General features: G+C 44.3%; 24 protein-coding genes and 2 tRNA genes. 4 read left to right on the forward strand and 22 right to left on the reverse strand.

Going from position 1 to position 40567, the window contains the following annotated elements:
• Positions 1-345: 345 nt before the first annotated feature.
• The 4 genes from DW182_RS17825 to DW182_RS17840 form a co-directional block, all read right to left on the reverse strand.
• Positions 346-418: transfer RNA gene (locus tag DW182_RS17825), tRNA-Gly, on the reverse strand.
• An 8-nt stretch (positions 419-426) separates the two neighbouring features.
• Positions 427-509: transfer RNA gene (locus tag DW182_RS17830), tRNA-Tyr, on the reverse strand.
• Positions 510-582: 73 nt separating this feature from the next.
• Positions 583-1077, reverse strand: a complete 495-nt coding sequence (ribH, locus tag DW182_RS17835) for a 6,7-dimethyl-8-ribityllumazine synthase (RefSeq protein ID WP_007212654.1) — start codon at positions 1075-1077, stop codon at positions 583-585.
• 136 nt (positions 1078-1213) lie between these two features.
• Positions 1214-1897 (reverse strand): tetratricopeptide repeat protein, encoded by a 684-nt coding sequence (locus tag DW182_RS17840; protein WP_007212655.1) that lies wholly within the window; start codon positions 1895-1897, stop codon positions 1214-1216.
• Between the two features lie 234 nt (positions 1898-2131).
• Here DW182_RS17840 and DW182_RS17845 point away from each other — a divergent pair, with 234 nt between their 5' ends.
• Complete coding sequence (locus tag DW182_RS17845; protein WP_007215409.1) at positions 2132-3244, forward strand: DNA replication/repair protein RecF; 1113 nt, start codon at positions 2132-2134, stop codon at positions 3242-3244.
• Complete coding sequence (locus tag DW182_RS17850) at positions 3241-3531, forward strand: DciA family protein (protein WP_007212658.1); 291 nt, start codon at positions 3241-3243, stop codon at positions 3529-3531. Before DW182_RS17845 ends, DW182_RS17850 begins: the two co-directional genes overlap by 4 nt.
• Before the next feature lie 3 nt (positions 3532-3534).
• On the opposite strand, the gene DW182_RS17855 is transcribed toward DW182_RS17850, so the two are convergent.
• From DW182_RS17855 to gap, 7 genes are all read right to left on the reverse strand, one after another.
• On the reverse strand, positions 3535-4326 hold the full coding sequence (locus DW182_RS17855; RefSeq protein WP_118296383.1) for a histidinol-phosphatase: 792 nt from the start codon (positions 4324-4326) through the stop codon (positions 3535-3537).
• Positions 4323-4829, reverse strand: coding sequence for a 5-formyltetrahydrofolate cyclo-ligase (locus DW182_RS17860; protein ID WP_021968391.1), 507 nt, complete (start codon positions 4827-4829; stop codon positions 4323-4325). Before DW182_RS17860 ends, DW182_RS17855 begins: the two co-directional genes overlap by 4 nt.
• On the reverse strand, positions 4771-6513 hold the full coding sequence (locus DW182_RS17865; RefSeq protein WP_117707332.1) for a S41 family peptidase: 1743 nt from the start codon (positions 6511-6513) through the stop codon (positions 4771-4773). Before DW182_RS17865 ends, DW182_RS17860 begins: the two co-directional genes overlap by 59 nt.
• Before the next feature lie 88 nt (positions 6514-6601).
• Complete coding sequence (locus DW182_RS17870) at positions 6602-7063, reverse strand: dCMP deaminase family protein (protein ID WP_044534672.1); 462 nt, start codon at positions 7061-7063, stop codon at positions 6602-6604.
• Positions 7064-7067: 4 nt separating this feature from the next.
• Positions 7068-7586, reverse strand: coding sequence for a DUF4847 family protein (locus DW182_RS17875; protein ID WP_118296385.1), 519 nt, complete (start codon positions 7584-7586; stop codon positions 7068-7070).
• Positions 7583-9640, reverse strand: coding sequence for a M3 family metallopeptidase (locus DW182_RS17880; protein WP_115502578.1), 2058 nt, complete (start codon positions 9638-9640; stop codon positions 7583-7585). Before DW182_RS17880 ends, DW182_RS17875 begins: the two co-directional genes overlap by 4 nt.
• Positions 9641-9823: 183 nt before the next feature.
• Positions 9824-10834: a type I glyceraldehyde-3-phosphate dehydrogenase gene (gene gap, locus DW182_RS17885; RefSeq protein WP_115502577.1), complete on the reverse strand. Its 1011-nt coding sequence runs from the start codon at positions 10832-10834 to the stop codon at positions 9824-9826.
• A gap of 139 nt (positions 10835-10973) precedes the next feature.
• Between gap and mscL the strand changes: the two genes are divergently transcribed.
• Entirely contained in the window at positions 10974-11411 is a 438-nt protein-coding gene (mscL, locus tag DW182_RS17890; RefSeq protein WP_117691799.1) for a large-conductance mechanosensitive channel protein MscL, read from the forward strand.
• 223 nt (positions 11412-11634) lie between these two features.
• A complete protein-coding gene (guaA, locus tag DW182_RS17895) occupies positions 11635-13188 on the forward strand; it encodes a glutamine-hydrolyzing GMP synthase (RefSeq protein WP_118296386.1) in 1554 nt (517 codons plus the stop codon).
• 62 nt (positions 13189-13250) lie between these two features.
• Here the strand turns inward: guaA and DW182_RS17900 are convergent, their stop codons facing one another.
• The 11 genes from DW182_RS17900 to DW182_RS17950 all read right to left on the reverse strand — a co-directional run bounded on the left by DW182_RS17900 (position 13251) and on the right by DW182_RS17950 (position 40227).
• On the reverse strand, positions 13251-17561 hold the full coding sequence (locus tag DW182_RS17900; RefSeq protein WP_118296387.1) for a two-component regulator propeller domain-containing protein: 4311 nt from the start codon (positions 17559-17561) through the stop codon (positions 13251-13253).
• 76 nt (positions 17562-17637) lie between these two features.
• Positions 17638-17952 (reverse strand): L-rhamnose mutarotase, encoded by a 315-nt coding sequence (gene rhaM, locus DW182_RS17905; RefSeq protein ID WP_007666569.1) that lies wholly within the window; start codon positions 17950-17952, stop codon positions 17638-17640.
• A 20-nt stretch (positions 17953-17972) separates the two neighbouring features.
• Positions 17973-19379 carry a glycoside hydrolase family 105 protein gene (locus DW182_RS17910; RefSeq protein ID WP_118296388.1) on the reverse strand — a complete coding sequence of 469 codons (1407 nt, stop codon included), beginning with the start codon at positions 19377-19379 and terminating at the stop codon, positions 17973-17975.
• 28 nt (positions 19380-19407) lie between these two features.
• Positions 19408-22614 carry a glycosyl hydrolase family 28 protein gene (locus DW182_RS22805; protein ID WP_118296389.1) on the reverse strand — a complete coding sequence of 1069 codons (3207 nt, stop codon included), beginning with the start codon at positions 22612-22614 and terminating at the stop codon, positions 19408-19410.
• 93 nt (positions 22615-22707) lie between these two features.
• Entirely contained in the window at positions 22708-26049 is a 3342-nt protein-coding gene (locus DW182_RS17920; protein ID WP_118296424.1) for a DUF6250 domain-containing protein, read from the reverse strand.
• A 32-nt stretch (positions 26050-26081) separates the two neighbouring features.
• Complete coding sequence (locus tag DW182_RS17925; protein WP_118296390.1) at positions 26082-29087, reverse strand: DUF4982 domain-containing protein; 3006 nt, start codon at positions 29085-29087, stop codon at positions 26082-26084.
• 100 nt (positions 29088-29187) lie between these two features.
• Positions 29188-31026, reverse strand: a complete 1839-nt coding sequence (locus DW182_RS17930) for a silent information regulator protein Sir2 (RefSeq protein ID WP_118296391.1) — start codon at positions 31024-31026, stop codon at positions 29188-29190.
• A gap of 11 nt (positions 31027-31037) precedes the next feature.
• The gene (locus DW182_RS17935) at positions 31038-32366 is read right to left on the reverse strand and encodes an oligogalacturonate lyase family protein (protein WP_118296392.1); all 1329 of its coding nucleotides are present in this window, start codon (positions 32364-32366) and stop codon (positions 31038-31040) included.
• A 175-nt stretch (positions 32367-32541) separates the two neighbouring features.
• Entirely contained in the window at positions 32542-34845 is a 2304-nt protein-coding gene (locus DW182_RS17940; protein ID WP_118296393.1) for a RagB/SusD family nutrient uptake outer membrane protein, read from the reverse strand.
• Positions 34846-34872: 27 nt separating this feature from the next.
• Entirely contained in the window at positions 34873-38232 is a 3360-nt protein-coding gene (locus tag DW182_RS17945) for a TonB-dependent receptor (protein ID WP_118296394.1), read from the reverse strand.
• Between the two features lie 813 nt (positions 38233-39045).
• Positions 39046-40227, reverse strand: a complete 1182-nt coding sequence (locus DW182_RS17950; protein ID WP_117706778.1) for a phage integrase SAM-like domain-containing protein — start codon at positions 40225-40227, stop codon at positions 39046-39048.
• Between the last annotated feature and the right edge of the window lie 340 nt (positions 40228-40567).

Below are 40567 nucleotides of genomic sequence, written 5' to 3' on the forward strand. Positions count from 1 at the left end.
TTAAACAAATTATTAATCAGAATTCTGTTGCATTTGCAAGTTGAATTCAGCTATAAAAAAAGGAGTTTGAATTATAATTTCAATCTATTTAGCTCGGAGAGAAATCTATAGGCTATTGGAATTAACGAATTCTATAAGTCTTTCTGTCTGTCTTCTTTTATAGCTCTCTGTTTGTTCAAACGTTCCTGTTGCTTCCTTAAATCTTATGATTATGAGTTTCAGATAAAGGTAATTATTGGGTTTAACTCTTGGTTTGACTCACACAGTTAAACTGACAAGTCAACCCAGGTTTCTAAAAACAAAAATCAGATAGAAATCTTACGATAACTATCTGATTTTCAGAAGAGCGGAAGACGGGGCTCAAACCCGCGACCCTCAGCTTGGAAGGCTAATGCTCTATCAACTGAGCTACTTCCGCAATTTTTGTGGGCAAAGATGGATTCGAACCACCGAAGTCGAAAGACAGCAGATTTACAGTCTGCCCCATTTGGCCACTCTGGTATTTGCCCTTTTGCACTTTGAAATCTATCTCAATTCTCTCATTGAGTAGCTTTGTTTCTCAATTGCGGTGCAAAGATACGACTATTTTTGTAAACTCCAAGCAAAATCGATCATTTTTATTGCAGTAATTGCACATTCGTCACCTTTGTTACCCAGTTTGCCACCGGCGCGGTCCTCGGCTTGCTCCATCGTATTGGTGGTAATTAATCCGTAAATCACTGGTACGTTGCCAGTTGCGTTCAATTGAGCAATTCCGTTGGTGCTTCCCATACAAACATAGTCAAAATGTGGTGTATCTCCTCTAACTACGCAACCAATTGCAATAACTGCATCCACATTACTATATTCGATGAATTGGTTGGCTCCAAAAATTAATTCAAAGCTACCCGGAACAGTTTTCACCAAAATATTTTCGTCTCTGGCACCATGTTTTTTTAAAGTATTCATTGCGCCCTCTAAAAGTTTTCCGGTGATATTGAAGTTCCACTCAGAAACAACAATGCCGAACTTCATTTCTTTAGCATCAGGAACAGAGTTGAAGTCGTAGTCTGAAAGGTTATGATAAGCTGTTGCCATAGTTATTCTAAAATTGATAATTAAAAATAAAAGGAGAATAAAAAAGAAACGGATTACACGGATTTCACGGTAGTTTCTTTTTTATCCGTGTAAAATCTGTGTAACCCGTGTCTGATATACTATATAATAAGGTATATTACTTCTTCAGCAGTTTGGCTTGTTCGATGTACTTATCGATATCCATTGACTGGTAAGAACGGAAATATTTGTCCTTAATCTTGGTATATGCTTTGATAGCGTCGTCGTACTTGCCTTGCTTAACGAGGATTTCTCCGGCTTGTTGCAGGTAGATAGGACTGAGGGAATTGTTATCAGCTTCGTCTGCAGCGCTCAGTAACATAGAAGCAGCTTTGTCCAGCTGACCTAATTGTGCGTAGCAGTTACCCATGGCACCTTTCATTGCAGGAGCTATCATCTGGTCTTTTCCGCTGAAGCTATCCAGTGCTTTCACAGCAGCTTCGTATTGTCCCAGGTGAGCGTAGCAGATACCCATATATGCTTTTGCCAGGTTGGCGGCTTTTGTTCCGCTGTATTCGTCAGCGATCTTAGCGAAACCTGCGAATCCGATACTGTCGCCATTCAATGCCTGTTCGTAAAGGTCGGCCTCAAAGTATTCCTGTCCTTTGAACAATGCAGCCTGTGCTTTTTCTTCGCGCGGTTCAGCATAAAGGTTCTTGTACATTACTATACCGGCTACAATGATGATTACTGCTACTACAGCGCCGATAATTGCTTTTTTGTTCTTAATGAGAAATGCCTCCGATTGTGACAATGCTTCTTCCACATTCAGGGCTTCGTTAGCTTTCTTTTGTTCTGCCATTTTATATATTCTTTTTGTTATTATTCTTATTTAGCCATTTCGACCCGCAAAAGTAACTTTTTTATAGGTATCAACGAAATTTAGCGGCATCTTTTTTTCTTTTACACTTGAAAACCCGAAATTCTTCCTACTTTTTAATAAGCTAAGCTCCATCTCTTGCATTAAAAATAAGCAAGCTTATTTTGTACTGCATTCGGTTTGCATTATCTTTGTAACTGAATTTACTGCTGTAATATGATACTGAAACGTATATCCATACTTAATTATAAGAATCTGGAACAAGTTGAGCTCTCATTCTCACCCAAGTTGAACTGTTTTTTCGGACAGAACGGTATGGGGAAAACGAATTTGCTCGATGCCATTTATTTCCTTTCGTTTTGTAAGAGCTCGGGTAATCCCATCGACTCGCAAAACATCCGCCATGATCAGGAATTCTTTGTCATTCAAGGTTTCTATGAAGCTCTTGACGGTACACCGGAAGAGATTTATTGCGGTATGAAGCGCAGGCAAAAGAAACAATTCAAGCGGAATAAAAAGGAATATACCCGCTTGTCCGATCACATTGGATTCTTGCCTTTGGTCATGGTTTCTCCTGCCGACTCGGAATTGATTGCCGGAGGCAGTGACGAGCGTCGCCGCTTTATGGATGTCGTAATCTCGCAGTATGACAAAGAGTATTTGGAAGCTCTGATACGCTATAATAAAGCGTTGGCTCAACGAAATACGTTGTTGAAAAGTGAAGTGCCGGTAGAAGAAGAACTGTTTCTTATTTGGGAAGAGATGATGGCACAGGCCGGTGAGATTGTTTTCCGCAAGCGGGAGGCTTTTATCAGTGAATTCATTCCTATATTCCAGTCATTCTATTCTTTTATTTCACAAGATAAGGAGCAGGTGGGGTTGACTTATGATTCGCATGCCCGTGATGCATCCCTGTTAGATGTAATAAAAGCAAGTCGTGTGCGTGACCAGATTATGGGATACTCTCTGCATGGAATTCACAAAGATGAACTGAATATGCTTCTGGGTGATTTTCCTATCAAGCGGGAAGGTTCGCAAGGGCAGAACAAGACCTATCTTGTTGCTCTGAAATTGGCACAGTTTGATTTCCTGAAAAGGACCGGTACCACAGTACCTTTGCTTCTGCTGGATGATATCTTCGATAAACTGGATGCTTCCCGCGTAGAGCAGATCATCAAGTTGGTAGCCGGTGATAACTTCGGACAGATATTCATAACAGATACGAACCGGGAACATCTGGATCGCATTCTTCATAAGGTAGGCAGCGATTACAAAATGTTCCAGGTAGATCAAGGAGTCATAACAGAACGGGAGGAGGATGAAGCATGAAGCGTAACGATGCCGAACAAATAGGTAAATTGATACGTACTTTCCTTCGGCAGGAGAGTCTGGAGTCGCCACTCAATGAGCAGCGGCTCATCAACTCATGGGCAGAAATTCTCGGCCCAACTATTGCCTCTTATACCCGCGAACTCTATATACGCAATCAGATTTTATATGTTCATCTGACCTCTGCCGCCCTGCGCCAGGAACTGATGATGGGACGTGACTTGCTGGTACGCAACCTGAACCGCCACGTAGGTGCGCAGGTAATCACGAATATCATATTCAGATAGGGATTAGTGGTTGGTTATCAGTGATAAACGATCCACTCTCTGTATCTTCAATGTCTTCAATTCTTCTATGGCACGATTGTAATATACAGGCGTTTCCAGGTCTTTGTTGTCATGTGCATCCAGCCCGATAATGGCCGTACAGCCTTCATTGGCAGCAATGTGCCAGAAATTCGGGCAGGGGTAAGTCTGCAAATTATGCGCCTCATTGTAAGCTACATAGCCGATATTATATTCTAGCGGAATATGGAGGCGTGCGGCTGTGCGGCAGATATGGCGGCTGATTAACTTACAATGACGGTCGAACTGAGGATATGAGCGCATGAATAAATCCGGGTGAGCCAGACAGCAGAATAAACCACTTTCCATTCCCTCGATGGCACTCTCTTCATAAAGTTCCAGCATATCGAGGTTCTCGGTATGATGCCCGAAGTAAAAAAACTTCTCATCGGTATGGTAATGGTGATTGCCGAACAGGATATAATCCAGTTGATACTCTTTGATTTTCTCTTTCAGCCAATGGATATAGGCGGGAAAATACTCGCATTCCAATCCGATTTTGATACTGATCTGATCCCGGTATTTCTCGCGGAGCGAGTGTAGGCTTTCTACGTATCCGGGTAATTCTTCGGGGAGCATACGCATGTCAGCCACATAATCGGTGTGATACTTCCACGGAGTGTGGTCTGAAAATCCCAGTTCCTGATAGCCGCCTTTGATGGCACTGAGCACGTAGTCTTCGTCGCTACCCGTAGCGTGCATGCAACGGGTAGTATGAGTGTGGTAATTTGTTTTCATTGAATTGTTATAATCGTATCCATGCGGATGTCGAATGACTCCGCAGGCACTTCTTCCACTAATTGAAAAGGAAAACAGATGCCGGCTTTGAAAGCCGTGAGGCGGGGGAGCAATCGGTCATAATAACCTTTGCCTCTACCCAGACGGTTACCTGCATGATCGAAAGCTACGCCGGGAACGGCTACAAAGTCGATAGCTGCATAGTCGGTGAAGAGTTCTCCGGTAGGTTCTTCAATACCATAACTTCCTGTTGCCAGGTCTTCGGGACCGGTATAGACACGCAATTCCAGATCATCACCTACGACAACCGGAAGCAATATCCGCTTTTCACGGCTCCACTTCCGGACAAATTCATGCGTATCGACTTCGTCCTTCAGTGAATAATAGAGCAGGACGATATGTGCCGCCCTAAAAGCCGGGTGGGCTTCCAGGGCGGCAAGTATTTCAGCAGACTGGGATTGATGCGTAGTGGTAAGCCCGTGCCGGGTCTTTAACAATGCCATACGCTTCCGCAGTTCTTTTTTTCTTTCCTTCATCTTTCGTTTCTTCTTTCACAACATCCTCCGGAGCCTTGGGAAATGCTTCACCGTTCTCCAGAATTTCCAATGCCTTTTGTACGGTAGGATCGCCCTGGTTGATATACCTTATATAAGGCTCCCTGCCTAATATATTATAGATAATGTTTCCGTAAAGGTTTCTTTCCATCAGCTTGTAGGACTTGTGAATAAGGATATTGCGTCTTTTCACGCCCTTGCTGTCTGCAAAACGGATAAACTGTTCTACGATACCTTGCTGGCGAAGATATTTCAGCATGTCTTCTTCATTTTCGAACTCATTCAGTTTAGCCCGATTGCGGTCGGAATACTGGAAGCTGAACTGTAAAGTCAGTCCTTTATTGAGCACTTCAATCAGATAAGAAGAGGTTCCAGTAGTATCCTGCGGTACGAATACGTCCGGCATAATACCACCACCACCGTAAACGGGACGTCCCAGACGGGTGGAGTAGCGCAAATTCTCGTCCAGCTTGATGCTATCCTTAGAGAAGAATTCACCATGCTCGTAGCGGGTCAGCCAATCCATTTCGTACTTGGCATCCTTACCGTTCTTATACGGACGTTGTATGCAACGACCGGATGGAGTATAGTAGCGGGCGATTGTCAGGCGGATAGCAGAGCCATCGCTGAAATCAATCGGTTGTTGCACCAATCCTTTCCCAAAGGAACGGCGTCCTACGATTGTACCACGGTCATTATCCTGAATGGCTCCTGCAAAGATCTCACTGGCGGATGCCGAACTTTCATTAGTCAGCACAACCAAAGGCATTTTTTGGCAACTGCCTGTTCCGTTGGCATAATCTTCCATACGGGGGTATTTGCGTCCCTGGGCATAGACTATGAGTTGTCCTTCCGGCAGGAATTCATTTACCATACGCACGGCAGCCTCCATATAACCACCGGTGTTGTCGCGCAAGTCGATAATGATTCCTTTACAATCCCGATGACTGAGTTGAGCAATAGCATTCAGCAGTTCTACATGAGTGGTACGTCCGAATTTACTGATTTGAATATATCCGTAATCATTGCTGAGCATATAAGCTGCATCAATTGTATTCTGTGGAATATCACCGCGGGTGATGACAAAGTCCAGCAAATTCTTTTCTGTAGCACGTTTGACACCCAGTTTTACTTTGGTTCCTTTCGGACCTTTCAAAGTGCGCATGGCTTTCTCATTGGTCAGTTTTATTCCGGCGAACAAGCTGTCGTCTACCATAACGATGCGGTCGCCTGCCATCAGTCCTACTTTCTCGGACGGACCGCCTTGAATGACACTGTTCACATGAATCGTATCATCCTGAATGGTGAATTGAATACCGATACCGCTGAAGCTGCCTTCCAACTCTGAATTAACTTCCTCCAGATTCTGGGCAGGAATGTAAGTAGAGTGGGGGTCTAACTCAGCCAATATCTGTGGCATTGCTTTTTCCACAAGATCTGTCATGTTGACGGTGTCCACATATTGGTCTTCAACAACCCGCAACAAAGCATTCAACTTGTTGGACGAGCCATTAATAATGCCCAGCGTATTTCCGGCGAAATGCCTGGCATAAAATGTTCCGATCAGAATTCCCATTACCACGCTGATTGCAATGACGAGTGGGGTAAAGCGGGAAGAGTTTTTTGTACTCATGTTCTTAAAAGTTGTTAGCTACGAGCTACATGCTACGAGAGGTAGCTGTATGCTTCGTATATTTTTGTTTATTGTTTGTTTAAGGTCTTCATTCTTTACTTGTAGCCTGTAGCTCGTCACTTGTAGCTACATATACTACCTCGATACCTGCACGCTTCAAAAGTTCGATACCGTCTTCCAATCGGTATTTTTCGGAGTAAACCACTCGTTTGATACCTGCCTGGATAATCAGTTTTGAACATTCGATGCATGGCGAAGCGGTGACATACATAGTGGCACCGTCGCTGCTATTATTAGAGCATGCTATCTTCGTGATTGCATTCGCCTCGGCATGTAGCACGTAAGGTTTGGTAACGTTATTATCGTCTTCACATACATTTTCAAAACCGGCAGGCGTTCCGTTATACCCGTCAGAAATGATCATTTTATCTTTGACGATGAGTGCACCTACCTGGCGGCGTTTACAATATGAATTTTCCGCCCAGATACTTGCCATACGTATATAACGCTTGTCCAGCGCTTCTTGTTTTTCTTTTGCAGAACCTTCCATAGTCTTAATTACCTGAGTTACGTTGTGGAGCGAAAGAAATGAATTTTACTGTCTGTCCCTCTTTGTAATAAATATATAGATTCTTATTATCTCCTCCATATTTGAATGCACTCTTTAGTCCGTCCATAAATGCTTTACCTAAATACTTATCTGCGTCAGTGCCTGCATTTTTTACGGTTATCTTTAGTTCCCGGTTGTTGCCATTTGCATTCCAGTCTCCATTAACAGAGGCACTGGTGGCTTTTCCGGTGAAAGTCCCGCCCGCTGTACCGTTTACCTCGGCACCATCGAACACTAAAGTGTAATTATCTCCTGCAATCGTCTTAAAACTCTTTTCTCTTGCATCCTGATCTCCTTGCCAGAAGTCGTACATTTTGTTTTGTCCTTCCACTGCAATATAAGTCATGTACCAGGTTTTTCCGGTGAAGATGTCAATAACATCGTCTTCCTGATCGCAAGCGCTCAATACGGGTACGAAGAGAGCGATTAACAGCAGTTGTATATAGGTTTTCATCTTTTTCATTTCTTTATTCCGTTTCTGATTAATAATGCATCAATAGTTGGTTCTTGTCCGCGAAAGCGTTTGTATAGTGTCATCGGGTGTTCTGTTCCTCCTTTGGAAAGAATGTTTTCCCGGAAAGAAGCGGCTACTTCCGGATTGAAGATTCCTTTTTGTTTAAACAGTGAGAAAGCATCTGCATCCAGGACTTCCGCCCATTTATAGCTGTAATATCCGGCAGAATAACCTCCGGCAAAGATATGCGAGAACTGTGTACTCATGCAGGCATCTTCTACCACAGGAAGGATCTGTGCTTTCTTCCATGCTTCTTTTTCGTAAGCTTTCACGTCACCATCAAATGGGGTGGTACGGGTGTACCATGCCATATCCAGTAAGCCAAAGCTAACCTGACGCAGGCAGGCATAAGCGGCATCGAAATTAGAAGAATCTACAATGCGCTGTACCAGTTCGTCCGGGATGAGTTCTCCAGTCTGATAATGTCTGGCAAATGTGTGGAGGAACTCCTTTTCAATAGCGAAGTTCTCCATGAATTGGGAGGGAAGTTCCACAAAGTCCCAATATACATTTGTACCGCTCAGGTTTTCATAGGTGGAATTCGCAAACATGCCATGCAGACTATGCCCAAATTCATGCAGGAATGTCTCCAGTTCGCCAAATGTCAGTAAGGCGGGTTTGTCTTTTGTCGGCTTGGTGAAGTTCATCACGATAGATATGTGCGGACGACTGTTTTCACCGGTTACCTCGTCAATCCATTGTTCTTTATAAGAAGTCATCCATGCGCCTGCACGTTTACCCTCTCTGGGGTGGAAGTCTGTATAGAGTACAGATAGGAATTTACCATCTTTATCAAATACCTCATATGCATCTACATCCTTGTGATATACCGGTATATCGCTGTTTTTCTTGAACGTAATACCATACAAGCGGGTAGCCAGACCGAATACCCCTTCTTTTACCTTGCTCAGTTCAAAATAGGGACGGAGCATTTCATCATCTATCTGGAACTTCTGGTCTTTCAGCTTATGGGAATAATAAGACCAGTCCCAAGGCATCACTGTGAAGTCATTGCCTTCCAGTTGGCGTGCCAAAGCCTCTACCTCTGCATATTCCTGTTTGGCGGTGGGAGTGTAAGCATCCAGTAGCTGATCCAACAGTTTATATACATTGCCGCTGTTTTCTGCCATCCGCTCTTTCAGGTTATATTCGGCAAAACTGCTGTAACCTAAAAGCTGCGCAATAGCCAGGCGGGTATTAACGAGCTTCTTTACAATCTCCAGATTGTTGGTTTCATTGTCATGGGTACATTTGGTATTATATGCCATATAAAGCTCACAGCGCAGATCGCGGTTGCTGGCATACGTCATAAACGGGCTATAACTGGGTGCTTGTAAAGTGAATACCCATCCTTCCACTCCTTTTTCCTTGGCAGTTTCTGCGGCTGCATCAATAGCGCTTTGCGGCAGGCCGGCAAGTTGTGCAGGATCTGTCAGTACCAGTTTATAGTCGTTGGTTTCTTTCAGGTTGTTTTCTCCGAATTGCAGGGTTAGCAAGCTGAGTTCTTTGCTCAGAGCACGATATTGCTCTTTGGCTTCTCCTTCAAGGTTGGCTCCACTGCGAACAAAACTATTATATACCTTCTCCAGTAGCTTGTTTTGCTCGGGAGTAAGATTAGCCTGGTCTTTCTGGTCATACACCGCCTTAATGCGTGCAAATAACTTCTCATTCAGAGTGATGTTATTGCCATGTTCGCTCAGCAACGGCATGATGGATTTTGCCAGTTCCTGCATGTCATCGTTGGTCTCCGCACTCAGCAGGTTGCCGAATACAGTGCTGACTTGGTTCAACAGTTCGCCGGACTTCTCGTAAGCAGCGACCGTGTTGGCAAATGTAGCCGCTTCCGGATTATTGGTGATAGCATCAATCTCCGCGTTGTGACGGTTGATACCTTCACGAATGGCGGGTTCATAATGTTCGGTCTTTATCTTTTCAAACGGGATGGTACCGTGAGGCGTAGAATACTTTTCAAAAAAAGGGTTTTGAGCCTGTATTATATTCATAAAGCAGAGTAATGTTAGCGTTAGTTTTAATTTTATCATACTTACTTAGGTTCGGTAAAAATAATCTAACTGCAAAAGTGCAAAAAAAATAGCTGATTTAATGAATAACCCGTTGTATTTTAACAAAAAACAGGCAACCTCGTAGAGATTGCCTGTTTTAAATATTATTTTGTACTCTGCTTATTAGTTGTTAACTGAAGCCATGTGAGCGATCAGGTCAAGAACCTTGTTAGAGTAACCGATTTCGTTGTCATACCAAGATACAACTTTTACGAAAGTATCAGTCAAAGCGATACCAGCTTTTGCATCGAAGATAGAAGTACGAGTGTCACCCAAGAAGTCAGAAGAAACTACTGCATCTTCAGTGTAACCCAGGATACCCTTCAATTCGCCTTCTGAAGCTTCTTTCATAGCTGCACAGATTTCAGCGTAAGTAGCCGGTTTAGCCAAGTTAACTGTCAAGTCAACTACAGATACGTCCAAAGTCGGAACACGCATAGACATACCAGTCAATTTGCCATTCAAAGCAGGGATTACTTTACCTACAGCCTTAGCAGCACCAGTAGAAGACGGGATGATGTTGCCAGAAGCAGCACGACCACCTCTCCAGTCTTTCATAGAAGGACCGTCAACTGTCTTCTGAGTAGCAGTTGTAGAGTGAACTGTAGTCATCAGACCATCCAAGATACCGAACTTGTCGTTCAATACTTTAGCGATAGGAGCCAAACAGTTAGTAGTACAAGAAGCGTTAGATACGAATTGAGTACCTTTCACGTATGTTTTTTCGTTTACACCGCAAACGAACATCGGGGTGTCATCTTTAGAAGGAGCAGACATTACTACATATTTTGCACCAGCTTCGATGTGAGCTTGAGCTTTGTCTTTGCTCAGGAACAAACCAGTAGATTCAACTACGTATTCTGCACCTACAGCATCCCATTTCAAGTCAGCCGGGTTTCTTTCTGCAGTGATGCGGATAGCCTGGCCATTAACGATCAATTTGCTGTTTTCAACATCAGCTTCGATTGTTCCGTCGAACTGACCGTGCATAGTGTCATACTTCAGCATGTAAGCCAAGTAGTCAACCGGGCAAAGGTCGTTAATACCAACGATTTGAATATCGTTTCTTGTCTGAGCAGCGCGGAATACGAAACGTCCGATACGTCCGAATCCATTAATACCTACTTTAATCATTTTGTTTAAACTTTTAAGGGTTTTATAATATTTGTTCAAATATCTCTCTTCTCTTGCGCATTTATTTCTGAAATGCGGTGCAAAAGTAAGAAAATGTTTTTATATTCGCACTTAATTTTATAATTAAATAATGGAAGTGATGGGAAAAAGTTCATTTTTACAAGATTTTAAATCATTTGCCATGAAAGGCAATGTGGTAGACATGGCTGTCGGTGTAATCATCGGTGGCGCGTTTGGTAAAATTGTGTCCTCTGTTGTGGCAGATATTATTATGCCGCCTCTTGGCCTGTTGGTGGGAGGTGTGAATTTTACAGATCTGAAGTGGGTGATGAAACCTGCCGAAGTTGTGGATGGTAAAGAGATTGCCGCCGTAACCTTGAATTATGGAAATTTCCTGCAAGTGACGTTTGACTTTCTCATTATCGCTTTTTCTATTTTCCTGTTCATCAAGTTGCTGACCAAGCTGACGGCTAAGAAGGAAGAAGAAGCTCCTGCAGCACCTCCTGCTCCTCCCGCACCCAGCAAAGAAGAGGTCTTGCTGACGGAAATCAGGGATATTTTGAAAGAAAAAAAATAGAAAGAATAATCTGTCACATACCAGCTCCGTGTCTGGTCCATACCAACTCCCTACCAAGTCCAAGTGTATAGGTACGGAGTTGGTACGGACTTGATGCGGAGTTGCTTGGCTATCAAATTCATTAATTATGTTATGAAATATAGATTTTCTGGCTATTATTCCCGTTATTTTCTTACTTTTTTCTACTTTTGCAAATCATTTTAATTAAATCCATACAGATTATATGCAAGAAAAGATTGTCATTCTTGATTTTGGTTCACAGACTACACAGCTTATAGCCCGTCGTGTCCGTGAATTGAATACATATTGCGAAATTTTACCTTACAATAAGTTTCCGAAGGGGGATGAAAGTGTAAAGGGGGTTATTCTTTCGGGCAGCCCGTTCTCTGTATACGATGAAAGTGCGTTTAAAACAGATTTGAGTGAAATCCGTGGGAAATATCCTGTTCTGGGGATCTGTTACGGTGCACAATTTATCGCTTATACCAATGGCGGCAAGGTGGAACCTGCCGGAAGTCGTGAGTACGGACGTGCGCACTTGAGCTCTTTTGACAAGGACAATGTGTTGTTCAAGGACGTGAAGGAAAATACACAGGTGTGGATGAGTCACGGAGACACAATTACGGTTATCCCTTCCAATTTCAAAAAAATAGCTTCGACGGATAAGGTGGCGATTGCTGCTTATCAGATAGAGAACGAAAAGGTGTGGGGTGTACAGTTCCATCCGGAAGTATTTCATAGCGAAGATGGCACGCAGATGCTGAAGAATTTCGTGGTGGATGTTTGCGGTTGCAAACAGGATTGGAGTGCTGCTTCCTTTATTGAAACGACGGTTGCCGAATTGAAGGAACAGTTGGGTGACGATAAGGTGGTTCTTGGTTTGAGCGGTGGTGTGGATTCTTCTGTAGCTGCTGTATTGCTGAACCGTGCTATCGGTAAGAACCTGACTTGTATCTTCGTAGATCACGGTATGCTGCGTAAGGATGAGTTCAAGAATGTACTGCACGATTATGAATGTCTCGGTCTGAATGTTATCGGTGTGGATGCCAGTGCCAAGTTCTTTGCAGAACTGGCAGGTGTAACGGAGCCTGAGGAAAAGCGTAAGATCATAGGTAAGGGCTTTATTGAAGTGTTTGATGAAGAGGCCCATAAGATTAAAGATGTGAAATGGCTGGCACAGGGTACGATCTATCCTGATTGTATCGAGTCCCTTTCCATTACCGGTACGGTTATTAAGAGTCATCATAATGTGGGCGGTTTGCCTGAAAAGATGCACCTGAAACTTTGTGAGCCGCTTCGCTTGTTGTTTAAAGATGAGGTTCGCCGTGTAGGTCGCGGATTGGGTATGCCTGAACATCTGATTACTCGTCATCCTTTCCCCGGACCGGGTTTGGCTGTGCGTATTTTGGGTGATATTACTCCGGAGAAAGTAGCTATTCTGCAGAATGCGGATGATATCTTTATTCAAGGATTGCGTGACTGGAAAGTGAAAGAAGCTGATGGCAGCGAAACTTCTCTTTATCATCAGGTTTGGCAGGCGGGCGTTATCTTGCTCCCTGTGCAATCAGTTGGTGTGATGGGAGATGAACGTACGTATGAACGTGCCATTGCGCTGCGCGCTGTGACTTCTACGGATGCTATGACGGCAGACTGGGCACATTTACCTTACGAATTTCTGGGCAAAGTATCCAATGACATTATTAATAAGGTGAAAGGGGTAAACCGGGTAACCTATGATATTTCGTCAAAACCGCCTGCAACGATAGAGTGGGAGTGATCTATATATAGAAATCCCCGGGATATTCAATGTTCCGGGGATTTTTGTGTCATGTTATCATATCATTCAGGAATATCTTCTTCTTTTTCATCAACCTCTTTTTCTTTCGAATCATTCTTACCACGTAAATATACGGATGGAGATACTCCGAATTGTTTTTTGAAGCATTTGCTGAAATAGAATGGGTCTTCGATGCCTATCTTATAAGATACCTCTGCCACTGTATAACGATTTTCAAGTAAAAGTTCAGCCGCTTTCTTCATGCGGATGATACGCATGTATTCATTGGGGGAATAACCGGTTATTCCACGTACTTTACGATAGAAGGTGGAACGCCCCAGTCCCATTACTGAAGCAAGGTCATCTACGGCGAATTCACTGTTACTAATCTGTTCTTCCAGAATAGCCTGAAGCTTATCGGCAAATTGTTTGTCTTTATCTGACGTACAGATAGCAGGAGTAATCATTCCCGGATCATCCGAGAATTTCTTCCGTAACTTTTCACGCTGCTTTATCAGTTGGAATGTTCTTGCCAGCAATAGCTTGGGACTAAAAGGCTTGGTGATATATGCATCCGCTCCGCTTTCCACACCTTTCAGGTGATTTTCTGCCGAGCTCATGGCTGTCAATAATATGATGGGGATGTGACTAGTATCGAAATCATTTTTAAGCTTCTGGGTAACTTCGAAACCTGTGAGTCCTGGCATCAGTACATCGCAGATGATGAGATCGGCATCGTATGTACGTGCACGTTCCAGACCAGAAAGGCCGTCTGCTTCAGTAACAACTTCAAAATAAAGTTTGAATTCTTCTTTCAAGAATTCGCGTACGTCGTTGTCATCCTCTATGATGAGCAATTTGTACTGGTTTGAAGGCTCTTTTTCCTTTGTTACATTTACTTCCAGGGTGCCTTCTTCTTCGTTGTTTTCCGTTTTATATGCTTTCTCTTTGAGGAAGGCGTCGTGAGGAATGAGAAAGTCTTTTTCTTCGTATGCACTGGTGTCGATGGGGAGGGAGACTGTGAAGATGGAGCCTCCTTCCTGGTTCTCATCATAATTGATAGTCCCTTTATGGACATTTACCAGTTCATGTGTCAGATGTAGTCCTATACCTGTACTATTGCTTGAAAAGTTACTTTGCATGAAGCGTTTGAACAATTCTCCCCGTTTTTCTTTGGCAATACCGATTCCTGTGTCAGCTACAGAGATTTCCAAGCATTTCCTGTCCTCATCGACGATAGCTGAAAGGATGACTTTGCCGTTGCTCGGGGTGTACTTGAAGGCATTGGACAGGAGATTGTAGACAACTTTGTCCAGATTCCCTTTGTCGATGAACATCTTGTAGGAAGCCGCTGAAGGCTGAAAGCGGAAATCCATATTCTTGGATGTCGCAGTATCCTTGAAGCTCAGGAATATTTCATGAAGAAAGCCCATGACATCTGTTTCTTCCAGGGAGAGGGCAAGCTTGTTGTTCTGCATCTTCCGGAACTCCAACAGTTGGTTGATGAGACGGAGCATACGTTGGGTGCTCTTGTTCATCACTTTCAATGAATTGACCATTTCCTTGGGGACTTTGTCTATGCTCTGTATCTTTTCCAATGCTCCTTGAATTAGGGTTAAGGGAGTACGGAATTCGTGTGAGATGTTTGTAAAGAATACGAGCTTGTATTCCGTCAATTGTTTCTCTACTTGTATTTTGTTGCGCAAGAGGTTGAAATTACGTATCAGCCTGTAGGTGACGTACAATATGACTGTCAGCAAGAGGGCATAGATAAGGAATGCCCAAGTGGTTTTCCAAAAGGGAGGAGTGATGGTAATCTTCAGAATAGCTTCCTGATCGCCCAAAATACCGGTGGCATTACAGATTTTTACGTGCAGACTGTACTTGCCCGGTGGTAGATTTTTATAGGATGCAAAGCTGAGTGGAGAGGGTTTGCTCCATTCTTTATCATAGTTCTCCAACCGATAGGTGTAGGTGTAGCTGTTGGTTTTTGAGTAATCGAATGTGGTGAAGTCTATTACAAATGATCTCTGAAAGTGCTTCAGTTCTATTTCGTCTGTGTACATCATGGCACTGGAGAGGGGGGAGTCGGGGGCACCCGGGCGCATGGATATTCCGTTCACCTGAAGGTTGGTGAAGGTGATTGAGGAATTGAGTACAGAATTGTTTCCCATTTGTTCGGGGTTGATGACCAACAAACCGTAGTTGGTACCGAACAGTAGACTGCCGTTTTTACTGACGCACGAGCTATTGTCGCTGTAGACGTTACCCAATGTGTAGGCCGAGAAGAAGTAATTATCAAAAGCTTGCGTTTCGGGATTGAAGCGGGAGATACCGTATTCGGTGGCAATCCATAGGTTGCCTTGCTTATCTTCAGCGATGGCTTGAACCATATCGTTGACGAGGCCGTTACTGGTGCCGTAATGTTTGAAGGTAAGGTTGCGATAATCGGTGCCGGGGATGCACATACTAAGGCCGCCACCGGAGGAACCAATCCATATCCGGTTCTGTGTGTCTTGGTAGATGCACTTAATTTCGTTACTGCGCAGTTTTCCGTTGTTATAATTATAGGTCAGGTAGTTTTGCGGGTCAGCTTGCAGGGAATCGGGGGAGAAGACGTAGACTCCGTCACTATTTCCTACCCATATCCAACCGTTCGAGTCTTCGATGATGGCGCGCGTGCGGCGTTGTCCGAAAGTTTTGGTGAAAAAGTGGCGGAAGGTGTATCCGTCGTTCTCTTTGATGGCAAGGTCCAATCCGCCGCCGAAGGTGCCTATCCACATGCGGCCTTTGCGGTCACAGTAGAGGGTAAAGATATGGTTGTTACTAATGGAATGGGCATCGTTGGAGTGGTTGACATACCATTTTCCGCCAATGCAGAGACCTTCGCCACGGCTACCCATCCACTGGGTGCCGTCAATGTCTTCGGCTATGGCATAGATGTTGGAGTTGTAATGAACTTCTTTTTTCTGTGTGTTGATCAGCGGGTCGTAGGTATAGACACCACCACCACGGGTACCAATACAGATGTCATCGTTCTTGAGGCGGGTAATCATGCGGACGGTATTGGAGCGGTCAGACAGAGAGATGGCTTCAGGGTAAATGCGTTTGATGCCTTCGTTCAGGATAGTAAGACGGGCAATACCGGCGTATTCAGAACTGACCCAGATAGCACCGGAACTGTCTTCCATGATGTATTGCAGATAGTTGGAGCTGATGTGGCTGAAGCCGTCAATCTGGAAGTCGAAGTGCTGGAGCTCTTCTGTGATAGTGTTGTAGGCGAAGAGCCCGTTGCCGTAGGTGGAGATCCAGATAATGCCCCGGGAGTCGTGTACAATGTGGTAGCGTTCCATGTCCACATAGTTCAATTTATCGGGAGGGGAGAGACGGAAGGTTTTAACAGCATGGGTGGTGGCGTTGACATACCATACCTGACCGGTGTTATTGTAGATCCAGAAGTCCCCCCGATTATCCGTCAGCACATTGCCGTTACGGATGTCGAGATTCGGATGTCGGCTGATGCGTTGAGTTTTCATGTCGAATAGATAGCCGCCGGTGTTGGTGAAGATGACCCACTCGTTTTGCAGGCGGAGTGTGCCATACAGGGTGATGCCGCCTTCGCCACGTGGCAGACTGGCGGAGGTTGCGGTGGGTGCACTACCGCTTTTACGGTTGATGATGCCATCGGTAGAGAGAAAAAAGATATCTTTTTCGAAGCTCTGTGCGGCGAAGGCATTGTTGTTGTCGACAATGACAGTCTGTGCACTGCTGACGAGGGCCACGCCGTGGTCAGTACCTATCCAGATGTTGCCGTGCGGGTCGGGATAGACATAGGCTACGCTGTCCGAAGGTAGGTTTCCGCTGGATTTCTTGTAAGCAACGGATGAAAAATCACCATTGTGATAGGTGATGAGGCGGCAGCCGTTGCGACTGTTCCACAACCATATATCTCCATTGGGAGCTTCGGCTTTACGATCGTAGTGCTGGCGGTATTCGCCGCGGCCGGTGAAGTCGACGAAACGTTCTGTCTTCAGGTCGTAACAGTTGAAGAATTCACCGGAGGTTTCAAGCCACAGGAAGCCGTTACGGTCTTCGCTGATAGAACGGACGTGGTTAGAGGAGAGGGAGAGGCGTCCGGATTGAGTATCGCCTTCGGGCAGGAGGGTGACGAAGGTATTGCCGTCGTAGCGGCTGAGTCCGTTCAGGGTTCCCATCCATATAAACCCTTTGCTGTCCTGGAATACATAGCAGACGGAATTATTGGCAAGCCCGTCGGTAGTAGTCATATGGGTAGAACGTACTTCTACAGAGGCTGAGGTGTTAAGAATGGAGAGCAATAAGTACAGGCACGCAAGCATTAAGTGCTTTTTCATATTTCATAGATTTTGGTACGTAACAAAAATAAGGAAAAAAGCGCATTAAAGACTAACTTTAATGCACTTTTAAGGTTTATTCCATGTGGAATACTTCGGGCAAGGGTATGGTTACCGGAGAATTATCCGGATTTACTTCCATGATATCCGCCATGTAATCCCACCATTTTTGTACAATAGGATTAGCACCCATATCCTGCGAGGATTCTTCGCCCCGAGTCTTCTGGCAGGCAAAGAGGATGTTAGTGTCGCGGTCCCAATAGATGGAGTAGTCGTATACTCCACCGTCGGATAACATTTTTTTCAGTTCGGGCCAGATGGCTGCATGTCTTTTCTCGTATTCCTTTTCGAAGCCGGGCTTCAGGAACATTTTAAATGCTTCTCTTTTCATGATATATTATTCATTGAGGATTAATCGGGTTTGCTTACACTGAAGATCGGTGAGGTAGTCTTCTGTTCAGTATGGTAATACTGAATGGCACTGTCGTTCATTTTAGGATGCTGTTTATTTAGCAGGTTGATCATTTCAGCTCCTGCCCAGATTACAGGACCATAGCCGTGTGCGGCATACACATTGACCGGGCGGTAATAGTAAAATGCAGGATCGAATGCCATTCCGGTACCCACACAGGTGCCTTCTACCTGTCCTTCTGCATTGATCTGTGTAGAAACGGCATGCCAACCGAGTTGAGCTACGGGACCGTAAGCCATTGCATCGAGCCAACCTTGGTTAATGGCGTGGGAGATGCAATAGACATAGATAGCAGTTGCTGAAGTTTCCAAATAGGAATCGTTACGATCTAACAGTTGATGCCAGAATCCTTCGCCACTTTGAAGAGCAGCCAGTTCGCGGACGTGTTCACGAAAGAGGTTCATGAGCTTTTCACGCTGGGGATGGTTGGTCGGCATTACGTCCAGCACTTCGGTCATGGTGAGCAGTGCCCAACCGTTGGCACGTCCCCAGAAGAAGGCAGGATGATCCCCCATACCTTCTACCCAACCGTGACGGAAGAGTTTTTTTTCGGGTACCCACATACGCTCGGCAAATTGAAAGATTTGACGAACGGCTTCGGCCAGATATTTGGACTGTTCTTTATCTGCCATACGAGAGTACCAGGCTACGGGAGGAACGCCCATGAACATATCATCCAGCCAAAGCGTGTTGAGTTGTGGACGGATGCGGGCAAATGTTCCGTCGGCAAGGCGGTATTCTTTGTTTAGAATGAAATCGAGATAATTATCTATCAAAGGATAGAGGTTGAGAGATTTATCTTGCAATTGTGCCTTAATCATAGCAGCACATACGGCACCGGCATCATCAAGTGCATGAGGCGTCAAGATTTGCTTCATTTGTGGGTCGGTAGTACCATTCTTTTCAAGCAGATTACGAAAATGCGGAGCCACTTCGGCGAGAAACTTGAAGCGATCAGTAACATATTTCATGTAAGCTGCGTCTCCGGTGGCTTCGGCGGCTGCCATCATAGCTGAATAAGTAACTCCCCACTCATAACTGGCCAAGCGGAAGGCGCCGCGTTCCAATTGGGCATCGGCAGGCAGGTTACTATAATCAGTGATAACTTTTCCGGTTTTCTCACTGACCACACGGGTATGAGTAGTCTTTTCCAGATAACGGAGAATGCGGTCGATGTCAGTTTTTACTTCAGTAGTAGAAAGAGCTTTATAAGGCACTTTATACTCCGGTTGCAACAGGTGCAGCGGGGTGTTGGAGTCATTGATAGTTTCTTTCTTTTTCTGGGCATAAGTGCCGATACTGAGTAACAGCAAGGTGCCTGTCAGGCAGAATGTCTTTATATTCATACTTTCTTTTAAATACTACATTATATAATTACTTTTTAAATTCATATCCTCTGAAACTTCCTTTCAGATCAGGTCCGAAATAGAAACCGGGTTGTGTCGGTTGGTTGTATGCTACGTTTTGTGTAGCAATACTGATCCTATAAACCGGATCTTCCAGGAAAGTATGGAAACGGTAATCAGTTGCTATGGGTGATACATAGAGACGTAGGGTCGTATTGTCTTCCGTACGCAGCAGTACTTCTTCGCGCCAGTCGCCCAGAATATCGCCTTGCAGGCAGGGAGTTGCTTTGGTTCCGTTGTTTGATACAGCACCTTCGAATGTGACGAGCGGTTTGCAGACGCCGGCTTCCCAATCGTACTTGGATACCACATTCTTGTTCAGCAACTCACGGAGTAAATCACCGTCCCACCATACAGCCATATTGGCAGAGAGTGTTTTGATATTGGGATTGACTACTTCTCCCTTGATATTGCGTAGCCCTTTCGATTCCCATGACCACATCTCCACGCCGGGGTTCGTCGGGTCGATGTCGGCAGCCATACAACGGCCTACGTCTATTCCGCTTTTCACCTGAAAGAATACTTTTCCTGTTGCTGCATCGCGGAAGCTGGAACCGTCGCGCTTATTTTCGTGGCAATCCCACACCTGAAGTCCGGGCATGTCGGGTGAGAACTTCGTCAGATGCATGGCATCTCCGTGTCCCATTCCGGTAGAGTAAAGCCCTTTCCCATTATTATCGATGGCGCAGGAGCCATATATAATTTCGTCACATCCATCCCCATCTACATCTGCTACACGGAGGTTATGGTTGCCTTGTCCTGCATAAGCTTTGTATTCCGGGGTATTACTGTCGAATATCCAACGTTGTTTCAGTTCTTTTCCATTCCAGTCGAAAGCTGCAAGTACAGTGCGGGTGTAATATCCGCGGCACATCACTACACTGGGATGGATGCCATCCAGATAGGCAACAGCTGCCAGGAAACGGTCGCTTCGGTTGGCGCGGTTATCTCCCCAATCTGCTAGATTTCCGCGTGCAGGAACATAATCGATAGTCTGCATAGCGGCACCTGTGCGTCCATTGAAGACGGTGAGGTATTCATTACCCTTCAGGATGCGACCTTGATTGGCAGGGGTACCCGGTTCGCGATAGTCGGCTGCGGCATCCCCGATCACTTTGCCTTGTCCGTCGATAGTCCCGTCAGAAGTCTTCATGATGATCTCCGCACAGCCGTCGCTATCGAAATCATATACCATGAATTGAGTGTAGTGCGCACCTGCACGGACATTGTGTCCCATATCAATACGCCAGAGCCGTTCACCTGTCAATCGGTAGCAATCGAAAAGGACATTTCCAGTATAGCCATCATGGGCATTATCATGTGCGTTCGATGGATCCCATTTCAGAATAATCTCATATTCTCCATCCCCATCGACATCACCAATAGAAGCGTCATTGGGTATATAGGTGAATGCTTGTCCCGAAGGGGTGACCCCATCCGCCGGACGGTCCAGCGGAATATGGATGTATCCTATAGGCGCCTTCGTCGGCAGTGTATAGTTGCCCTCGATATGCCCTGTTTCCACGCCGTTTACAACGGGTTTTACGGTGTACGTAGCTGCTTTCTTTCCTTTATAGGCATCCCGGTAGAAGGTTCCCGTAGTAGCAGGTACTTCGGCTATCTTCTTTCCGTCCCGATAGAGGTTGAATGCTGTGTTCTCGGGGTCGGATGAGAGGTATCTCCAGGAAACAGCTACTTCTGCCGGGTTCTCACGGATGGCTACTACACCACGACCTAACTTTTCCTTTTGTAGCTTTGAATAATCATAAGCTGGAGCGTTCGCCGCGTTGCGGAAGCGGCCGTACGTCACGTTCTCTTCCGTTACATTCTCTACGTTATGTACGTTCTTGATGAATTTCGTAACTTCATCAGCATGCACGTTCTTTATAACGACGTTCTTTGCAGGCAGTTTGGCATCACCTTTCAAATCGTAGATGGCCTCGGTGCGTTCGCAGGTCACGTTAGTCATGTATAGACCATCGATACGGGTGATACGCTCCTCGTAAGTAGGCACCAGATCGCGCCATTGGTAGAGTACATCCGTATCAATTTCGAGTACACGCTGCATCTTGCCTGCTTTCACATTCTCCATGTGGATGTTTTCGATGAAACCTCCCCGGCGGTGATTCGTTTTGGCAAAGAAGAGGCGGAACACGGAGTCTGGTGCTGCGCAATCGTGCATATATACGTTGCGTATGCCGCCCGACATTTCGCTGCCGATGCCCAGTAATGTATGTCCTTTTATAATGTCACAGTTACGGATTACAATATTCTCACATGGGGTATCCAGCCGCCAGGCATCCTGGTTGCGTCCGGCTTTAATAACAACTGCGTCATCTCCCTGATCAAACTTACAATCTTCTATCAGGAAGTTCCGGCTCATTTCCAGATCGACACCATCGTTATTGTGTCCGTGGGCATATACGTCCAGATTGCGAACAATACCGCCATCGCACATATACAAGTGTATGGTCCAAAAGGGGCTTTCACGAATCTTGAACTGATCGAGCAAGACATTCTTACATCTGTTGAAGTGTATCAGGTGCGGGCGAAGATTATTTTCTCCTTTCGCCATCTGTCTTTTCTCTACCGGAACATCCGTTGAGGCCATTGTGTAGAGTTCTGCAAGCGCATCCATGTGTGGTTTGGGGCGTTTAAACCATTTACGCCATGTGTCCATGATGGGTTGCAGTGTTCCGGTTCCGGTGATGGCTACATTTTCACAGTCGAAAGCATACACCAAAGGAGAGTAATTGTAACATTCCATACCTTCCCATGACGTCATCACGGCAGGCAGATAGTCTTCCGGATTGTCTGTGAAGCGCAGTATGGCACCGTCGGATAAATACAGGTTCACATTGCTCATCAGGTGTACGGGACCTGTAAGCCACTCGCCAGCGGGAATCACTACACGGCCGCCACCGGCTTTGTTGCATGCCTTGATGGCCTTAGCGATGGCTTTTGTATTTATAGTCTTCCCTCCTTTTACTGCTCCATAATTTGCGATGGAAAAATCACGATTGGGGAAAATAAATTCCTTTATCGGCTCCATGGCGAAAGGTGCATTGACAGTGACAGTCTTATATTTGGGAGCAGGTATAGCGCCTGATAATCCCAGCGCAATCGCTGCAATGGCAGCTATGCCGACCAAGGATTTAAAACAAGGTTTTTTCATGATATATTTTGTTTTTGATTAATTGCAAAAATACGGCTTAATACGAAATACTTCCATAGAATAATATGCAATATACATGGAAAATCGTGCAAATTACTCGTCCATGGGAATCACTTCCTGCATGTAAATGGCATCCAGACTCCACAGGGCGGCATCGTTTGTGCTGATACTGGTACATTCATCCAGCGGGGCAGGCACCTCGGGCGGAAGTAGAGTTGTGATGCGGAAAGGCGGTGCCGGCGTGTGCTCCAGTCTTGTGAACAAATCCGCCCAAGCCTCCTTTGCCATTTCCGGGTTGCGTGTATGATAAGCAGCGTAGCCCATCAAACGTGAAATGCGAAAACGGCTACGGTTTAGCTCCCATGCCTTCTGTTTATAACGTATCGTATAATCTAACCAGGCATCTTTCCATTCGGGTAGTTCAATCATCCGGAGCATTTCGTTCATCACCTCGAAGCCGCCCATGATACTCATTAAATGATTGGTACTTTCCAGTTTGGGATCGCACTCACTGCTGATGACACCGGTTGCAGGGTCAAAGCCAAGCGCTTTAGGGCCTGTGAAAATCCGGTTGGGCAGGGCGACGATACTCTTCATGCCGGTAATGATTTTATCGCGGTAAGCCACATTGCGAGTGCGTTCCCATTCCGTCATCCAGTTTCCGGCGTATGCCAGCCAGTCGGGACCAATGCGCAGGCGGGCAGGGGCGGTGCAAGGATATTTGCTACATGGTTGTGCCAGACGCATTGGGTCGAGAGTATAGAGCTTCTGTTCGGCGTCTTTCACCTCGGTCATGAGATCTCCACAGCGTTCGTCCGTAGTGAGATAATAGTAGAAGCGATTCCAGGCAGCCTGACTGATGCGTGCTTCCTTGGCGCCACATCCCCAATGGCTGACGTTGTGACGACTACCCAATCCGGCATTCTCCCCTATGTGGTAGACATCTACCTCGGCTGTATGGCGGGTCATAGCCTCTGCCATACGCCAAATGTCTGCACGTCCTGTGCGCAGAAAATTATACCAAAGCCACATATTGGAGGCCAGTTCTGTATTGTCCCAAGCAAAGCCTCCGATATCGTATCGCCAGGTGTGGCGAACAGGGTCATACGCATGCATGACGTCGCCGTAGTTCCAGAAACCATACCATTTGTTCTGTTCGATGGCCTTTTTGTAGAAGTCGATATAGGCATCCAGACGATCTTCCACCCGGCTGCGGAATGGAGTACTGCGATCTGGAAGGCTCCAGACGCCAAAAGCTTGCTGTGCGTGCAGGTATTTGGGAGTAGGCATCAACACACCTGGTTCCGAAAGTTGCTTGGCACGGTCGGCAAAAGCCTTCTTCCCGGCATATCCTCCCTGCGGGATCAGGGTGAGTGTAGTAGTACGGGCAATTCCATAGGGTGTGCTCAGGCCTTCCTGAACATCCTCGTAACTGGCGTTTAAATCGTGCGCTACATTATCGTAGTGGCGTAAATCCATGGGCTCGGCATCGGGACTCCATAGCCAGGCGGTAAGGGTAGCTACGGGAGCCTTCGTCTCGGAGATTTCGATGGCCGAAGGATAAGACTGCCAGAAGTCGTGCAGGCAAAGCCCCAATCCGCCACTGACGTCGCCGGCAAAAGCATATCCCTCACTGCGCGTGCCGGAGAAGGTGCCTATCCAGAGATTTGTGTCATTGGCCCGTTTACGGATGGAGAAAGCATCTGCAGTGAGCTGAGAGAGGCGGTAGGTGTTCCACGATGCCCAGTTGTCCAACAGTGAGCGATTTTTTTCATCAAAAGCTTCATAAGGCGGGATACGTTTCCCTTCCATCTGTTGTTGTTGCAGGGAGGCTTCCTTATCCTTGCTGGCATTTTTATCTGTCACATCCCGGCCGGAGTTCCTGTTCGCCGCATCGCCTAATGTCAGCACACGACGCCCTACTAATGGTTGCACAGGTTCGCTCCACACTCCACCGTCAGCACTGGAGAAGGCTATGTGGCGGTTGTAAAGCGCTTCACGCATAGGTACGTCGAACCGGATGCCCAAGGCACGAATGAAATCCTGGTTCTGGTCTCCATCGAACAGGAAACTATGTACTATCTTCATCTGTTCACTTCCACTATAGAAATAGAGACGTACCACAAAGGGTAGCCATTCGCGTCCGTCTTTATTCTTATGTACGCCCTCCAGTTTTATCAGCGTACGTATAGCGCCGCAACGCTCTACCGTTGCTGATTTCACTTCGCTCACATAGTTACTGAAAGATACCTGCGAAGTGCTTTCAAGAATGGGCGTGCTTTGTGTGCTACATATCAGGCGTGTTTTTTCGCCCACCTTCACCCCTTTATATAGCAGACTGTCTATTAGGAATTCGCCTTGGCGGGGAATGTAGGCCGAAATTACTCCTGTTTCTATCAGAATGTTTCGTGGCGTCTCGGTGACAGAAACGGATGCTTGATCGTTGGGATTTGTTGTTCTTGCCTTTTTTACCGACTTCTTTTTTGCTAGTTCAAGTGTCGCCCCCTCTGTTCCAGCAGGGATAACGCCTGCTACTCCGCTCCATTTCACCGAACCGTCCGGCCAGTAGGCCAGCACCCAAGTGTCGATTGGTATGTTTTCACCATTTACGGTAGTTAACTGTAAAGTGCTTTTAGGAGAGATTTTGCCTTTCTCAAAAGGCACACCGAAGCTGACCGCTTTGTCCATTTCGGGAGTGCTGCCGATCCATTGCAAAGGCACAGCGGAGGTTTCTTGCAGTGAGCACTCGTAGCGGAAATTGGTAATGCGGGTACGCGATAGGGTGGTACGGAAGCCAAACCAACCTTCAGTCAGTGGCTTGGCATCCCTGAAATCCACCAGACGCTTTCCGTCTATATAATAACTAACCCTATTATTCTCGTTCGTAATTTTAATATGATACCAGTGGTTCGCTTTCAGTAAATGCTCTGCATCGGTATATTCTTTTAAGACCGCAGGGCGAGCCTGAGGATCGGTGATGCCTGCTTCATTACCATCATAGCGACGGAAGCGTGTAGTGGAGTTGTGGTTTCCGCCATATCCCAGATAATAAAGTTGCAGGGAGTAGCAGTTCAGGAATATTCCGTTGCGCCACTTCTCGCGTTTCCATAAGTTGTCCGGATGTTTCGGGTCAGAAGCCATCCAGAAGCAATTTAAATCACTCAGGCGGTCTTTTCCCGTTTCACTGACTACGCAGGCATCGTATTCAATGGTGACTTTGCCGCTCATCTTTTCCTTTCTCCAGAGAGTCAGCCCTTTTGGGGAGACAATCTCAACTGTATCTCCCCGGAACGTTACTTTGTAATCGGGCGATTCCGACTCCACTTTCCAGAATTTGTGAAACTGGCGGGCATTTAAGCCGGAAATCTGGTTATTTTTCTTCTCATAGGATTGAGAAAAAGCATATATACTCCCGCAAAGCAGGAGTATATACATAACCATTTGTTGTTTTATATAACAATTCAACCTTATTGCCATAAGTTTTCTTTAAACTCTATTTCCACAATGCGTAATTCGTGCCTGGTCTTGTCTCCATCCTTAGCTTTATATAAATCCAATTCATTGGCGACGGGAGCAGCTACCTCAACTATTTGTCCGAAGGCGTCCCCTTCTTTGCTGGCCCCTTTCAAGCGAATGGTAATCTCGTTGGTCAATACAGGTTTTACTTTCAAATGAACATATCCCAGACTTTTTTCTGTTTCTCCACTCCAGATCAGTTCGTCACCTGCATAGATTTCCAGCGGATAACTGCGCAAACGCCATCCGGTCAGTTTCAGGCAAACTTCATCCACCCGTGCGGCACGTTCCAATTGGTAAGTGATCCAGGCTGTATTTGCCCTTCCGTCATTTTTCCACTCGCTCAATTCGTTATCATCGAAACTATTGATAGTGCTTTCATTATTTGCACCGGCGACAGCAGATAAGATGCCAACATCTACTTTCGTATCTTTATAAGAAGGTGTTAATGGAGTTTCTCCACGGGTTAATCTGCCTTCCAGTTCATTGCCGGGGATATAGCTGCTTAATCCATCTTTTACTTCTATGGGCGATGATGAGAAGCTGATTTCAGCAGATTTTAAACCCTCGGCTTTTGCAGTCACGCGAACTGTACCGGCAGTTGTCAGAGAGCGGATGAGTGCGCGGTTGATACCACATTCTACCGGCAAATCTTTTGAAAGAATAAAATTGTCTTTTCCCTGTGCGATACCACCACGCCATTCGGCAGGTCCTTCCACATCGAAATGTATCAGGTCATTGGCCAACGGACAACGTCTGCCATCTTTATCCATTACTTCTACCTGAAGCAATACCATATCTGCACCGTCTGCTTTCCATCCATTAGGACTCTGAATCAGGCTCAACTTTATTTGCTCCGGTTCACCGGCTGTCTGTAAGTGGGTGCGACAGCATTCTGTTCCGTTTTCATCATAGCCCACTGCTTCCAATTTACCGGCTGCAAATGCTACGTTTTCAAAAGTATATAAGAAATGGTGGTCTCTATTACCATATCCTAAGGATGTTCCATTCAGGAATAATTCCACTTTCTCTGCACTGGAAACTACATAGACCGGTTTCACTATACCTTCTTTATAATTCCAATGGCCAATGATATGGATACGTGGATTTTCTATATCTACCCAACCGTCCCACATCACCTGATGCGCAAAGAAAGGATCTTTGGGAATGCGCATGGCATCAGTTACCCCGCTACGACGATAATTTTCTACCCCGCGGAAATGAGTATTGGTATCAGAGAAGATGATCTTTACTCCACCTGAACTAACACGATCCCCGGTTCCCGGGCGTTCACGCCAATAGTCGAACCAGCGAATTATATTTTCTATCGTAAATGAATCCTGATTATGATTGTAAGCGCGTGCGTCTACTTTCTTCTGGATTTTATTGGTTGCAGCGGATCTGAAAGAATTGTTCCCTTCTCCATTCTTATGATAGGGGTAAGAGTATTCGTCCCAATACTTGCGTAATCCTTCATCGCGACAATATTCCATGGCCCACATCGGGTGATGTTTACTCTTATTGATATAAAGCATTTCTCCGCCATATTCGGCTTCGCGGATATCAAGCATTTCACGTGAACCGATGGCACGGCCACCATGAGGGTCATATTTATCGCGTATCGCTTTCATCTCTATCATGTGTTCCCGACTGATAGACTCATTTCCACATTCGTAAAACAGGATACTCGGATTATTACGGTTGTAAATGATAGCATCACGCATTAGTTCAGTCCGTTGTCCCCATTGGCGTCCTTCACGGTCTTTTTCTGCATCACCGGCTTGCATTGCCTGGATCAGTCCCACGCGGTCACACGATTCAATATCCTGTTTCCATGGAGTGATATGCATCCAGCGAACCAAGTTGGCATTATCTTCCACCATCAATCCATTGCTATAGTCACTCAGCCATGCCGGAACGCTCATTCCTACTCCCGGCCATTCATTGCTGGTACGTTGGGCAAATCCCTTCATCTGGATTACGCGATCATTCAGCCATATCATACCTTTCCCAAAGCGAGTTTTGCGGAAACCTGTCCGGGTAGCTACTTCATCTATCTTTTTACCGTCTGCCCATAAACTTGTTTTTACGGTATACAGGTAGCCATATCCCCAACTCCAGAAATGTAAACCGTCCACTTCTGTAGCTGCTTTTAAGGTTACTGTTTCTCCGGGTTTCACTAAAGTCTGAGTACCGTCGAATACTTTGATTGTTTTACCGTCACGGTCTATCAACTCAACTTTATAGGCCACTTGCTTGGCACGTTTGTACTCGTTCTTTATCTCGGATTCCGCATGGATTACCGCTTTGCGGGATTTTACACGAATATCTTCCGCATAGATATAGACACCTGTGGTTTGCAGATTACTGTATAGAGGCAGAGTCTGATATAATTTATCTGTAACATGTAGCCATACATTCTTAGGAATACCACCATAATTAGCATTGAAGTTACGGTCGCTCCACTGATATTTGGTGCCGGTAGCGCGTTCTTTGTAGTTCCAGTCATTATCAATGCGGAGGGCTATTACATTTTCCTGTCCGTATTTTATATAAGGAGTCAAGTCGAAACCAACAGCCATCGCACCATTCTCGTGCAGCCCCAGATATTGACCGTTAATGTAGAAATCAGCTCCCTGGCGGACACCTTCGAATTCTATAAATACCTTTTTATCTTTACTGCCAGCGGGTAAACGGAAGTGTTTACGATACCACATCACTGTATCCGTTAACTGGTCGATGCTTAAGCGAAAAGCTTCATCTTCATTAAAAGCGCGGGGTAAAGTGACTTTTTTCCAATCCGTATCCTGAAAACGTACTTGTTGGGCTTCAGGGGTATCACCAACGGAAAGTAACCAGTCGGAATTGAAATTATATTTATTGCGAGCATCTGATGCTCCTACATACTGGCTTATGGATATAAAAGCCAAAAGGAATAAAAGGATTCTACGTTTCATGGTTTATTAATTTATTTTGGGGAGCAAAACTAGCGTAAAGTTCCCCTCATTCTATAGACAAAAATTCATTTGCATAGATTATCATTCAAAATCATCTTATTTACTCTCCTAAATAGTAAGAAGGTACAGGTGCCTGTGGATAACCCATAGAACGATGTACTACATAATTCCGGTATATCGCATCCTGCATTAAAGTTACACGACGGTCTTTGGCAGGGATATTCGTTGTGTAAATACGAATTTCGCCCGGTAGGGCTGTGATGATCTCTTCACGCCAATCGCCATATAAATCGGCAATCATCAGGATATCTCCTTCAATACCTTCTGTAAGAGATTCCCCTTTCCATTTTATAATGCTTAAAGATTTTCCGTTAGAAGAAGAGTTTGCTCCCCACCGGTTATCATCTCCTTTAAATGTTTCACGCAATAAATCTCCGTCCCACCATGCCCAGTTTCGGCAGGAAGGTACATCTTCGTTCTTGCCTAAGTATTGGCCACTTGCAGAAAGTAAGTATTTGTCCGTACTTCCTCCTTTACGGTCTTCACTTGCGAAACATTCCAGTCCTTTATGAGTAGGATCGAAGTCGGCAACCATTCCGTCACCCACATGGAACGTTTTGCGACCGATGTTCCAAACGGGTTGTCCGGTTTTTGCATCTACCACACAAACTCCACGGCCGTTGTCATGCCAAGGTTCCAAACATAGAAATACTTCCATTCCCGGACGATTCGGGTCAATATCTGTCAGATAAATCTTGTCCGGGTGTCCTAATCCGGTAGACCATAATAGTGTACCATTGTCATCAAGCATGCATGAACCTAAGAGTATTTCATCTTTTCCATCCTGATCCACATCTCCGCAAATCATGTTATGTGATCCCATACTTCTTACTATAGGGTTTTCTTCATCGCTATCCCATCTCCAGGCGCGTTCCAATTTATTGCTATTTAATTGCCAGGCATCTACAACCATCAATTTATAGGTCCCGCGACAAGCTAATATATAAGGTGTCTTCCCATCCAGGTATGCCATACCTATCTGATTACGATTCTGGCGGACAAGATTTCCATATCTGTCATTGCGCTCAGGCCAATCCACGCGGACTATTTCTTCTCCAGTCATGCCATTCAATACGCTCAAGTATTCTTCATCTGAATCTACACGTCCTTTTTCATTGCGTTTTGAATTTTCAGGAGCAGTCTTTAATGCTATTTCAGCTTTGCCATCTCCATTGAAGTCGTAAGCGATAAAAGGGGAATACCATACACCCGGTTCTATACCTTGTCCGAGGTCTTTAGACCACAAAAAAGTACCGTCATTCAGATAAGCCTCAATTTGATAAGTTTCTCCACCCAAAGTGCCCGGCATCCCCGGGTCTACATTTTTATCCGGCGTGCGGATGATGTAATCATAAACCCCGTCTCCATTTAAATCGGTAACAGCTATCTTGCCGGCTTTTATATTTCTATTAAGTTTGATTGATTGATAATTCTTCAATGATGGGAGTTCCACTTCTATTTTAGTAGATGTGTCGATCACTTTTTTCTTTTTATCCAATGCGCAGATCCAATAAGATGCTTTTCCGTTTGCAGGAGATTGATCTATGAAATCACAAGTCGATTTTACCGGAGATTTGGTTAAGCGTTCCGTCTTGCCATTTACAGTACGATATAGATGGAAGGACACATCTGCATCATCTTGTTCCAACAATCTCCAACTAAGATATATGCCTTTTCCATCCATGGCAGGGGCTGCTGTCAGTCCTCTGTTCAAGTGCTCTTTTATTCGTTCGGTTGCAAAACCATTTACTTCAGGCTTCGGCTCATGTCGTGGTTCCAGAATCTCATAGTAGTAAGTACGTTCACGTAAATCTTGGGCTCGTAAACTACTGGCTGTACCGATTAACAAAGTACAGAGGAGTAAATATTTGTTTTTCATTGCTTTCTTTTTTAGTTATTGAATGAAGTTATATCAACCATCATCAGATTCAAACGCTTGCCGTTTGTGAAGTGCCCGGATTGAAAAAGTACTTTTGTGCCGTCGGGACTGAAACTTGGGTGTGCATGATCCGGTTTCATTTTGGTGTCCGAAACCAACCAATGGCGTTGACCGGTCTGTACGTTGATGAGCCAGACATTTCCTCCGAAGGTGTCACCAGCTGCCCAACGATTGTCGCGACTTGCATTGCAATGCCAGAATCCCCGTCCGGTAAGTTGTCCTTCTATGGCTTTGCGGTCTTTATCCAATTCTACCTGACCCACTAATTCCACGTCATCGGTGCGAAGATTGATACGGGCAATACCACTTACTTGTTTACGAAGGCGAGGCTGAAAACCTAGGATGTTGAAATAAACATAGTCTTTGGTTACAAAAGTTTCGTGAGTGACCCAGTCTAATGGAGTTTCTTTATAAAGAGGCTTGAAGACCGAACCGTCTGCTGTGCAGAACCACATGCGCTGATATGCATCGCCACCGGTTTCATTACAGAAAACGATTTCTTCCGGTGTGAAACGGCTGGCCTGTATGTGTCCTGTTTTAAATTCGGTATCGATAACTTTGGTTACTTCGCCGGTAGCAAGGTTCATTTTTCGGATGCCACAAAGAGATGGTTTTATTTTTACCGGCTGATTACTTTCCGGTAAGAATGCATTTTTCGCCATGCGTTCTTTTTCTTCTTCTGTACCTTCACGTTCTACGGTGATATAAGCATAGTCATCGTTGCAATCTATGGCATATCCTCCGGGACGTCCCATGCTTGTGGGAAAGGTACCTAAAAGAGTTTCATAGGCGGTAGGTTTTCCTACCTTTCCTTTTTTTACATCTGCAAAGAACTTATCCAGATCCATTACATACAGATTCCAGTCTTCTTTCTCTTTTCGGCTGATGAACATACGGTTGCTCTTGTTGGCCAGGAATGCACTGCCCAAATCTGGGCCTTCCGTAGCCTGAATGATCTGGCCAGTTGCCATTTCTATAAAATAAATTTGTGTGGGAGTCCAACTGCGTTTCTCTCCATTTGGGAGGGTACGCTCTATCTTTTTATCGTTTGCGCGACTGGATGACCGGAATAATAGATATTTTCCGTCATGTGTCCACATCGGGTCTGTCTGATAGAGGAAACGGTCATTCTTTAAAGTGTCGGTAAGTATGGTAATGGTGTTTCCGGTTTCACGGTCTGTATAAGTTTGCATTTCGGATGCAGTGCAATTACCAAACTGGGCAAACAGTGCTTTACTGAAGCTGGCTAATACAATAATGGTTAAACAGAACTTTCTCATAGTATGTCATTTTTTTATTTGATGTTACAAAACTAGGCGCAATAAACGCTCTGTAAAATAGAAATTCATACATTTATATGGTAAATTGTACGGTTATTCATTTATTTAGGTATATCCGTATATAAGAAAGGGGGGAAACCGTACATAAGTCTCCCCCCCCTACAGATCTTATTAATCAATATCCGTAATTCTGGTAAGCTTTTTTAGCTGAGTCGTCCAGAGGATTACCATTCTCATCCGTCAATAAGTCTAGCATAGACTGGGCAAATGGTTTTAGGGTATAATGGGGTTCGAACATTCCCATGCCATCACCTGTCTGTCCGATACCGTTAATTAAGTTGTCTGAAGAATCCCATAATCCTTGTTTTGAAGATGCTAATTGATCATGGTATATGATGCGGTCTGCCTGCCAGCCCGAGTGATGTAAGTTCTCGTAATATACCATTTCCTGATTCAGTTCGCGTGCTAATTCATTCAGGATGAAGTTTACAAAACGGTCTTCCGTTGATGTGGCAGTTTCCGGATACATTTCTGCATTTGAATGAACAGAAGCACCATCCCAATAAGATTCGTCTACCAACATTGAAGCTGTCATGTCGATTGCCACTTCATATGGCCATTGCTGTTCTGTCTGAGAGAGCTTTTCATGGCCCGGTTGTATAAGAGCAATCACTTCTGCACGCTTTTCACCTGATTTATAAGCAGCACGTGCGCGTACTTTATTAATGTCAGCAATAGCTGCACTGTAATTACCTTTGCGTCCATAAGCTTCGGCACGAAGCAGATAGGTTTCTGCTAAACGGAACAAAGGTACGTCACGGCCGGATTCGTAGTGCGTATAATTATTGCGGTTTGGTTCATCATATTTTAATGTTGCCGGACATGCGGTAGAACCCATTTTGTCCAGACCGGAATAACTTTTATCATTATAAGCATAACTACTTCCTTCGGCTTTAGTAGGAACACGGTAATAATATTTATCTCCATCTTTTATCCAGCGTGCCATCAGGACAAAGGGTTGTGCCAAAGCTTCATTGATGTCAATGGCAGTCTCTTTGGTGTTTTCCACATAAGCGAAAGCCAGATCACCTTTTCCCATTTTATGTTCACCGGGCACAGCTCTTCTATTACCCCAGGATTCTCTTGTATAATTGGGAAGGATATGTTCATTGAAATAATCTGCCATTGCTTCAGTCCATATATAAGTCTTGTTATTATCACTGTTATAAGCGTGATAGTCAAGATTGGCAGCAGGGGATGAGTTTGAATCTCCTCCCTTCAATGCTGTTATATATTCTACGTGGAATGATTTTTGATAGCGGGAGTCAGCTTGTTTGTTAACGTATAGGTCAAAACCGAAGTCATTGGTATAACCTACACGTGCTGAAGATTTTGTGGGATATTCCCAACAGAAATCAGGTATTCCCCAAGAAGCATTGGCATAGTCACCTCCGAAGAAATAAGGCAGGCGGTTACCATAACGGCCATTGTCGGCTCCACCCATCGGACCATATACGCAAGATAGAATCAATTCCCGGCTATTTTCATTTGAATAATCTCCCAATGGATGGTTGAACAATTTTCCAAAGTCAGGTTCCAAATCATAATAACCATGATCTATAACCTTTGATGTATAATATATACAGGAATCCAGGTCGGCAGCACCTTCTCCTTTATATAGCATACCTAAATAAGATTTCTGGTTATTGGTATCTACATGACCGTCGGCTTTTACACCATATTCCGAACTACCATATTTAGCACCTTGTGCACGTTGCAAATAGAGTTTTGCCAAAAAATGTGCGGCTGCCCCTTTCGTTGCTCGACCGAAGTCTGTAGTCAGATTCTGTTCATTGACATCCGGCAGATGATCATAAGCATAACGCAAATCTGTAATTAGCATCCGGTATATATTGGGAACGCTTTCACGGGCATAGTTGTAATTGGAGGGAAGCTCTTCTGTATATCCTTGCGGAACGAATATTTCACCGTACATGGTGCTCATAATGTAAAGTGAGTAGGCACGGTTGAATAAAGCTTCTGACAGAGCCTTGGCTGCATAATTTGCATCGCTGGCAAACTTGCCGAGCGCTTTGCCTTCACGGATAGATATTATAGCCCGGTTACAGTTGTTAATGATGGGGTAGAAGCCTAATAGTGATTTGGCATTCTCACCGCACAAGCCATTGGTAAAACCTGCCAACTTTCCAGTTGCATTCCATTCACTCGCGGAATACATACCCCGTGATGCTGTTTTCTGAGAGAAGTTATCTACTCCTGCCATCAAGCTTGCAGGACCTTGTTCGTATTGTTTTGTTACCCGCAAGGCGTCGTATGTACCTACGATCAGTTGTTCCAGACCTTGTTCGGTCTCAAAATAATCTTGCGTAATGGTAGATACCATTTTTTCTTCCAGAAAGCTGTCTGTACAAGATATGCTTCCCAATGCAATTATCGATAGTAATATATATTTCTTCATATTGTATTTATCTTAATATTCTGTTATTTAAAAGCCAAGTCTCAGACCTATCACATAACTGCGGTTCAACACTGTATTATTGGTCTGGCCTCCAATATAATTAGTCGGATTAGTACTTTCGCTCCATCCTGTAGTATCATCCGGGTTGATTCCTGCCTTTACTAATTCACCCCCGAAAATGAAGGGGTTCAGTACTTGGGCATAAATAGAGCAACTGGACGCACCTATCTTATTTAGAATTTTTTCGGGCAGTGTATATGACAATGCAATGTTACGGATGGCAACCATATTGCCTTTAGTGTAACTCATATAAGCACTATAGTCTGTAAAAGTCTCTCCTCCTGCGCGCGGTTGCGGGAATCGGGCTCCCGTATTTTCAGGACTCCAGGTATCCTTCTCAACGCGACGTCCGTAAGTTTGCATTAATCCGTAATACGTATTGCCGAAGCGGCCATAGACAAATGCATTCAGCTGCCAGTTCTTGTAAATGAATGTAGTAGTAAAACCACCTTCCCATTTCGGGGTAAATGAACCTAAGAAATGATTGTCATCATTATCAAATTTTCCGAAACCGTTATTCATATAAGTGATTTCTTGCTTCTGTCCATTGACATCAATAGTTTTTGTTACTGCTCCTTCTGTACCTTTTGGTACTTCGATGAATGGTTGATCTACCAATTTAGCCATACCTGGGAACATCGTAATACCATTTGCTTTATAAACTGCCAGCAGTCTTTGGTCATCAGTAGTATTCTGCCACAGGCGATCGTATTTGTATGTCCAAACCTCATTGATTGGTTTTCCTATAAACCAGCCATTGGCGGTATCGTCATTTTTACCATCAGCCAATTCTACTATCTTTTCTTTGTTAGTAGAGAAGGTGAAATCGGTTTTCCAGGTAAAGTTTTTGGTTTGGACATTTACAGTAGACAATGTTAATTCAAAACCCTTATTTTGAGTCTTGCCTACATTCGATAAAATTTGGGTATATCCGGTCATGATAGGAATAGAACGGTTTAATAGTAAATCAGAAGTTTTGGCAATGTAGTATTCGGCACTACCGGTGATTCTACTATTCAGAAAGCCGAAGTCGATACCCACATTCGTGGAAGCAGTTTTCTCCCAACCAAGCATTTTGTTGGGCAATACGGAAGCCTTGGCACCGGTGGTGTTTGTGGTTACTGCACCTTGCCCGAAAGGCTTGTTAGCCCATTGTGAAACCATTGCTCCACCTGTTTGATATGGACTGACAGAAGCATTACCGGTCACACCATAACCTACACGTACTTTCAATGTATTGATCCATCCTATAGCTTGCATGAAATTTTCCTCATTCACCTTCCATGCCAGGGCGGCTGAAGGGAAGAAATCCCATTTATTATCTACGGCTAACATTGAAGCACCATCCCAACGACCTGTCAAGGTAATCAGATAACGGTCCATCAAAGAATAATTAATGCGGCCCATATAAGAAGCGCGTTGTTGTTCGCTGAATGAGGAACCTATACCGGCCTTTGATGTGTTGGAGTCACCTACACTATACCACAATGCGGTGGGGAATTTACATTCATAAGCGCGTACCTCGATACCTTCTGTACGATAATATTCGGCAGATTGCATTAATGTCAGTCCCAAAGAGTGGATTCTATTGAATGTTTTGTTTACAAAAATCATATTTTCCAATGTCCATGCCAATTTCTGGCTTTGGTTGTTGTAAGCTACATTCGGTTCTGTTGAGGCATACCCTAGCGGATTGGTGAAATCGTTACCATAATAACTACCTTCGCGTGCATTACGGTATTGTGCACCGAAGTTTGTACGCCATCTTATACCTTCCAGCGGAGTCCAGATTTTCCCGAAGTCCAGTTCAGCAAAAGAGCTTAACATAGCTCCGTAATAGCGTGTTTCATTCTGCGCCTGGTCAATGTTCAGTAGTGCATTGTGTTGCGAAGGACCATCAGACGGGCTCAGTAAGGAACCGTTTTCATCGTATGCCGGTGCATATGGCATCAGGTTGGTGGCTAAACCATAAGAGTCTTTGGCAGTAGTGTTTGAGAAGTTACTTACAATACCATAATTTTTAATGGAATGGCTGAGATTAACGCCCATGCCAACTTTCAGGAAATCGGTAGCCTGTATTTCACCATTCAAATTCACTGTATAGCGTTTGTAGTCCTGATCCTTCATCGGTGATTGCTGGTCCAGATATGCCAAAGACATATAAAGTTTTGATTTTTCGGTACCGGCAGACAGGGATAACTGGTGATTGTGAGTAATTGCCGTGCGGGTTACATAGTCTGTCCAGGGAGTTGTGGGTATTTTCGAGGAATCGTATACCGGAACTCTGGCAGCATATCCCAGAACCTTTTGTTCATATTCGGTGGCGTCACGTAATACAGGAGTACCATCGCTATTAAATTGGAAGGCCGAATTGAATACTGGACGCAGATAGGGGTATTTGGTTACACCGCCAAAATACGCATCACCATCAATATCGGGGTCGGGAGCATTGCCATACTTACCTGTATATGCATTTGCATTAATATTAGACTGGCGATTCCAGTCAATCAGTTCTCCTGAGTTCATCCAGTCAGTCATAGAATCAATCGTTGAAAAGGACATTGAACCATCGTAGTTAATGGTCACCTTGCCGGTTTTACCCTTTTTGGTACTGATCAGGACGACGCCGTTGGCTCCACGTGAACCATAAATAGCTGTGGCAGACGCATCCTTTAAAATTTCCATAGATTCTATATCGTTGGGATTGACATCAGCCATAGAACCTGCAGTCATCGGGATTCCATCGATTACATATAGCGGGTCGTTGCTTGCATTAATGGAACGATTACCACGGATGCGTACATCACCCAGTTCCCCCGGGCGGTTGTTGGATGTAATTTGCACGCCGGCAGCTTTACCTTGCATCGCTTGTAAAGCATTCTGTACCGGGCGCTCTTTGATTGTTTTTTCCGTTACTTGAGTTAGTGCTCCGGTTATGTCGCTTTTCTTCTGTACACCATAACCTACTACCACTACTTCATCCAGAATTTCAGCATCTTCTTCTAATGTAATATGAAAAACGGATTTCCCCCCCGCAGGAATATCCTGAGTTTTGTATCCGACAAAACTCACCTGTATAATCCCATTGTCAGGTACATTGGAGATGGTAAATTTACCATCGATATCGGTAATTGTACCATTTGTAGTACCTTTTACTACTACACTGGCTCCAATTACAGTTTCACCCGTTTTGTCGGTGACAGTACCCGAAACGGTTTTGCTTTGTGCAGCGGCTCCTATAGCCAATGCCGAGAACAAAGCCACGAGAAACAGCCGCTGGAGTTTACCCAGACGACTCAACAGACTTAAATTCTTGCTGTTTTTCATACTTTAATTATTAAGTTAAACAAAAGTTAACTTGATAATATCCAAATAGAATAGCTGAGGCTCTGATATAGAGGTACATCAAGAGTTTCAATACAATAATTCAGAGCAAAGTTTTACGCTTATCATTTGAGTTTCTCCCTGAGTTGATTATTAAAATGTTGTGCTCCCAAGTTTTTCATTCAAACAATGTTTTCATCAATCTTTCCTACATCCTACACCGATGAAGATTTTTCTTTGATTTTCAGGTGTATATGTGGAGAATGAAGAGGCACTTTATCCATAACATACTCATCCTCAGTTCTTATGGATGGTTTCTGTAAGCCTCGCCAGATTGCACATAAATATCCTTTTTTGCAGTAGATTTGAGTCTGTTTAATTCGTTGGCGGAATTTGGAAGCTGTCAATATCCTGTCAGAGGTATATCAAAAAGGGGGCAAATCCTTATTTGCTCCGTACCATCTCCACATAGAGGTACTTCTAACCGAATCTGTTACGGAGTTGATACGGACCGGATACTGCCCAACTCCAGCCTTGATCTCTTTCGGACACAAAGTGAAAGTCATTCCGCCAACTGATCGCATACTTTACAGAACACCACACAATAACTCTTTTAACGCCACACGGTAACTCCATTTACATGCCGTGGTAAAACTCGTTACATGCCGTGGTAAAACTCGTTACATACCGTGGTAAAGACCGTTACAATAAGCGGTAAAGACCGTTACATCCTGTGGTAAATGCTTTTACATTATGAGAAAAACAATTGGTAAATGTAATGCGTTGAATATTAAAGCATTATTAAAGAACTTGCATTTATTGAATTAATCGGTCGAGAATTGCTCTGAACACTTTATCAGCATGCTCCTGCATGATTCTGATATAATTGAATATGGGACGGTTGTTTTTCATGCTATGCCCTATGCAATATTCTATTTTTTCTATTTCAATTCCTAATTCATATCCATGTTGGGCAAATGTTTTTCTGGCGGAGTAATAGGATACTTTTCTAGTAACTCCGGCTAACTTTGCCACCTTATATATATGTCTGAACACTAAACTATATACTTTCTCATAAGACGAGTATTTGCCAAAGACTAATTTTCCGCTTTCTGATATGTACTTATTGATGATATCTTGTGCTTCCGGTTGAATGGTAAAGGCTATTTCGTTCTCACTCTTCTTGCTGTTCCGGGTTTTATGACGCACATACCGCATGCAGTTCCGGTCTTTAAAATCGTATTCCATCAAGTCTCTCAAGTTAATGCCACCTAAATAATAAGTAAGCATGAATAGATCCCGTACCATTTTCAGGGTCGGTTTGCACAATTTTACATCCCTGATTCTTTTCATTTCATCTATGGTTAAGTCTAATTCCCTGACGTTACTGACTGGCATTTTGAATAGCACAAAAGGATGGACCGGATAATTTACGTAGTTCATTTTCCTGGCATAGTTCAGTATGACTCTTATTAAGGTAAGGTAAATTCTGACAGAGGTTGCGGACAACCCTTCTTCTTTCATTGTATTGGCAAAACCTTGTATATGCAGTGGCGTAAGTTGTATCAGAGGGAAATCTCCTTTCATATACTTCTGAAATTTTTCACAGGCTATCCTGTACAACTTATAGGACTTCTTTTGCTCTTCATTTTTCATAGAAGAGAGGTATTCATCAGTTACCACACGAAAAGTAACTCTTTTTTTTTGTTGTTCACGGGTAATGGTATGTATCAACTCCGTACACGACAGTGTTTGTAAATAATGAATGGATGATAAGATTTCTTCGTATTCATAGATTATCTTGCGCAGGCAAGTGTTAATATTTGCTGCATTTTCGTGCCTGACTACTTTACCATTTTTCAGTTGGTTTGCAGAATCCAATATGAATTGAGTAGAAATATATCTGGTTTGCGAACGGTGCGCTACTGCAATTCTTATTCGATGTCTTCCATTGGATAACTTTTTTGTAGGTACAATGACTATTGAAAGATTGGCCATATTCGTTTTTGGATTTATATGTTTCTCGCTACAATATTAGAGTAACAATTCCGATAATAAAATGCCCGGAATAATCAAAATGCTACGAGGACTAATCATTTTGATTTTATTCACAGTCGTTGATACTATTTTTCAGTTGAAAAGACTGAATTTTCCATGCTTTGACACAATCCTACATTCCCTTTTTTGTACTTTGCATATATATTTGCAACACTTTTTCACAGGTGGGAGACCTTAATTCTCCTGAGAGAATAGAAAACTAACTTTTGTTTAACTTAATAATTAAAGTATGAAAAACAGCAAGAATTTAAGTCTGTTGAGTCGTCTGGGTAAACTCCAA

It is taken from the genome of Bacteroides sp. AM16-24, assembly GCF_003471885.1.
Taxonomy (GTDB): Bacteria; Bacteroidota; Bacteroidia; order Bacteroidales; family Bacteroidaceae; genus Bacteroides.

Excerpts from the sequence above, each read along its gene's own strand:
- ribH (WP_007212654.1), bottom strand. The coding sequence starts at position 1,077 with ATGGCAACAGCTTATCATAACCTTTCAGACTACGACTTCAACTCTGTT.
- DW182_RS17840 (WP_007212655.1), bottom strand. The coding sequence starts at position 1,897 with ATGGCAGAACAAAAGAAAGCTAACGAAGCCCTGAATGTGGAAGAAGCA.
- DW182_RS17845 (WP_007215409.1), top strand. The coding sequence starts at position 2,132 with ATGATACTGAAACGTATATCCATACTTAATTATAAGAATCTGGAACAA.
- DW182_RS17850 (WP_007212658.1), top strand. The coding sequence starts at position 3,241 with ATGAAGCGTAACGATGCCGAACAAATAGGTAAATTGATACGTACTTTC.
- DW182_RS17855 (WP_118296383.1), bottom strand. The coding sequence starts at position 4,326 with ATGAAAACAAATTACCACACTCATACTACCCGTTGCATGCACGCTACG.
- DW182_RS17860 (WP_021968391.1), bottom strand. The coding sequence starts at position 4,829 with ATGGCATTGTTAAAGACCCGGCACGGGCTTACCACTACGCATCAATCC.
- DW182_RS17865 (WP_117707332.1), bottom strand. The coding sequence starts at position 6,513 with ATGAGTACAAAAAACTCTTCCCGCTTTACCCCACTCGTCATTGCAATC.
- DW182_RS17870 (WP_044534672.1), bottom strand. The coding sequence starts at position 7,063 with ATGGAAGGTTCTGCAAAAGAAAAACAAGAAGCGCTGGACAAGCGTTAT.
- DW182_RS17875 (WP_118296385.1), bottom strand. The coding sequence starts at position 7,586 with ATGAAAAAGATGAAAACCTATATACAACTGCTGTTAATCGCTCTCTTC.
- DW182_RS17880 (WP_115502578.1), bottom strand. The coding sequence starts at position 9,640 with ATGAATATAATACAGGCTCAAAACCCTTTTTTTGAAAAGTATTCTACG.
- gap (WP_115502577.1), bottom strand. The coding sequence starts at position 10,834 with ATGATTAAAGTAGGTATTAATGGATTCGGACGTATCGGACGTTTCGTA.
- mscL (WP_117691799.1), top strand. The coding sequence starts at position 10,974 with ATGGGAAAAAGTTCATTTTTACAAGATTTTAAATCATTTGCCATGAAA.
- guaA (WP_118296386.1), top strand. The coding sequence starts at position 11,635 with ATGCAAGAAAAGATTGTCATTCTTGATTTTGGTTCACAGACTACACAG.
- DW182_RS17900 (WP_118296387.1), bottom strand. The coding sequence starts at position 17,561 with ATGAAAAAGCACTTAATGCTTGCGTGCCTGTACTTATTGCTCTCCATT.
- rhaM (WP_007666569.1), bottom strand. The coding sequence starts at position 17,952 with ATGAAAAGAGAAGCATTTAAAATGTTCCTGAAGCCCGGCTTCGAAAAG.
- DW182_RS17910 (WP_118296388.1), bottom strand. The coding sequence starts at position 19,379 with ATGAATATAAAGACATTCTGCCTGACAGGCACCTTGCTGTTACTCAGT.
- DW182_RS22805 (WP_118296389.1), bottom strand. The coding sequence starts at position 22,614 with ATGAAAAAACCTTGTTTTAAATCCTTGGTCGGCATAGCTGCCATTGCA.
- DW182_RS17920 (WP_118296424.1), bottom strand. The coding sequence starts at position 26,049 with ATGTATATACTCCTGCTTTGCGGGAGTATATATGCTTTTTCTCAATCC.
- DW182_RS17925 (WP_118296390.1), bottom strand. The coding sequence starts at position 29,087 with ATGAAACGTAGAATCCTTTTATTCCTTTTGGCTTTTATATCCATAAGC.
- DW182_RS17930 (WP_118296391.1), bottom strand. The coding sequence starts at position 31,026 with ATGAAAAACAAATATTTACTCCTCTGTACTTTGTTAATCGGTACAGCC.
- DW182_RS17935 (WP_118296392.1), bottom strand. The coding sequence starts at position 32,366 with ATGAGAAAGTTCTGTTTAACCATTATTGTATTAGCCAGCTTCAGTAAA.
- DW182_RS17940 (WP_118296393.1), bottom strand. The coding sequence starts at position 34,845 with ATGAAGAAATATATATTACTATCGATAATTGCATTGGGAAGCATATCT.
- DW182_RS17945 (WP_118296394.1), bottom strand. The coding sequence starts at position 38,232 with ATGAAAAACAGCAAGAATTTAAGTCTGTTGAGTCGTCTGGGTAAACTC.
- DW182_RS17950 (WP_117706778.1), bottom strand. The coding sequence starts at position 40,227 with ATGGCCAATCTTTCAATAGTCATTGTACCTACAAAAAAGTTATCCAAT.